General features: G+C 49.5%; 36 protein-coding genes and 2 pseudogenes (2 of these 38 cut by a window edge). 6 read left to right on the forward strand and 32 right to left on the reverse strand.

Going from position 1 to position 57,671, the window contains the following annotated elements; genetic code table 11:
* From DFP94_RS08775 to DFP94_RS08785, 3 genes are all read right to left on the reverse strand, one after another.
* Positions 1 to 545 carry the 5' portion of a LacI family DNA-binding transcriptional regulator gene (locus tag DFP94_RS08775; RefSeq protein ID WP_114496088.1) on the reverse strand. The gene continues 430 nt to the left of window position 1, outside the view, so only the first 545 of its 975 coding nucleotides appear in the window; its start codon is at positions 543 to 545; its stop codon lies off the left edge, out of view.
* Positions 546 to 897: 352 nt separating this feature from the next.
* A complete protein-coding gene (locus tag DFP94_RS08780; RefSeq protein ID WP_114496089.1) occupies positions 898 to 3,549 on the reverse strand; it encodes an adenosylcobalamin-dependent ribonucleoside-diphosphate reductase in 2,652 nt (883 codons plus the stop codon).
* 104 nt (positions 3,550 to 3,653) lie between these two features.
* Positions 3,654 to 3,974 carry a hypothetical protein gene (locus DFP94_RS08785; protein WP_114496090.1) on the reverse strand — a complete coding sequence of 107 codons (321 nt, stop codon included), beginning with the start codon at positions 3,972 to 3,974 and terminating at the stop codon, positions 3,654 to 3,656.
* Between the two features lie 570 nt (positions 3,975 to 4,544).
* Here DFP94_RS08785 and DFP94_RS08790 point away from each other — a divergent pair.
* The 3 genes from DFP94_RS08790 to DFP94_RS08800 all read left to right on the forward strand — a co-directional run bounded on the left by DFP94_RS08790 (position 4,545) and on the right by DFP94_RS08800 (position 8,428).
* Positions 4,545 to 6,326 carry a DEAD/DEAH box helicase gene (locus DFP94_RS08790; protein ID WP_114496091.1) on the forward strand — a complete coding sequence of 594 codons (1,782 nt, stop codon included), beginning with the start codon at positions 4,545 to 4,547 and terminating at the stop codon, positions 6,324 to 6,326.
* Positions 6,323 to 7,261, forward strand: a complete 939-nt coding sequence (locus tag DFP94_RS08795) for a YqhG family protein (protein ID WP_114496092.1) — start codon at positions 6,323 to 6,325, stop codon at positions 7,259 to 7,261. Before DFP94_RS08790 ends, DFP94_RS08795 begins: the two co-directional genes overlap by 4 nt.
* Before the next feature lie 180 nt (positions 7,262 to 7,441).
* A complete protein-coding gene (locus tag DFP94_RS08800) occupies positions 7,442 to 8,428 on the forward strand; it encodes a hypothetical protein (RefSeq protein ID WP_114496093.1) in 987 nt (328 codons plus the stop codon).
* Positions 8,429 to 8,458: 30 nt separating this feature from the next.
* Here DFP94_RS08800 and DFP94_RS08805 read toward each other — a convergent pair whose 3' ends face one another.
* Positions 8,459 to 8,683 (reverse strand): YqzE family protein, encoded by a 225-nt coding sequence (locus DFP94_RS08805; protein ID WP_114496094.1) that lies wholly within the window; start codon positions 8,681 to 8,683, stop codon positions 8,459 to 8,461.
* A gap of 168 nt (positions 8,684 to 8,851) precedes the next feature.
* Here DFP94_RS08805 and DFP94_RS08810 point away from each other — a divergent pair, with 168 nt between their 5' ends.
* Positions 8,852 to 9,556: an N-acetylmuramoyl-L-alanine amidase family protein gene (locus DFP94_RS08810; protein WP_114496095.1), complete on the forward strand. Its 705-nt coding sequence runs from the start codon at positions 8,852 to 8,854 to the stop codon at positions 9,554 to 9,556.
* Here DFP94_RS08810 and DFP94_RS08815 read toward each other — a convergent pair.
* Together DFP94_RS08815 and DFP94_RS08820 are read right to left on the reverse strand one after the other, a co-directional pair.
* Positions 9,543 to 10,433: pseudogene (locus tag DFP94_RS08815) on the reverse strand (divergent polysaccharide deacetylase family protein). The gene DFP94_RS08810 and the pseudogene DFP94_RS08815 overlap by 14 nt on opposite strands.
* 19 nt (positions 10,434 to 10,452) lie before the next feature.
* Entirely contained in the window at positions 10,453 to 10,992 is a 540-nt protein-coding gene (locus DFP94_RS08820; RefSeq protein WP_245954632.1) for a putative ABC transporter permease, read from the reverse strand.
* 328 nt (positions 10,993 to 11,320) lie between these two features.
* Here DFP94_RS08820 and DFP94_RS25965 point away from each other — a divergent pair, with 328 nt between their 5' ends.
* Complete coding sequence (locus DFP94_RS25965; protein WP_245954695.1) at positions 11,321 to 11,524, forward strand: hypothetical protein; 204 nt, start codon at positions 11,321 to 11,323, stop codon at positions 11,522 to 11,524.
* 184 nt (positions 11,525 to 11,708) lie between these two features.
* Positions 11,709 to 11,873: pseudogene (locus DFP94_RS25970) on the forward strand (epoxide hydrolase N-terminal domain-containing protein); the annotation flags it as partial.
* Between the two features lie 150 nt (positions 11,874 to 12,023).
* Here the strand turns inward: DFP94_RS25970 and DFP94_RS08835 are convergent.
* The 26 genes from DFP94_RS08835 to DFP94_RS08965 form a co-directional block, all read right to left on the reverse strand.
* Complete coding sequence (locus DFP94_RS08835; RefSeq protein WP_114496096.1) at positions 12,024 to 12,824, reverse strand: CPBP family intramembrane glutamic endopeptidase; 801 nt, start codon at positions 12,822 to 12,824, stop codon at positions 12,024 to 12,026.
* A gap of 674 nt (positions 12,825 to 13,498) precedes the next feature.
* A complete protein-coding gene (locus DFP94_RS08845; protein WP_114496098.1) occupies positions 13,499 to 15,112 on the reverse strand; it encodes a glycoside hydrolase family 43 protein in 1,614 nt (537 codons plus the stop codon).
* Positions 15,113 to 15,152: 40 nt separating this feature from the next.
* The gene (locus tag DFP94_RS08850; RefSeq protein ID WP_114496364.1) at positions 15,153 to 16,295 is read right to left on the reverse strand and encodes an AGE family epimerase/isomerase; all 1,143 of its coding nucleotides are present in this window, start codon (positions 16,293 to 16,295) and stop codon (positions 15,153 to 15,155) included.
* Positions 16,296 to 16,478: 183 nt separating this feature from the next.
* Positions 16,479 to 18,695, reverse strand: coding sequence for a DUF5703 domain-containing protein (locus DFP94_RS08855; protein ID WP_114496099.1), 2,217 nt, complete (start codon positions 18,693 to 18,695; stop codon positions 16,479 to 16,481).
* A gap of 85 nt (positions 18,696 to 18,780) precedes the next feature.
* On the reverse strand, positions 18,781 to 20,214 hold the full coding sequence (locus DFP94_RS08860) for a glycosyl hydrolase family 28 protein (protein WP_114496100.1): 1,434 nt from the start codon (positions 20,212 to 20,214) through the stop codon (positions 18,781 to 18,783).
* A gap of 42 nt (positions 20,215 to 20,256) precedes the next feature.
* The gene (locus DFP94_RS08865) at positions 20,257 to 21,993 is read right to left on the reverse strand and encodes a sensor histidine kinase (RefSeq protein ID WP_114496101.1); all 1,737 of its coding nucleotides are present in this window, start codon (positions 21,991 to 21,993) and stop codon (positions 20,257 to 20,259) included.
* Entirely contained in the window at positions 21,990 to 23,498 is a 1,509-nt protein-coding gene (locus DFP94_RS08870) for a helix-turn-helix domain-containing protein (protein ID WP_114496102.1), read from the reverse strand. The genes DFP94_RS08865 and DFP94_RS08870 overlap by 4 nt, the downstream gene beginning before the upstream one ends.
* A gap of 44 nt (positions 23,499 to 23,542) precedes the next feature.
* Entirely contained in the window at positions 23,543 to 25,114 is a 1,572-nt protein-coding gene (locus DFP94_RS08875) for a DUF3502 domain-containing protein (RefSeq protein ID WP_245954636.1), read from the reverse strand.
* A 98-nt stretch (positions 25,115 to 25,212) separates the two neighbouring features.
* Complete coding sequence (locus DFP94_RS08880) at positions 25,213 to 25,866, reverse strand: carbohydrate ABC transporter permease (RefSeq protein WP_245954638.1); 654 nt, start codon at positions 25,864 to 25,866, stop codon at positions 25,213 to 25,215.
* 302 nt (positions 25,867 to 26,168) lie between these two features.
* Complete coding sequence (locus tag DFP94_RS08885; RefSeq protein WP_245954639.1) at positions 26,169 to 27,134, reverse strand: ABC transporter permease; 966 nt, start codon at positions 27,132 to 27,134, stop codon at positions 26,169 to 26,171.
* 118 nt (positions 27,135 to 27,252) lie between these two features.
* Positions 27,253 to 32,847, reverse strand: a complete 5,595-nt coding sequence (locus DFP94_RS08890) for an S-layer homology domain-containing protein (protein WP_181873076.1) — start codon at positions 32,845 to 32,847, stop codon at positions 27,253 to 27,255.
* Between the two features lie 385 nt (positions 32,848 to 33,232).
* The gene (locus DFP94_RS08895) at positions 33,233 to 36,283 is read right to left on the reverse strand and encodes a glycoside hydrolase family 2 TIM barrel-domain containing protein (protein ID WP_114496106.1); all 3,051 of its coding nucleotides are present in this window, start codon (positions 36,281 to 36,283) and stop codon (positions 33,233 to 33,235) included.
* Positions 36,284 to 36,455: 172 nt separating this feature from the next.
* A complete protein-coding gene (locus DFP94_RS08900; protein ID WP_114496107.1) occupies positions 36,456 to 39,650 on the reverse strand; it encodes a heparinase II/III domain-containing protein in 3,195 nt (1,064 codons plus the stop codon).
* Between the two features lie 66 nt (positions 39,651 to 39,716).
* Positions 39,717 to 40,745, reverse strand: coding sequence for an alpha/beta hydrolase family protein (locus tag DFP94_RS08905; RefSeq protein WP_181873077.1), 1,029 nt, complete (start codon positions 40,743 to 40,745; stop codon positions 39,717 to 39,719).
* Between the two features lie 11 nt (positions 40,746 to 40,756).
* A complete protein-coding gene (locus DFP94_RS08910; protein ID WP_114496109.1) occupies positions 40,757 to 44,272 on the reverse strand; it encodes a hypothetical protein in 3,516 nt (1,171 codons plus the stop codon).
* 45 nt (positions 44,273 to 44,317) lie between these two features.
* Positions 44,318 to 45,754: a response regulator gene (locus DFP94_RS08915; RefSeq protein WP_114496110.1), complete on the reverse strand. Its 1,437-nt coding sequence runs from the start codon at positions 45,752 to 45,754 to the stop codon at positions 44,318 to 44,320.
* 45 nt (positions 45,755 to 45,799) lie between these two features.
* On the reverse strand, positions 45,800 to 47,500 hold the full coding sequence (locus DFP94_RS08920; RefSeq protein WP_114496111.1) for an extracellular solute-binding protein: 1,701 nt from the start codon (positions 47,498 to 47,500) through the stop codon (positions 45,800 to 45,802).
* A gap of 27 nt (positions 47,501 to 47,527) precedes the next feature.
* Positions 47,528 to 48,478 carry a carbohydrate ABC transporter permease gene (locus tag DFP94_RS08925; protein WP_245954641.1) on the reverse strand — a complete coding sequence of 317 codons (951 nt, stop codon included), beginning with the start codon at positions 48,476 to 48,478 and terminating at the stop codon, positions 47,528 to 47,530.
* Positions 48,478 to 49,380 carry an ABC transporter permease gene (locus DFP94_RS08930; protein ID WP_220270901.1) on the reverse strand — a complete coding sequence of 301 codons (903 nt, stop codon included), beginning with the start codon at positions 49,378 to 49,380 and terminating at the stop codon, positions 48,478 to 48,480. The genes DFP94_RS08925 and DFP94_RS08930 overlap by 1 nt, the downstream gene beginning before the upstream one ends.
* A 557-nt stretch (positions 49,381 to 49,937) precedes the next feature.
* Positions 49,938 to 50,171: a carbohydrate-binding module family 20 domain-containing protein gene (locus DFP94_RS26500; protein ID WP_114496112.1), complete on the reverse strand. Its 234-nt coding sequence runs from the start codon at positions 50,169 to 50,171 to the stop codon at positions 49,938 to 49,940.
* Positions 50,172 to 50,180: 9 nt separating this feature from the next.
* Positions 50,181 to 52,781, reverse strand: coding sequence for a starch-binding protein (locus DFP94_RS08940; RefSeq protein ID WP_114496113.1), 2,601 nt, complete (start codon positions 52,779 to 52,781; stop codon positions 50,181 to 50,183).
* A gap of 178 nt (positions 52,782 to 52,959) precedes the next feature.
* Positions 52,960 to 54,735, reverse strand: coding sequence for a sensor histidine kinase (locus tag DFP94_RS08945; RefSeq protein WP_114496114.1), 1,776 nt, complete (start codon positions 54,733 to 54,735; stop codon positions 52,960 to 52,962).
* Between the two features lie 76 nt (positions 54,736 to 54,811).
* Positions 54,812 to 55,087 (reverse strand): helix-turn-helix domain-containing protein, encoded by a 276-nt coding sequence (locus tag DFP94_RS08950; protein WP_181873078.1) that lies wholly within the window; start codon positions 55,085 to 55,087, stop codon positions 54,812 to 54,814.
* Positions 55,088 to 55,471: 384 nt separating this feature from the next.
* Positions 55,472 to 56,308 carry a carbohydrate ABC transporter permease gene (locus DFP94_RS08955; RefSeq protein WP_181873079.1) on the reverse strand — a complete coding sequence of 279 codons (837 nt, stop codon included), beginning with the start codon at positions 56,306 to 56,308 and terminating at the stop codon, positions 55,472 to 55,474.
* Entirely contained in the window at positions 56,308 to 57,234 is a 927-nt protein-coding gene (locus DFP94_RS08960; protein WP_114496116.1) for a carbohydrate ABC transporter permease, read from the reverse strand. The genes DFP94_RS08955 and DFP94_RS08960 overlap by 1 nt, the downstream gene beginning before the upstream one ends.
* Positions 57,235 to 57,307: 73 nt before the next feature.
* On the reverse strand, positions 57,308 to 57,671 hold the end of the coding sequence (locus DFP94_RS08965; protein WP_114496117.1) for an ABC transporter substrate-binding protein. It continues 983 nt past the right edge of the window; the window shows 364 of its 1,347 coding nt (coding positions 984-1,347); the start codon falls outside the window, past its right edge; its stop codon occupies positions 57,308 to 57,310.

Here is a 57,671-nt window from a genome sequence, read left to right on the forward strand (position 1 = left end):
TGTGGACCTCTGATATGGGCAATTCTGCTACATCCTTTATTCATCAGAAAGCGAGTAGCCTCACTGGCCCCTTTCATGTTCTCCACAACAATCGTCGGAAGGCCTTTGCTAATTTCTCGGTCAATACTTACCACGGGGATATTAAGCTCAATTATCTGGTTAGCGGTCATTGTATTTGATGAAACAATGATACCGTTTACATAGTTTTGCTGTAGTGTATCTAGATATGCTTGTTCTTTCAACCTATCTTCATCTGAGTTGCACAGAATAACATTGTATCCAAATTTAGAGGCCGTATCTTCTACAGCTCTAGCTAACTCGGGAAAGAAAGGATTCATAATATCTGGCACGATTAAGCCAATCGTATTCGACTGTTTCTTGAACAGACTTCTAGCTACCTCGTTTGGCTTGTAATTCAATTCTTTAATCGCTTGTTCTACCATTTCCCTTGTATGCTGTCCCACATATCCTTTGTCGTTCAGTACTCTAGATACGGTGGCGACGGATACACCAGCAAGCTTAGCAACATCTTTAATTGAAGCCATATCTTCACTCCACTTCAGATAGGTAACCGGTTACACATAGAATATACTACTTAACCTATCATAAGTCAACACCCAGTTAAACTTCATTATCAATGATGACTCTCAAATACAAAAAAGAGCCTGTTACAAAAGTCATTTTTTTGATTTTCAGCTCCCACTTCAGTCGGATTTCAAATCAAAATAAAGGCCTCTAACTCCACATTAGGGTGGTTTTGGAGGCCTTTTCATTCTGATTTTGGGACTGACTCATCCGGCATTACCCTTTTGGGACAGCCCCCAGTCATGCATATTCAAACCTGATGAAAAATCATCTTCCGATTGGTGACAATTTCTAATTACGACATATCTCTGCTTACGAGCACTTGCTGTACCCGCAGTTGCTGCAGGTTTTGCAGCCCTCGATATTGATCAGCGAGGCGGAACCGCAGGACGGGCACAAGTCACGGGAAGTGACTGCGGCGCCGGCATGGGAATGCGAATCCACAACGGATGCGGAACCATGGTGATCTTCATGATAAGCCAGAGTGGCGGCTACCGGTGCGGGATCATGGTCGTCATACGGACCGTTTTGCACATGGGTTTCCAAGGCTTTGGCCACCGCATCGGCAATGGATTCCACGCGGTTCGGTCCGAAGCCGATCGCTCCGGAGCCTCCGATGCCTTTCAGATGCTTGATAAGCAGCTCGACCTTTTGTCCGTGGTCCCCGTAACGGAGGAATAAGGAGCAGACGCGTCCCAAAGCTTCCGCCATCGCGAACACGTCGGAACCGGCTTTGCCTACATTCAGGAAGATCTCGCTCGGAATGCCGTTCAGATCATTGATCGTGATATAAGCCATGCCGAATGGCGTATTGATTTTATAGGTTGCCCCGTGAAGCACTTGCGGACGTTTTTTGTATTGCTTGTCAACGACCTGCTTGCTCTGTGTTTCAACAGTTTCCTCCGAAACTGCGAGGTTTTGGTTCAATCCGTTCAGCGTTTCCAGTTCCTCTTCCGAAGCTGCGTCTCCGGCAACAGATCCTGCTGCTTCGTCAACCGCATCGGCAGATTCTTTGGCTTCGCCCTTGTCTTCTTTCTTCTCCGTTTGAAGCACTTGCACGTCGCGGCTGCCGTCGCGGTAAATCGTTACGCCTTTGCAGCCGAGATCGAACGCCAACTCATACAAGCGTTTCGTATCTTCAACCGTGAAATCCGAAGGGCAGTTGGCCGTTTTCGAAATCGAGCTGTCGACCCAGCGCTGAATCGCGGCTTGCGCCCGAATATGATCCTCTGCCGACAAATCCATCGCTGTGATGAAATAATCCGGCAGCTTCTCGCCCGGATGAGCATCCATCCAATCCTGCGCGATCGGAACAAACTGCTCATCGAAACCAAGACGGCTTTGGCGGTAATATTTAAAGGCGAAATAAGGCTCGATCCCTGTCGAAGTCCCTACCATCGTTCCAGTACTGCCGGTCGGCGCCTGGGTAATGATGGTGACGTTACGGACACCTTTTTCACGGACGGCTTCCTCTACTTCAGGATACACCTCCGTCATCACCTTCATAAATCCGCTTTGCAGATATTTATCCGCTTCAAATGCCGGGAACGAACCCTTTTCTTCAGCGATATCAGCCGAAGCCAGGTAAGCTTCCTTGGCAATGAAGCCGTACAATTTATCAAGAAATACGAGCGATTCGGGACTCCCGTAACGGATTTTCAATTTGATCATCAATTCGGCCAGGCCCATCGTGCCGAGACCTACGCGGCGCTCGTTTTTCTGATTTTTCTCGTTTTCCTCAAAATGATAGGGTGTCTTGTTAATGACGTTGTCCAGGAACCGCACCGAATATCGGGTCGTGGTAGCCAGTTCGTCCCAAGCGACATCATGATTTTCTTCATCATAGAACTTCGACAGATTCATTGCCGACAGGTTGCAGACGCCCCAGCCCGGCAGTCCTTGCTCACCGCACGGATTCGTACAAATGATCGGGTTAAAATACCAGCTATTGGACATTTGGTTGTAGTATTCCATGAATACGACACCCGGTTCGGCCGATTTCCAGGCGGATTCCATAATCGTGTGCCACACATCGCGGGCTTTGACCGTCCGGAAATGGACCACTTTGCGTCCTGCCGCTTTCCATTTGTCCAGATCGCCGTCCCAAATCTCGTTGTAATTCTCCTCGGTCGTGTCCGGGAATACCAGATCCCAATCGAGATCTTCTTTAACGGCTTTCATAAAGTCGTTGCTGACGCAAACCGACAGGTTGGCATTGGTCACTTGCCCCATCGTCTGCTTCACCGTAATAAAATCAAGCAGATCCGGATGCCAATCATTGATCATCAGCATCAGCGCGCCACGGCGGCTGCCGCCTTGTTCGATCAAACCGGTCGTGTAGCTGAACAGACCTCCCCAGGATACGGCGCCGCTCGACGAACCGTTTACCCCTTTAACGACGGCACGGCGCGGACGCAGCGAGCTTAGGTTAATACCGACACCGCCGCCGCGAGCCATGATTTCCGTCATTTCCGACAGAGTTTCCATAATGCCGCCGCGGCTGTCTTTTGGCGATGGAATTACGTAACAGTTGAAAAGAGTCAGTTCATCGCTCGCACCGGCTCCGGCTGCAATCCGGCCTCCAGGCACCAGCTTCCAGTCATCCAAAATGTAACGGAATTTCTCCGCCCACTCCGCTTGAAGCTCGGGAGTTTCTTCCACCGACGCCATCGCACCAGCGAGGCGGTCCCACATTTCTTCCGGGGTTTTCTCGATATTCAGCGTCAGCTTCTCTACATCGGACTCCACCAGCTCGCCCTTACGAGTCTTGACCGTAACGGTACGGCCTTCACGGGCAACGATTTCGCCGACTTCCTTGGTCGGGAATTTCGGATCATCTTTCGTCAGGACAAGGACCACGTCGCCGACCTTGGCATGACTCGGATCAGCATCCTTCCATGCGTACCGGTCCAAAAAGATTTTCTCGCTTAGCCCTTCCAGGGTCTGTTTCTGCACGGTTTTCAAAGAAAACACCCTCCTAAAAGTTTTGTTGAGCGTATGCTTTCGGAACGAGCTTCGAAAACAAAACTTGCTTCGAAAGCATCCGCTTGAATTTATTCATGTTTCCCTCATAAGCCTGAGCCGGCAAATGACAAGCATGGTTCGGCAGGAAAGGGGGGACTTCCATGGCGGCGTAACGCAGATTCATAACCAATCGTTACTAATAACGACCATTTGGGCGCTATTTGCCCTAACCATATAATTTTTCTCAAAATAGCGGTAATAAAAGGCGCTATTCCGGCCGCTTTTACCAAAATACCCTTACCAAAGGCGATCAACTTCGAAATAAGATCGTAAAAATCCGCTATTTCCCCGAAAACCAGCCCGATCATCAAAATAGCGACCCAAAAGGTACTTATTTCGTGATCATTGCCGCATGTCTTAGGCAAGTCGTTGCATCCAACGCTTAGTGTTCGCCATTTCCAGGCAAAACCACAAAAAAATATCGGCCACCGGTTGAAAGGCAACCTTCCTAATCGGCCATAATGACGTCGCTTTGTGGGCTTTTCCCTACCAACTTATAACCGGAGCGCACACATTAGAAACGGTATATAATATGTAAAAATCACAACATATTGTGTGCGAATACCATTATACTATACAATATCTCGTTGTCACAGCAACGAAGAATGAAATTTTAGCCATAAAAATGGATCAGGCCCAACCGATCATCGAATTGCTCCAAATTGCTCTTTTTTTCGACAAGCGCCTATGAAATTACCGTGAAAAAAATCCAAATCCAATCCCCTGCGGCCACGGCTGCCTTCCAAAGCCGGGCGAACAGAACCGGACCATTTCATGTCCTTCTCCCGACTGCCCCACTCCAGGCAAACCTCCCCTGCCAAGTTATGAAGTTACTCTTTTTCGTCCATACTACACCTAACTCTGCAAGAGAACATTCATGCAGCAAGAAGAGACTGATGGCCGCAGGCCATCACGCATAAGGGAGGTTTTACATCTTGAATCCGCATCCCCCAGGCTCAGCCGGTAATTCCGCCAAGCTCCCCGCCGTTCCGGTCCAATTCGACAGTAGCTGGTACGAAGACCTGGAAGCCCGACTGAACAAGGGCGGCCCGTGGGACGATTGGAAGCTGTTCAACCTCGCCGGTCAGGCCGAAACGGCTTCTCTCGTTACGAGTTTTGAAGAAATGCAGTGCCTGAAGCACCTGCCGCAAGAGCAGGTTACCCCGCTTCCGCACCAGACGGAGACGGCCCGGAAGGTGCTGTTCGAGATGCGCGGGCGGGCCATCCTGGCTGATGAAGTCGGCCTGGGCAAAACGATCGAAGCCGGGCTGATCCTGAAAGAATACATCATCCGCGGACTTGTCCGCAGAGTGCTGATTTTGGTACCCGCTTCCCTTGTCCTGCAATGGGTCCGTGAGCTGAACCAGAAGTTCGCCATCCCGGCAATTGCGCAAAAAAAAGAGCACTCCTGGCAGAACGACGTGGTCGTCGCCTCAATGGATACCGCCAAGCGCGATCCGCATAGGGATATTTTACTGAACAATGAATACGACATGGTCATCGTGGATGAAGCACATAAGCTAAAGAACAAGAAGACAACCAACTACCAGTTCATGCTGAAGCTGCGGAAAAAATACTGTCTGCTCCTCACCGCCACCCCGGTGCAAAACGACCTGAGCGAACTGTTCAACCTGATTACGCTGCTTAAGCCGGGTCAATTGGGCGGACAAAACGACTTTGCCTCCAACTTTGTATTCGATAAAAGAATACCGAAGAACGAAGGCCAGCTCAAAAGCGAGCTCGCCAAAATCATGATTCGCAACCGGCGCGGCGACGGCGAACTGGAATTCACCAAACGCAACGTCAAGAATATCAACGTCGAACTATCGCCCGAAGAAAAGAAATTATACGACGGGGTCACCTCCTTTGTCAAAGACCAATACAATGCAGCCGGCGGCGACCTCAATAGCATGCTTTCGCTCGTAACCCTACAGCGGGAAGTATGCAGCAGCCGCGATGCAGTGTTCGTCACCCTGGTCAACTTGTCCAAGAAACTGGCGCCCGATTCCCCGCTGCGCGACAAAATCTGGGAGCTGGTCGGCATCATCAAGACAATTCAGGTGAACAGCAAGGCCGAAAAAACGATGGAGCTCATCCGCGGCATGGAAGACAAGGTCATCGTGTTCACCGAGTACCGCGCCACCCAGGAATATCTGCTCAAATATTTCCGGGAACGAAATATGACGGCCGTGCCTTACCGCGGAGGCATGAACCGGGGCAAAAAAGACTGGATGATGGATCTGTTCCGCGGCCGGGCCCAGGTCATGATCGCTACCGAAGCCGGAGGGGAAGGGATCAACCTGCAATTTTGCCATCAGATGATCAACTTTGACCTGCCCTGGAATCCGATGCGGGTCGAGCAGCGGATCGGCAGGGTCCACCGGCTGGGCCAGCAACACGACGTCCAGATTTACAATCTGTCCACTAAAGGAACTATCGAAGAACATATCCTGAATCTTTTGCACGAAAAAATCAACATGTTCGAAATGGTCATCGGGCAGTTGGACGTGATCCTGGAACGGTTCGAGAAAAACGACTCACTGGAAAAAAGCATCTACAAAATCCTGCTGGAATCCGGCAGCGAAGAAGAAATCGCCACCCGGGTCGATTCCCTGGGCCGATCGCTCCATTCGATCCGCGAAGAAATTGACGCGAAAGGGTCAGGCGCTGAAGAAGCTACCGGGCTGCAGCATCTGTTGGAGGTGGATGAAGCATGACGATGACCCAGGAACAAATCCGCGAATATGTCATGACCTATCTGGATACGACGGAATGCCAGTTTCTCGAAAAATCGCCGTATCACGTCACGGTCAAGCTGTCTGCCCGCGCCGACCGCGACTTGACGAACCGGCCTTATTACTGGGGCTTCATCGAACGGACGGGCGTCGAACCGGAGACGATGACCTTTTCTTTTATTTTCGATGCCGATCGGCATCAGAAAATGCAGGATGTGGCATCTCCCAAAGCCGAGGCCCCGCCGCAGGAAGATCCTATCCTTGGCCGGCATTTCGGTGCCATGAGGCCCCTGCCGATCCTCGGGCCGGGGCGGATTCAACGCGAAGAGATGCATTTCGGCAGCCCCCGGCTGAAGCAGATTTTTACTGCCGCCAGACAAGGCGGACGAGCGGTCTACCTGTTTGAGGATCCGGGCCCCAGACAGCGATCCACCCTGATTCCCGCGGCCTACGAGCCCTGGCTCGGCTTGCGCTTCAAGATCGAGTTCAGTTGCGATATGAAGCGGGAGGAGCTTCACTTCTTCGGCGTCTCGCTGCTAACGGGCCAAATCGATGAAGACTTCGGCGAGAGGCTCACCGGCATGACGCTCATTCCCCGCATGCCGGAAAACATGCACATTGCACCGACCCGCTTGTCACTTGACCAGGGGCGTCTGTCCGTGGAGACCCGAATCAGCGAAAAGCTGCAAGAATGCGATCCTGCCTGGGCCGACCAAGCCAAAGAGCGGCTTAACGAGGAGCTTGCGTTGATCGATTCCTACTATAAAGACCTGCTCGAAGACCCCGACGAAGAACGCAAGCAGGCGATCATGGAGCAGTACGAATCACGGCGGGGAGAAATCCGCTGGCAATACGAGCCGAGAATTGTCGTATCCGCTCTGGGCAGCGGCATCTTTCACCTGCGTTCGCCGCGATAAACAGACATTGACCGTTCTCGCTAAAAAAGAGCAAAAATAGAAGGAATCGGCAGCCCTGCCGCGCGACAGATTGCAGCATCCTTTTCAACTCCGCTTAGCTACAATGGACAAGCACCTCTGTACAGTCATCAAGGAAACCGGCATGTTCACCAAAACCTAATGAAGTGCAGGTGATTGATTATGAAGATCGGAACGATTACAACAAGATATGCCCGAATCCTGCTTTGCGCCAGCCTCGTTTGGTTTGGTGCCTTTCAAGCTAACGGTCAACAGCTTCTTTTCGGCTTTGCATCCGCCGCGGCTGCGGATAATGACGTGGCCCCGGCACCTGAGAAGCTGCAGCAATTCGCTGCCGAGGCAATACAAGAATTGGCCAAGCAAGAGACGTTCACCGGCTGGGCCCAAGCCTCCCCCATCATCGAACCGCTCGGCCCCGGAACGCATAGCTGGCTAGTGACCTTGAACTCGGGAACCTCCGGCACCCCCGGACCTTTAGGATATTTAATCATCTCCGCTACGCCGGAAGGGACATATAAGCTAGTCGAATACGGTTTAGGGGAGAATTCCGTTTTTGCGAAGCCCGCTCTGGAAGCCGGACTGGCCGAACTTGGAATTTCATCGAAGAGCAGATCAAGCACCGGCATTACCCCGGTTTACGCCGGGCCCGCCCTGGCGGAATGGATGATCTCCGCCACCGCCAAGCCCGGAACCGTCCACTTTCTTGACGCCGTTACCGGAGAGGTGCTCCCCGAGAGTACGGAAAGCTGGAACAGACAGGCGGCAAAATATAGGCCGCCTGCCTCCGCGGCCGGAAGCGGCCAACCTGCGTTGAATTCGGAAGTAACCATCCGATTGGCCGACCCTTTTGACCCTTACGATAATATTCTGTGGATGACGGAGGAGGCTGTTCGGACTACCGCCGGCCATATCAACCCTATCCTGAAAGCTCTGAAGACCAGCAGCCGCCTTGTTTTTGTTGCGAGCGGCCCGGAACGCACTTATTCAATTCCTTTACCCGTGTACGGTTACCAAACCTGGAAGTCGGACTCGGTCTCATCCGGGGATGCCCCCGCCGTTTATATTCTTACGGGCACGGATTCCGCCGAACGATGGATTTCCCTTGATGCGCTGCTGAACAGCGGCAAATTTGTCGCCTATAAAGATTAATGTAATACAAATAATAAAGGCAGCCGAGTCTTACCGGCTGCCTTTTGATATGAATCGTTCGGTTCCCTTGTCCCGCTGGCGTTTTCGCGGGAGTTGCTTCATCCACAGGGAGATTGAGAAAGGAATCATGCCGAACCAGCGGTTCACCCAAGGTTCTCTCCCCCGCGAACGCTCCTTCCTTACATCCCTAGGCGTCTCAACGTAATCGACGACCCGTTCCGTGATGTATTTCACCAATTCGTCGCCCTTTGCCATGCTGTCGCCACCTCCTTCTCATGCATGCTTCTATTCCGTAGTGTGCACCTTTTCAGGTCATCATAAACAATCATCATGGAATGCATGTTTTGTGAAATAACGGCTCAACCTATGGACTAAAGATCAACGACAAACTGCAGCTTATGAAGCCGACAAAAGGGTGAGATCATGACAATCAAGACCTACCTCATACTGTTACTTTTCACGCTCACGGCTTTCCATGTATGGATCGCCCCCGTTGCCGCATCGGCCGATGGAAATGATAACGACCTCCGTCACGCCTTCCCGGAGCCGGTCATTTTGATCGACGTGGGCCACGGCGGCATTGACGGGGGTACTTCTTTCGGCGATCTTCTGGAAAAAGACATCAATCTGGCCGTAGGCCGCAGATTGTATATGATCCTGAGAAGCCACGGTTACAGGACGATCCTGAACCGTACCGGGGATTATACGCTTAGCGACGACAACCGCTGGCTGAACAGCCGTTCCAGGCATATGCGGGATTTGGCCCAGCGCAAAGAACTGAGCGAGCAGGTGCCCGCCTCCATCGTTGTCAGCGTACATGTCAACTGGGGTCGCAACAAGGCCAAAAGAGGCCCGCTCGTTCTTCATCAGGAAGAAGGGCGCAGCGCGGCGCTGGCGGGATCCATTCAACACGCCCTGGACGATTTGTACGATTTGCCCCGGACTACGCTGCCTGAATTGGGTAAACCTTTTTATTTGCTAAGGCACATCGACTCGCCTGCGGTCATCGTGGAAACCGGATTCATCAGTAATAGCGAAGACCGCGCCATGCTGATCAGCACGCGCGGTCAACAGAAAATCGCGGAAGCGATCTATGCTGGCATCGCCGAATATTTTACGGTAATGTAACCCCCCGCCCCGGTCCAACGCTGGGGCCTTCGTACGCCAATTCCGAGATTCCAATGAACTTGACCCCCTTGGCCTGGAACTCGGGAAGCGACTGCTTCAGCGTCGCAGCGGTTAATTTCCCGTTGATTCCGACATGGCCGATCGCAACGCATTGGCCTTTCTTGTCAAGGAACTCCTGCACCTTACGAAGTTGTCCGGCTATGTGGCGCGAACTATGGACATCATCCAAGAAGATATCGTTGTACAGATTCGGCATCCCTTTCTTTTCGCTGATCTGCGCCGTAACCGACCGGTAGTTCGTTTTGCTGTCCACGAAAAGCAGTCCCCGCTCGCGGCAAACATCGAGGATCACGGCCATGATCCGCTCGTCCCCGGTGATTTTGGAGCCCATATGATTGTTGATTCCCTTGGCATAGGGCACATTATCTATGGCCTTCTCGACAGCCGTGCGCACTTCTTCATCGCTCATCCGGGACAGAATCGCGCCTGGGCCCAGCCATTCGGGCTTGCCCTGCTTCGGCTCCATCGGAAGATGTAGCAACACGTCATGCCCTTACTCATGCGCCTTTTTCGCGTCTTCCTCCGTTGTAGGCAGAAAAGGCATCACCGCAACCGTTAATTTTACCGGCATCTGCAGAATCTCCGCCGTCCCGCCCATCGAGTTACCCAAATCATCGATAATGATCGCCAGTCGCTGCTGTGACTCCGCCGCCTGCTTGTCCTGAGCTTGATCCTCTTGCGGAATCGGCGTCAACACAGGCGCCGCTTCCGCCGCAGCCGACCCTGCGGCCGGATTCAACAACAGCGACCCGAGCAGCAGACAGGCTAAGCTTCTTGCTTTCTTTTTAATGCATCGCATTTCATTCGCCTCTCTCATTTTGAATTCGCGGTCTTCTTCAAATCAGGCTTTGCTTCCAATCGCTCCGCCGCGTCTTGTAAGTCCAGGCCAAATCCGCCAGAAACAGCAATAGCAAAGCAGGGCCTGCAATATTCCAGACCGATTCCAACCCCGCATATACCCGCTCCATAAGCGGGTGAATATAATGGAGAAACCCTAGGGAAAGGATGCCCCAATAGAGCGAAAAACGAAGGCAAATATGCCCATGAAGCTGCCCGCGGTTATTGGAGTAATCCCACCACTGGCGTCCGAACAACGTCCGAAGCAAATACCCGCTGACATATTCCACCGCCGTCGGAACCGCCAGACATAACAATACAATCAGAAACGGATTTCGAGACTCGCCCAAAAAAAGCAGAAGCAGCAAAGGCGCAAAGCCGTACATCGGTTTGTATGGCCCTTTCATGAACCCTTCTTTCCAAAACACTCCCGTTGTCCCAAGACTATATACGTTTTCCAGGATATAGCCGAACAGCGAATAGAGCAGAAAATAAAAAAGCGACTCCGCCACCAGCGTATCACCATGCCTTTCATCCAAATTATCCAGAATCGACCTTTTTATTATGACTGTCTCCGTACCGATTATGCGCGTAAGAAACCGGTTAATCGATTTATGAAGTCAATGTCGCGGATTTCACCTTGGTGCTCGAAGAATTGACGAGAATCCTGATTCGATGGCCTGCCATTCAAAAGCTTAGTTTTACCTCGTTATCCGTTTTGCACACTTTAACGTCCAAAAGCCCAATGCGCCTGACCGAACTAACGGCCACCGAAAGGTTACGCAGTCCGCCATTACCCAGTTGGTGACACGGCTTGAGCGGGACGGGTTTCTTGAACGCAGACCTGATCCGAAGGACGGCCGAGTCGTGTTGGTGCATTTTACCGCACTAGGCGTTCAAGTTATCGAGTCCCGTCGCAATGATCGTATGGCGCAGCTTTCCAAAATTATGGATGGACTAAACCCGGAGGAAAAACCGTCCATCGCCTCAGCTATTCCCGCCATGCGGCATTTGGCGAAATTGGGCAACGATTCAAGGCCTGCCAAATCTCCGCATTCGCATTCCCGTTGATTGCGGGTCGCGAGTCTATCATCATCAACCAAATTGAACGTTCATAGTACAAGGAGGAACCAATATGACTACAGCTCCTTTCGCACTGGAACCAAGTCCGATCCATCTATCGGACGAACTGCTTACCGATCTGTAAATCCGCCTGAAAGCGACCCGATAGCCTCTCGACACCGGAAACGACGACTGGTTTTACGGCGTAAACCGGAACTATCTGCAGGAACTCGTCGTCTACTGGATCAATCGGTACGACTGGCGCAAGGCCGAGCAAGCGTTGCTTCAAAATGAGATTCAACGACAAAAAGCTCCCGAATCGTCACAGGGACAAATTCGGGAGCTTCTTCGTTTGTAAATCCAATGCGGTCGAGAGGACTCGAACCTCCACAGGGGGGGTTAGCCTACACGGACCTGATCCAAGCGTCGCAAGGGTTTCCGGTAAAGGTTCAGCCGGTTTTGTTGTAACTTTCACATTGTTGGACAAAGGCATTAATGAAGAAAATGGTTATACTAATCGCCTGCTCTTTTTGTCGTATATCACAACGGTTACAATTGAAACAAATACAATCACAGCATTTGCGGCAATGGTTCCTGCCCAAGTCATAGTCATGGTTCCAAAGATAGGGGATGCCGCATTGAACATGGTGTGGAATAATACACACAAGAACACACGGCCTTTTCCCGATATTTTGTAGATTGCCCCGTTGAAAAACCGAAATGCCATGAGTTGAACTGCAAACATCCAAAAGTTAATAAGTCCCTCTCCGTGATTCGTCCCCGGAATGAAGAAGAGAGGGATATGCCATAAAATCCAAAGGATTCCGACAAAAACGGAAGATAAAACAAAACCATATTTTTTGTCAAGCTCAGGCTGCAATATGTACATCCAACCGGCTTCCTCCAAGCCACCGATCATAAGATTCCCGGGCAGGGCAAGGAAGAATGCATAAAATGGAAGAACCATTTCCGTACGGCCTGAAACTGCAATATGTATCAAAAAATACAGTGCAAGCCCTGCAACAACGAACAAATAAAGAGATATATTATTTTTGGCGTAAAAAACAGTTTTCAACCATTCCTTAAAATCTGCTATTTTGTTATTTTTCTTCAAAACGATATATGAGGCAATAGCGGGCGACAAAATATAGATTGCAAAAGGAATATTCATTCCAAATTGCTGTAACGAGTGAACCCAATTGTGAACCGAATATCCGAATGGCCCAAGAGCAATCAAAGCACCTGACACAAGATAGGCTATGCCAAATGTAAGAACCGTAAATTGAACTATGATTTTTTTGTCTCTCATGATTTCTTCACCTCACAGTTTGAAGTATACATAAAGTTTTACGGTTGACACTTTGACTTTTATCACCTAGTGTTTGCTTTCTGCCATTTCAAAGTTGTGCCAGCTTGCTTTTTGCCAAGGGTGTCAACTTAAAGAAAATTCAGGCATGGTTGGGACATAGCCACTATTCTACGACCGCCAACATTTATGTACTTCTTGAATACATCTCAAAGCTTTCTTCGGCTCAAGTCATGAGCAATACCATGCAAATTCCGGGTACGCAAAAAGCTCTTGAATTTCCGCTAGAGGAAACTCAAGAGCTCATTCATTGTTAAATTGATACGGTCGAGAGGACTCGAACCTCCACGGGGGAGGGCCCACACGGGCCTGAATCGCGTATGCGGTTGGGAACCAAGCAAAAATTAAGACAATCGAGAACAGAATTGTCAAAAGCCTTGCGAAATCAGGATTTTCGGCAGTTTTTTCGCCAAGCGTCGCAAAGGATTCCCGGCGATTCCATATATTGCGGCCAATTTTGGACGTTAAAGAGAATTTGGAGAGAACGACGAAAAAATCAGCCCACTCTCCGCCGTTCCACGCCCCGCATTTCAACTCAGGCTGCTTGAACCAACAGGCATAACGAGTAATTCAGCACCTTTAGGCATGCCGTAAGTGATCACGAAATCCCTTGTTCATCATTTCAGCTGTCTATCTTTCATCGCAGGCTCAAAGTACTCAAAATAATCGAAGTCAGCCGGTTTTCGAAAGCCGGTCAGGTCCTGACAGCATAGACCGACGAAAGCCCCCGTAAACCAGCCCTCATCGCATGCCTCATCGGATAGCGTACTGGCATCCAGAACTGGTCCGATGTTTTGGAACGCATACTCTCCTTCCACGGAATAGGCGAATTGCAGCTTGTCATGATCAACCTCAACGCGCAGCCATATCCGATCAGCGCTATCCGACAAAGAAACGTATCCGATTGGAGTTGCGTAATGGTTATTGATGGAGGACAAGATGCTGATACAGCGTCCTAAATCTTCATCATGCGTAACGTGTAAGTAATAATAATTATGCGTATCGTACAGACAAATCAGGCCGGCCATTTGCTTAAAACTCGTCGGTTCGAATTCGAGGCAGGTGCTCGCCGTAAATTTAAACTCTTGCCAGCGCCTTGCGACAAGGCTCTGTCGGTACTTTGAGCCGAGTCCTTCCCTTCCGTAAAGCCGGAGATACCCTTTTCGCTCCGTCAGGGAATAAAACGTGTGGTCGAGCGGAATGCGCAACGACTGGAAATGGATATCCAGCCTATCGTGGTCGAAATCGTCCCGGGTCGGCCGGCCCGGAAACGGATGAGGTGGAAGATCGGGCCCTTTCACCTCCGCATCCGGCAGCACAGTGCCGTTCGCCAGGCGGAGCCAGCCGTCCTCGGTCCATTCCACCTTTTGAATCGCTGTTTCACGGCCCAGCGTATATTTGCGGTCGCCCTTTTCCGTCCGGTTCTCCAGCGCTCTCCCGCAAAGATGAACCATATACCACTCTCCGTTCTGTGTCTCGACAAGATCGCCATGCCCCGCTTTCTGCAATAGCAGATCGGGATGATTTCTTGCCGTCATCAGCGAATTGCCGGGATACGCTTCGTAAGGGCCGAACAAATTTTTGGATCTTAACATGGACTGGCCATGCCCTTCGCCCGTCCCCGTATCCGCCGCGAACAAATAATAATAGCCGTTTCGCTTATAGATGTGCGGGCCTTCCAGAAAAATATCGTTGCTCGCATAGATGGTCACGGCGTCCCCAATCATGCGCCGTTCCTTCTCCGAGTATTCCTGAATAACCAGATGTCCCTTGTACCGCTTGGTTACCCGGTGATCCGTGACCATGCTGACGATATACTTGCGTCCGTCGTCATGGAAAAGCGAGGGGTCAAACCCATAACTGTTCAGAAAAACCGGTTCCGACCATTCCCCGCGGATATCCGTCGCCGTCACCAGGTAGTTGGGGGTATCGTACATTTTGACATAGAAAGAATTAACGACGGTGTAGACCAGATAATAAATGCCATCGTGATAAGTCAGGCATGGGGCCCAAACCCCTTGCGAGGCGCCGACACCCCGAAGATCCAACTGTGTTAGGCGGTTCAGCGGCCGGTTAATCAGTTCCCAGTGCACCAGATCTCTGGAATGATGAATTTGCACGCCGGGAAACCATTCAAACGTGGAAGTGGCGATATAGTAATCGTCATCCACCCGGATGATGGACGGATCGGGATTAAATCCTCTCAATATCGGATTTTTAATCGTGTTCAAAACGTTGCCCCCTTAGATCTTCAAGCCTACGCTCCGGCGGCTACCACAAATAAAGATCGTTGCCTTTCAGCTTGAAGAGCGCTTCCATAAAATAATAATCGCCATATATAATCGCGTGATGATGCGTCTTGCTGTGATAAGCACCTGTGCCGTAAAGCAGAATGTGATCGGTATCCGGAGACCAATCGATACGCGATTCGTCCAGCGTTCTGAGCAGCTTAAGTGCCGCCGTTGCATACGAGCGGCTTTCATGTCCGCCGACAGATTTGGCGATTTCGATGAGCCCGCATGACGCTATGGCTGCAGCCGTATCATCCGCCAGCCTTGGTTCCTCTGGCTGCCGGAAATCGACCGGGATGATGCCGTCCTCCGGAATATTGGCCATAAAATAATGCGCAACCCGCTTGGCCGTCTGCAAATACTCTTCCTTTCCGGTATGAATATAGCTCATCATAAAGCCGTAAAGCGCCCACGTCTGCCCGCGCGTCCAGGAAGACCCTTCCCCATATCCCTGTCCACCGTGCGAGCGAACCACTCCCCCGTTAAAAGGGTCGAATTCGACGATATGGTTGACGGATCCGTCAGGACGGACAAAGGCCGACATGGACGTATCCGCGTGTTTCATTGCGATTTGCTTGAAGCGAGGATCCCCCGTTTCTTCCGTCGCCCAGTAGAGAAGCGGGATGTTGAGCATGCAGTCGATGATCGCCCAGCCGCGCGTGTCGCCTTCCTCCAGATCGTTCCAGGCCCGAATGAAGCCCCCCGCCAAATTGAAGCGTCCCGCCAAAAGGTTTGCGGCATGGAGCGCACGCTTCCGGGATTCCGGATTGCTTGTTACTTTGCAATTCGCGACGCTGGTTGGTAGCCACATAAACCCGACATCATGATGCAACCCGTAAAATTCCTCAAAGCACCGGTCCAGCTTCGCTTCGGAAATTTGAGCGATTTCCTTGTATTTTTCGTTGCCGGTTTCATGAAACATGAGCCACATCATGCCCCCCCAGAAACCGTTAGTCCACCAGTTGATGCCGTCAGCCTCGCTGCTTGAAGGATTATCCAAGGATTTGTCGTCATGCACCCCGTTCACGGTCGTATAAGGAATTTTGTTCCGGGAGCGCTCGCTGACCGCGTCAATCTTGGCCGTCGCTTTGGCGATGACGCCATCCAGCCATTGTAGTTCCATAGCGTTTAACAAGAAATGTTCCCGCCTTTCATCGGGTATTTGCTCAAACGGTATCCAATTTTCCCGCTTGATAAAAGCGTATCATTGTGATTTTGTTTATGAAATGAAGTTTTTTAAGCCGTAGATGCGGTGATTATAGAACTTGTCAGCTGCCTTCCTTTTCTTCAGCCACCCATTTCGTATTTAAGTCTGTATTTCTATATCTTTTTTTCTTGCTTCCGGCATCACATGCAGATACGTAACTTCTCCATCTTTCAGATCGCATTCTACCAGGGTATTCTGAGGTGCATAAAGCTTAAAGGATACATCCTTGTTTTTATCCCAGGCGGGGAATAACCTTATTTTATCCTTGTCGCACTGCATAAGCATTTCCTGAAGGCCAATTATCCCGGATCCACCATGATTATGGTCTGGTGTCCAGTCGTGACCAGGACCCCAAAAAGTCGGAAACCGCTTTGGTGCATTGTCAAATTTTTCATACAGGTATTTCCAGGCTTCTTCTATCAAACCCAGTCGGGCTGCAAAAATGCCATTTTGATGCCAACTGACTCCGAGATACATCTCCTCGGTTGGAAAAGGTTGGCGATAAGTGTTTCGCCCGATTTCCCGTTCTTCCTCCGTTAAACCAAACGGACTAAAAGGGAAGATTCTGTATAACTGTGGAAGTTCACAGTTAAAGGGCTTCGGACTGTAAGATTCCGCCGGCAAAAATACTTTTCCCCCTGCTTCACCGACGCCGATTGGAAGTTCTGGACATCTCTCAAGATAGTCCCTGTACTTTTTCGTTTTCTCTTTATCCTTCAAATAATCGATCAGTCCTTCGAGTACGCAACGAATACCTGCGACCGCATCCATAGGATTGGCGCAGCCATAAACCGTATCGTTTTTGCTGTGCGGATCATCTCCTTTAAACGTCTCCAAGGCCGTTGAAGGAAATAGGTATAGCTTCCCTTCTTCATCCAAAGGATAATACTCCATATAAAAGTCCAAAATATTTTCGATATAATTCATGTAAACCTCAATAGATTCTCCAGTATATCTGGAATATTCCAGCATCATCAGCGCAAATTCCAGTCCGGATGAAAAATGCAACCTTACCCATGCATTATCCTCAAGTCCGGTCGAAATTTCAGGCGAGCGATTCCATCCGTATTCCGCTCCTGTGCAGGTACCAAAAATATTTCCCTGTTCATAAAAGAAAGCTCCTTTTTGACGGAAATGAAGATTCACCCGGGCCTTTGCCCCCTCCGTCAGATTTTTGAAAAAATCCAGCTGAACGCGCATGCTTTCAAAATCGCCTGTCTTCAACATTCCCCAATAAACAAGTCGCTGATTTTGCGAGGTAAAGCCTCCGCCGGACCAGCACCGGAAATCCGGTGTCTTCCCTTCATCAAAAGTAAAAAGTCCCCCATTAAACTTCGTCGGATATTCCCCATAATAATTACAGCCCAGCATATAACGGAAAAGTTGATAATTCTTCCCCAATCGGAACTCACTGGACTGCTCATCGTTTTTATTAATGTATATATAACTTTTTTGAAAATAATTTTTCCACCACTGAACCGACTTCTCAAAAACGGCTGAAATTCCGGCCTTTTGAGCCAGTTCACCCTTCCAAATTTCCATATTTCCACAACATTTTGTATGAAGGGTAAGGATGATTTCTTGATTTGTTACCGCACTTGTTGTTTCATATGAATACCCTAAAAAATCTGTTCCCGCATGAATCCCCTCGTATTCTCCACTATATTGCATTCCCTTCATAGTCAATATCCCTCCCATAGTGCGGTCATGCAATGGGTTGGGGATTTTATCCTGAACAGATTCCAATTGCTGCTGTTGTATGATGTGATTCCAAGCCGTTTCCGTATTTTTGTTACGATGATAGAAGCATATACTTTCTTCCCTAGTTTCCACTACATCCGGATAGGTAACTACTCTACCAGGATAACCAAATTCATAATCTCTGCATTGATGACGTTCGTTTTTGGATACTTCCCTTTCCCGGTAACGCCAGTTCTCCAGTGCAGCCCGAAGGGAGTGAGGCTGATCCGATTGATATTCAATATGAATTTCCGGTTTGGTTACCGCCGCCCAAATTCTGAATCGAATCTTATCCCCTTCATCCCCGGCCTGAATATTTATATAACCTTCTTCTAAATGCAACTCCTGAATAAAGTTTTTCTCAAAGATTTCCCGACGATCTTCAATCCAAATACGTAGCCGAGCCAGCTTCAGCATAGTGCAGTTTTCATCAAATGTCCCACTTTCTGAAACATATAAGTATAGATAATTGTTCTCTACCCATATATTACACCCTGTGTCATATCCACCAAGCGGCATGCTATCCGCCGAACCGTTGCTCTGGGATGTCCATACAACATTATATTTTTCCATCATAAATGAGAGTCCCCCTTCTAAATTGGTTATCAGATTTCAAAGGGTCAGTTTCAGTGCAAATAGGCCAAAACAAAAATATACATCCTCAAATATCAAATGTAATTTGGTTTGAAAAATCATTAAGTTCCAACAAACCTTCCTCGGGCTGCAAGATGAGCCGATCATTAATGCGGAGCCGCGTAAAACGGACGCCCGAAACCGTTCTCTCGGCATCATAGCCGAATATTCGGCTTGGGTTAGAGCACGTCCCTTGATACCGGATGTCTTCAAAGGTGATATTTTCGATCCGGTTCCCGGGAGCCGGATTGTAATCCCGGTTCTGCATCACTCGGACATCGATCAGCCGTCCCAGCTCAAAGTCTTCGACCCGAATATTTTTATACGAAATATCGCGGATCGTATTTTTGTCGCCAGCATTGATGGCCATGGCTCCCATATAATTGACTTGCGGCTCGTGATGCTCCAGAATATCTATGTCTTCAAACCGCACATCATATAACGTATTGCCGTTCCCGCAATGATCGCCATGTGTTCCCATCATCAGCGGATGAGCGACGTCAGCCCACAGCACCGCATTGCGCACACGAATACGGCCGGAATCCCCGCGGTAATCCCATCTCGACCCGTAAATTGCAATACAGTCATCCGACGTGCGCAGAAACACATCGTCGATTTCAATATCGGTACAAGCCATCATATCGATGCCGTCCGACCAACCCCGGGTGCTGAAGGATTTGAAATTGCGGATGCGCACCTGCTCCGATTTGCCTAAATAAATGCTGTAATGCGGCGGATCAAGGACCGTGATTCCTTCCACATCGATGTTCCTGGAGAAGATAATCCTTACCCCTCTGAATGCCGAAAAGCGATGGAAGTCCGAGAGATACAATATGCCTCGCCCCCGGATGACCACATCCTGAACATGGTCGCAAACCAGCGATCCGACCACGATCGCGCCCCCGGCTATGTACACCGTAGTGTGGGAAGGAATACGTAAAACCGTCTCTTCGATATAGTGCATTCCAGGAGCAAAATACAGCGTTTTCCGCTCGGTGCTGCCGTTTGGTCGCTCCAGCAGTCCAAGCAGATCCTCCGTCCGATGGATCCCCGGCCGAATAAGCTGAATCCCGTTGTCTTCAGGCAACGGCGCGTCCTGCTCGCACGGGTTGGCGAAAAGATGCAAATTGGTAAACCGGTCCCCGTTGATCTCTATGGATAGCTTCCGGGGTTGATTCAACGTAAACTTAACCGCATATTCATCGTACGAGAATTTCACATGATACGATAAAGGCCGGATATCGACACGGTGAACCGGTTGTTTCCGGCTCTCAATCCTCACCTCCATTTCGCCTTCCATATCAAAATAGGCCATGGATGCGCTTCTGACGTCATGCATATCCACTTTGGCTTCATAGACAAACAGTTCCTGCCAAGCCTTGCCGGGCTCACGGACGTACACCGCAAAATCATCGTTTCTCACTGCGTCCTTGGGCGCCCCGTAGATAATCAACTGATTCATCGATAAACCACCTCTTTGGTTTGTTGATATTAATTCCCATATTTACCTAACGTCATTGCGCACCACGGGAACATTTATGAATACACGGGTTCCTGTTCCCGGATTACTCTCAAAGTAAATGCACCGTTGCTCACCGAAGTACAGCTCCAAACGCTTTTCGATATTCTTCACCCCGTACCCGCTTCCGTGAGTTCGTGGCCTGCCGTCCCGGTGGTAACTCATCCCGATTCCATCGTCTTCAATCGTCAACACTAATCGATTATTGCATACCCTTCCCCGAATGAAGATGTTTCCCTTGCCTTCCGGCTTCTCTGTAATTCCGTGCAAAATCGAATTTTCTACCAGCGGTTGAAGGGTTATTTTTGGCAACATGCAATCGAGGGCATCGTCCTCGATATCGGTCTTAAAAACGATTCGATCCTTGAATCTTCTTTGCTGAATCTCTACATAAATACTTGATAATCGCAACTCATCTTTCAACGTCACGAAGTCCTCGCCCTTGTTCAAGATCAACTTATAATAATCCGACAACGCGTATACCACTTGCTGAATATTGCTGCGCTCCTCTCTCTGTGCCATCCAGTTCAGCATATCCAGCGTATTATACAGAAAATGAGGGTTAATCTGGGATTGAAGCGCCTTTAATTCGGCCCCGATTTTTTCCACACCCAAACGGTACTGCTCTTGCAGCAACTCTTGTACGCTGTTGATCATGTAGTTGTAGCTGGAAACCAACCGTCCTATCTCGTCCTGGCTCGGCTCTATGTCCAGTTTGCGCAGTTCTCCCCTGCGAATTTGATCCATTTTCCGGATCAGTAGGAATACCCGGCCCGTAATGGACTTTGTGACCGGATAAATAAGAATGAGCAATATAGCAATCACAACTATATACATGGTCAAAATCTGGGAGCCGACTTTATTTACCGCTGCCGATGCCGCTTCTTTGGGAATCATCGTTGTCAGGTAGATCCCGCTCTTGCCGATTTGGTTGCTGCGATACAGGTAGTCCTTACCATCCAATTGCACAGCCTCAAACCCATTGCCTGTTTCCTTTAAAAAAGGCAGCCGGGTTAATGCCTCTTCCTGCTGGCTGATTGCAATCCTATGACCTTTACTATCCATCAAACCAATCGTCTGCTCGGGAACCGTTTTGGTCAGAATGGCCCGTATGGGCTGCAAATCCATATGGATGACGACCATTCCTATGGAATCTTGATAGTCTCTCACATTCCATAAAATTCTGCCGAGGGCGAGATACGGGATGGATCCCGTAACACGAACATCCGAGTAAGAAAACCAGACGGGCTCTCCGGTGCTGGTTAATACCTTTTGCGCCCATGGTTTCCCTTCAATAAATCTCAGCTTTCGAAAGCGCGTATCCGTTCCGGAAACCACAAAGCGATCATCGATATAGTACACGATGCCGTCACTTTCCGAACTTTCTTCCAATATTTTGGTGTAAGAATCAATTTTTTCGAACCCGAAAATTTGCTCCCCGATGTCCATGTTTTCCGGTCCCTGGTTCAGCGCATCCACCAAAACATCATTTAGAATAATCATGGTGGATAGCTTCTCAATCCGCCGAAATCTGTCCGACAGCGATGTTAAAGCTTGTTCGTAATTTTGATTGACCGCGTAATTCTGGCTATTCAACGTCTCTTGCTTGATTTCCAGATAGGATATCGTAAAAGTGGTTATCAAAGGCGCTAGTCCAAACAGCGCTAGGATGATCAATAGCTTTTTTCTAAGTGAAAAATTACCAAACAAATGTTTTTTCATTGTGTCCCCAGCTTCCGGTATTCAATGGGGGTAAGATTGGTCGAAGCACGAAAAACCTTCGTAAAATAGCTTGGACTTGCAAATCCGCAACGTTCAGCGATCGTGTTGATTTTGTAGTGCTCATCCAATATCATTTTTTTGGCAAGTTCCAACCTGTAGTCTCCGATGTACTGCTTCAGGGTGAATCCCGTCTCGTTTTTGAATAAATAACTTAAATGACTGGCGGACATATGAACATGTTCGGATATTTCCCGGACATCCAAGTCGGCATTGCGATAATTGGCTGCCACAAAATTCATTACCTCACGCACAATGCTTGAATAGGATATGGACTCTCGTAAATCTTCTATATAGGCGGTAAAGATAATTTTCATAAAACTTCTCAGCTCATCAATTGAAGGACTTTCCAATATATCTTTCTCCACATCTCCTTGGCTGCTGACATGGTTCAGTCGTGCCAGTACCGTTGGTTTCTCCAATAAAATAGCTTGTGCAAAGGAGAGAAAGAGATTGCACACTCTTTCTCTCCTAAGATATTCGTCCTCTTTAATCTTGCCACATAGGGAATCAAGCCAATGGGGCAGCTGTTCGGGGGTTTTTTTATAAATTGAGAAGAAATCGCTATAAAGATCCATCCCCGACTCGGAAAGTTTCTTCGCTTCGAAACAAAACAAACGCTGTTCCGGGCGGTAAAATGACAGTTCCAGAGTTCGGTTCGCTGTCCGATAACTGTCTGCAATGCCTTCAAGCGCCGCTGCTTTCAGTCCCATCCCGATTATCAATTCGTTGTTTTGATGAATAAGATGATGGCATAGCTGCCGCACTTTGCTGAGTTCGTCATGTTTAAGAGCCACAATTGTAAGAATTCTATTTTGATCCTCCCGGACGTTCAATGACGGATACTTATGCGCATCCCAAAAGGCTTGATGCATTTCCGTATCCAGTACTTGATCTGACTGCTTGGTCATGACGGACGAAACGATACAAACGTAATGACTGTTTGCCTGGAAACCAATTTCTTTGCAAATCGGCAAAACTTCACCTTGGATTACCATCCCGGATTTTAAACTTTCAGTCAGGCGTTGTCGCTGCAACTTCAACTTTTCCGCTAGTATAATTTGCCCCTCTTGCTGCAAGCGAATTGAATTAACCGCTTTCATTACAGCAAGTTCCAGATCCGGCAGCTTTATCGGCTTCTCAATATAATCCACGGCGGACAACTTAATGGCGCTTTTTAGATAATCTACTTCCATAAAACCGCTCATAAACAGAAGCTTGCTCTCATTGCAGCGATCTAAAAGCTTCTCCGCAAATTCGATTCCACTCAGCTTCGGCATGCGTATGTCCGTAATGACGATATCCGGCTTGAAGCTGGCCGCCTCACGCAAAGCCTCCGCTCCGTCCCTTGCCTCTTTGATCTCCTCAATGCCAAACGCTGACCATTTTACGGACTCCAGCAAGCCAAGACGAGTATAGTCATCATCATCCACAATAAGCAGTTTCATGGCTTTCTTCTCCTTGGACAGGTTGTCAATTGATTCTATTGAGTTTATTTCTGTTTGGTTGCTGCGAAATCATCCAATGCCTTCTGTAAGGCAGCCATATATTTCTCCATGCCCGCACCTTTCAATTGCTGGTTCATGGTATCCAGATCGTCCTCTATGCTCTTTTTTATTACCCCTACTGCCAATGGTATTGCGTATTGGGTTCTGATGGTTTCAATATTTGCCATCTCGGCCGTTATATCTTTCGTGTCGAAAACAAAGCCTTCATAAGGATCAATGCCATTCTTTTCGCCCAGCTTAGCGCCTTCGGTTTGCAGCCTGTCATATATTGCTTGCCATTCGCCCGGATATTTTTCCACACGGTTCATGTAGCCATCATTCAATCCGGTCCAACCCGGCTTTTTGTTCTTGGGGTCTATTCCTTCAAACGTAATAGACTCGCCGTCCAATTTATAATGTTCATCTTTTACCCCGTATTGCAAAAGGTCGTAGTATGCTCTATCCGTATGCGCTTTTTCAATAAACTTCAAAGCGGTCTCCACATTTTTGCTGTGCGCTCCTATGGAAATCATCGTTGTGGTTTCCACGGAGTGTTTAGGTAAAAATGCGGTATCCGGTGCCAAGTCTACCGTGTAGTCAAGCCAACCAAACTCCCAATCTTTGTTTACCGCTTTCAGTTGGTTAATATAACCGCTGCTTACAGCGCCAAAGTGATTGGTGAACTCAAGAGGCTTTTTGTTGGCTTTCATCAGTTCCAAGGTTTTACTGGTTTCATTGGCTTGTCCTGCCAAAATATCACGAGCCACAATACCATCGTCATACCATTTTTTTGCAATCCGCAGAGCCTGCTGATACTCAGGTATGTCGTAGATTGATGCGACTTTATAGGGATCGTTGACAGGCGCCATGGTAGTCATTGTGCCTGTAGGGTCCAAGTATTTATCGCCGGCTAACATTCTGAACACATTGAGGATAAAGCCTTTATCGCTAATCATCGGAGTATCGGGGAATTCCTCCTTGGCCTTATAGAGGTATTTCTCTACCGACTCCAAATCCTTGACTTCCGGCAGGCCCCATTGCTTCCGCAAGTCTTCCCGGTAAAAGAATCCCCAGTTGCCCCCGCCGGGTTTACCGTATTGCGGAATCCCATAGAGTTTGCCGTCAAGCGTTATCCGGTCCAATATACCTTTGTAATGCTCGACCAGCTTCGGCGTTTTTGATAACGAAGGCTTCAAATCAGCAAATGCGTTCTTGGTGGCAAAATTTTTATAGTCCGACCAAAAGCCGCCGGCATAGAGATCATACTCTTTGGCCACAATGGCCCGGCTGATTTGATTTTTTTCATCTCCCCAAGGAATAAAGGTGAAACGAACGATGGCCCCAAGATCCTTTTTGGTCAATTCATCAAGCTGCTTGTAGAAATTGTCCATTCCCGAAGCCGGTTCGGTTCCCATGGTCAGAGCTTTTAATTCCACAATTTTAGCAGGCTCCCGGGACGCATCCGGAGATGGCGAAGCCCCATCATTCTTGCCGGATGAGCAAGCAGCCAGCGATAATACTAGAGCCGACACAAGCACCCCCGATAAAACCACTTTCAATTTTTGGATTACTGTCATTACAATCCCCTCCATTTATTGGCACTAAATTTATGTTAAATAGAGGAAACATTTTTTATTTAATCGTGTTTCCCCTATACAACAACACATTCAGTCTGTTAGCCTTTAACGCCGCCGATAGTTAGTCCCGAAACGAAAAACCGCTGAGCGAATGGATAGAACAGGATCACAGGTCCAGTGACCAGCATCGCAGTTGCCAGTTTCATCGTTTCTGTCGGAAGTTGATCTACTATGATTTGCGAATCACGAACAGCATCCGTTACACGGGATAACATGCGATACAACAAATATTGCAAGCCCCATTTATCCTTATCCGCCACAAGGTAAAGACTGTATCCAAACCAGTTATTCCAATAGCTTAATGCAAGAAACAATCCAATCGTTGCCGAAACGGGTTTGCACAGCGGAATGACGATTTGCCAATAAATCCGAAAATCTCCGGCACCATCTATTCTTGCGGATTCCATCAATGAATCCGGGATTCCTTTCACATAATTGCGGTACAAGAAGATGAAAAAGGGACTCATTAAGCCGGGCAAAATAATAGCCATCAGGGAATGATCCAGATGAAGAACATTAACATTAACCAAATAAGAAGGGATTAGGCCGCCACTGAACAAGGTCGTGAAGTAAATAAAGAAAGCCGCTTTGTTCCGATGCTTAAAATCCGGTCTTGACAAAACGTAACCGCTCATCGAGGTTACGATTAACCCCAGCGCAGTCCCGGTTAACGTAACATAAATGGTAACCAAGTATGCGTTCCCAATAGTACCGCCTAAAGTCGTAAAAACTACACTATAGGCATCCAGAGTAAAATGTTGAGGCAAAAAACTGTACCCGTTGACAGCAATCGCAGACTCGCTGCTAAAGGATCCTGAGAGTATCAAAATGAAGGGCAACACACAAATGATGACAAAAAATAAAACCATCAAAACGGAAACGATATTGAAGATTTTAGTGCTTTGATCTACACGGATTTTATTGCTTTTTGATTCTAACGCAGCCATAGCCGGCTCCTTTCCTTTTCTCTGAAATGGGTTGATACGTTCATAAACTAGAATAGCGCGTTATCTTTATCTACCTTTTTAACAATCGCATTGACCGTTAAAATGAGAACCAGACCAAAGACCGATTGGTACAAACCAGCAGCAGACCCCAATCCAATGCTGAAATTAACGGTTAAGGAACGGTACACATAGGTATCGATGATGTCCGTAGCATTAAGTAACAGCCCATTCTGGCCTACCACATTCCAGAACAAATCGAATTGTCCCCGCATAATGCCGCCAAGCGCAAAAAGTACCAGGACAATAATTGTCGGCTTTAAAAGCGGGAGCGTGATATGAAGAATGCGCTGCCATTTTGTTGCGCCGTCAACATAGGCGGCTTCATATACACTTTCATCAATCCCCATAATCGAAGCCAAGTAAATGACACTGCCGTAACCAAGCCCCTTCCAGATTTCAATTCCTACAATAATGAACGGCCAAACTTGAGGCGTTGCATAGAAATCAAATTTTTCAAAGCCTAAAAAGGAAATGACACCGTTTACAACTCCGTAGTCAAAATTAAACAAGTTGTAAACAATGGAGCTAACAATAACCATTGAAACAAAATAAGGCATAAACATAAGCGTTTGCGTAGTTTTGACGAATTTTTTATACGTCAGTTCTTTCAGTAATATCGCAACGGCTATTTGAAAGAAGTTATTCAATATAATAAATGCGACATTATAAAGAACTGTATTTTTTGTGATTTTCCAAATAATCGATTCCATACCCCCGTGAAACAGAAACTCGAAATTTTTCAAGCCGATGAACGGACTCGTTAAACCTTTGCTGAAATCGTAATCAATAAATGCATAATACAAACCGAACATAGGCAAATAACTAAAGAAAATAAAAAAAACAACCATCGGAATTAACATAAAATAATAGGTCTTATGCGCTCTGAAATCGGAGAACCATTTTTTCTTTCTCGTCTTAAGTTTGGTTCCAACAACCATTGGCGTATGTTCCATAACATCCCTCTCCTTCTAAAACAAGTTTAGCAATGCAGGAGAGTAGCGCATATATTACTTTTTCCCGATTCATTGTACTTTTGTATTGTTTTTCAGGCCAAACCGGATTGACGTAACTTCAACGTTTGAGCGTTGGGAGGGATAAAAAATCTCCCCCTTCGGTTAATGAAGGAGGCGTACTCCCTGAAATAAACCCCCAGTTAAACTGGGGGATCACTTGAAGAATCCTGAACAGAATGATTGCAGCCTGTGCCCGGGTAGCTTGTTCGTGCGGAGCAAATCTGCCTTCGCTCATCCCGTTCAACACACCCGCCTCCGACAATCTGGATACAGATTGCTTGGCATAGCTGGAAAGATCACGCTCATCTATGTAAAACTTTGTTTGAGCGGTATTTAACGGCATATTCACATAAGCCATTGCTCTATCCACCATGACCGCGATGTCTTGCCTGCTTATCGGCTCGTTCACTCCAAACCGACCATCCTCGTATCCTTGGATGATCCCAGCCTTTTTCGCCGCTGCAACAGCCTCGTAGTACCACGTCCCCTTGACAGTGTCCGTAAAGCCGGTTTCTTCATTTCCAATCTGAAGGTTCAAACTCTCGGCCAGCAGCTTCACAAATTGGGCGCGGGTTACAGCTGCATCAGGCTGAAACTGGCCTGGCGCCATACCCTGAATGATCTCTTTGGCCGCCAGATTCAGGATGGCGTTTTCCGCCCATGGCACGCTTGTCAGATCGGCAAAACTTACGTCCGCTTCCAGAATCGTATAGGCGCTAAAGCGCTCTGGAACAAAGATCAGCTTGCCTGCTTCCCGATCAAGCCGGCTGCTTCTTATTACCTGCATCTTGCCCGGCCCGTCCATATCATACGCCACGATTTTATCCGGATGCTCACCGGCTGTCAGGACATAACTCAATTCAACTGTTGCCGCTTTCTGTCCTGCAAAATCAGTGATAGGCCTGCCGTCTGCCTGCAATTGAACATCAAACACCGTATTCCCGCCAATCCGTTTTTTCACACCAGAAGAAAGATGATTCTTATTCAAGGCGGTCACCGACAAGGTCAAATTATCCGCACCGGTCTCGGCTGCCGCTTTCGCCAGCCAATCCGCCGCTATCGTTACAGTAGCCAATTTCAAACGGAAGGAGATTGAATCGACGGCTGTGTCCGCCTTCCCTTCAAGCAATGCTTTAGCTGGAAGCTGCACAGTCACACCCGTTAGGGAGGAGGACGTCTGTACGTCTATGAATATCTTTCCGTCATTCGGCTGCTGCAAAATGGCAAGCAACTCCTTAGGTTTCACCTTTAACACAAGTTGCCCTTGGCTATCCGGTTCATTATTGAATATGAGAGAAGCTCCGTTAACGGTGGTGTCCGGGCCGGTCTCAACCGGATTTGTCACAACCCGGTTTGTCTCGATCGAATTATTAGGACCAGAGTCTGGCTCGTTCTCCCTTGTAACATAGAGGGTATATACTTTGAGTGTGCCATCTTCTGCGGTAACCTCAAGCGTGATCCGATTCAAGCCAACCTGCAGAGGCACCTTTACAGCCCTATTGTCCGCTGCCACCCCGTTCAATTTCAACGACGCCAGGTCGTCATACACTGACGCAGTAACACTTACGCTGCTTACGCCATAGCCTACAGTTGCGCTATATTCGGTTATGTCCGAACTGAAGACTGGAAACAGGGATCCAGGACTTAGTATCAACCCGGATAAATCTGCATTTGGCGACTTGGTACCACCGGAAGGTTCCTCACGAACCACCGTAACAAGGTAAGTTTGGGTTCCCGCTTGTCCGTTGACTTGGACAATTACCGAATTGTGTCCTACATCCAGCAAAAGGGGGACCGGGCTCCCGCTCACTGCACCAATGCCATTGATTTTGAGCGTTGATGCTGGGTCGTACACCGACGCGGTAACGCTAACGCTGTAGACCGCATTCGTCACGCTGGCCGTATAGTCGGTCACATTCGGGTCAAATGCCGGCGTAATAACTCCTTCGCTTAGCCGCAAGTCGGACAATTTGAGGCTATCCTTCGCGGTCGATCTGTCTTCCGTATAGGATCCAAAGAACTCCAATTCCGAAAGATTCCCGAACCAGGAACTATCATTGATAATCTTGATATAGCGGTAATAAGTGCTCTCCGTAACCGTCAGCCCTTGCCAATCCCAAATATTTCGGGACATGGATGAAATCGGCTTAAACGTAACTCCGTCGTTGGAGCCCGCCACATAGATGCCCATCATCCGGCTTGCCAAATTGGTGGTCATTCTTGGAGCAATTTCCACACTACTGAGCGACACGGCTCCCTTCCCGAAATCGAAAAGATAGTACACGCCGTTACCGGCGCTCGACGAATTTTTAATATCTATAAAAGTCGATGAGTTTCGGTCAAATAATCTGGGGCCGACTTCCATTCCACGATCTGTCGGTCGATTAAAAGTCAGCGTTGCTTTATCCAGAATATTTCCAATGCTATGGGAAACGTCCGAAACTAGTACAACAGATCCATCCGTTATGTCAACCACCGGTATTCCTGATGTTTCAACGTGGTTATTTTTTGCATCGAGATACTTGTAGTTGACCTCGATTTCAGCGTATCTGCTTGCATTCCACCTGGCTGCCTCCGGACTGAGGGTTACCGATGCCGTGTAACGCAACTCGTCAAGCTTCGTTACCGTGGCGTCCATTCCGGCAATGGTTGCATTCAACTGCGTGAGCGGCTGTTTGGACGTGATGCTCAAAGTGAGCGTATTGCCGGCGATGGCTTTCTTAACCGGCACTTGAGCGTTGCTGCTTGCACTGCTCCCCTGCATATGCTGTGTTAACGAATCTGCATTACTACTAATGGCCACGCTGGCTATTCTGGAAGGGATTTCGGTACGCTCGCCATAGATTCGAAACTCGCCTACACTGAGAATACCGTTTTTCTTTGCATAGTAATCGTTGGATTCATAGGTTGAAATCCTGAAATACCGATAGGCTTCACCAAGCTGTTCCCGTCTGACATTTAAGGTCTGCATTTGCGTGCTGTATGCAGCTTCTTCTGTTAACTGTACCCATGAATCTCCGTCAAGCGATCCATAAACAATCGCGCCTGACATTCTTTCCGGCCAAATATTGCGCGGTTGCAGGGCAAAACTTTTTGGAAGAACCCGGAAGTTAGGACCGAAATCCATAATGAAATATTTGGCCGTCAAATCGCCGCTGAATGTAACCGTGTTGTCATCGACCAAATAGGCATCGTAGCCGGACTGCAATGACGATTTTATTGAACTCTTTGTATAATCCAAACTTCCATCGCTCAATGTCGGATTCATGAGCTTCATCGAGGCTGCAGCCTGGGATAACTCATTCAGCGCGGCATAAAAGTCGCTATCCGATGCGGTATTCACCACACTTTGAACGTTGCTATAGACTTCACTATATTTTTCTAATGAATCCGATTCATACTCCGTGTCCTTATCAACATGGGATGCCACATACTCAATGGCTGCTTGTCGGTCACCAGCAACATGAATCATAAGACTCACTGTCGAAACTGTGGTGCCATCGGAAGCCACAACAAGACACTCATAGGAACCCGCCTGTTGAACAGTTGGCGTCCAGGTAAAGGCTCCGCTAGCAGGATCAAGTGTCGCTCCAGGCAGTGTATCTCCTTGCAGATCATAGGTGACAACGTCCGAACTGTTTTGGTCAACAGCCGAAAAATCGTAATAAATCGTGCTCCCGGAAAACAACGCCATATTCATACTTTTGGCGGTATTTTTGAAGGAGGGAGGAGTCAGCGAATTGTCGGCTTTGATATCCATATAATCAATGTCCACATTTGATCCGTTTCCGACAACATTAAAGTACAACATGAAAGTCTTTGATGGGAATTGACCATAAGAGACTGAATTTTGTCCCATATCAAAGGTTACATACTGCCATTGATTGTTGGTTTCCGGCAACTCAAGAATTTGGAACGGCTTTGAATCTTTCTCTTTCTTCAATTCAAGCTTGGCCCAACCGTTGGTGCGAATTTTTAAAGCGACATTCGAAGTGTTGTTTCGATTAATAAACATCAGCCGATAAGCTGCAAACAAGGTTTGATTGTCACTGGCTATCGTACTAATATAACTGACGTCGCCTTCGGTCTTCGTGCTAATATGTGATGTGCTTTCCTTGACCTGGTTTGAACCGTCTATAATGCTAAAGGCATCCTCCAATTGCAGCAGATATCTCTCCTCATGGGAGGTGTTTTTCCTTACCCTTCTGGCAATGGAATCGGCCGGTTCATTAGCTGCCTCCTTCGGAACGTAAATCCACCACTCCGCCCCGGTCTCCACCTTGGATACATCCGCTGCCGATCCGTCGCCTGAGAAATAGTAATTCGGCGCAACCCGGCTCTTGAATGCTTTCACAAAGTATGGAGCTTTCGCTTCCAGTTGTTCATCCGTATAACCGAGCTTATAGCGGTACACATAATACAGATCCCAACCGCCCGTGCCTAAGTAGTGCATCCGGCCTTTATATTCGTCTGAAGGTATAGAGTATATCTTTTCTTTTGCCCACTCCGACTCGGCCGTCGATTTCACAGGGGTCCAATTAATATCGAAGCCTTCGGCGAACTTGGCATAATAGTCGGCTCCCATCAAAATCCGGTCATTCAAAAATTCATAGATGGATATACCCTTCGAATTAATGGTTCCGCTCGCTGGATCAACCTTGGTCCCCTGAGCATCCACCATTCTGGCGAGATTAATAAAGTTCGTCACGTCTCCTTCCCCATGCGCCAGGTCCCGCCCCATTTCAACATGCTGTACATGAGGTTTGACAGGTTCATCTGTTTCATCATTCTGGGTCATTTCCCGGAACAACCAATAAATGGATCCCGTCATATACTTATCCGGTGCCGAATCGTTTACGGTTAACCACTCTATTGCTTTTGCATAATTTTCCGAATCATTCTTAAAAATATAAGCAGCAATCGATCCGTACAGAGGATAATTGTGCTGATTCATAAATTTGTCGTTAAAATCCAAAAAAGTGCTTACCGTCGGGTCTATCACATTCTTAGTAAACTTCTCCGTATCTTCATCGGTCCATTTTAACTCTTCCGATGAACTAGTATACCGAAGGATTTCTGCAGCCATAATCATATGGTACAAGGGAATTCCCGTATGGATATGAGAATCCGTAAAATATTGGTATTTATTTGGGTCCATCTGTTCCCAGAATCGAATAATACGCAAAGCGTTTGAACGATAGGTTTCGTTTCCAGTAATGTAGTATAATAACGACTGGGTATATGCCCGTAAACCATCTCTTGACGCCATGTCCTTCACATTACTGGCGTTATAGGCATCCGTTCTTATCGATATCCCATCAGAAGAAATACTTGAAGTAAAGGCTGTTTTTGCATAGTCTGTTTCCAGCATGGCCGTAAAGTAGCTGTACCAGGGCTCTTGCTTGTTTTCAATTTGCGTTCTCAGATTTTCCAATACCTCTTTGGTCACACCAATACCGGGATGGATAAATCCTTCGTCACTGGTCACACTAATAATTTCCACCTGTTGCTTCAATCCGCTGGCGGTAACTTGCAATGCTGATGCAGATGTCACTGTCACAGGCAACCACGACAAAATCAAGAGCATGGAAAGCAGTATGGACACCCCGCGACGAAGCCTCCGCTTACTTGTTAATCCTGTATATCGTTCCATCGGGTCTCGCTCCTTCATCAGATTAGAGTATACGAAACGAATGCTCTCCAAAATTAAAGCGGTTTCATAAAGTGTTAGCGCTTTCATTCAATCCTTATAACAATCACCTCCAAAATAAGTTAGTGGTTTTCCTTTCCAGAGGAGGACTCATAAATTATAACAACCACTTTACACGCGCAGGAATGAAGTTTTTCAAGAAAAAAGTGCAGTATTTTTTGAATTGATCAGTTCAAAAAAAGGTGAACGTTTATTCAAAGCTGACGATAGAGCGCTATCGACAAAAGGGGCTCTGACGAGAAAACGTCACATGTTCCCAATGAGGAAAACGTGACGTTTTTTTAAGGATCCTCTCAATCAGCATGAGCGTTGGCATGCGGGGCGGAATTTATTCATCTTCCTTAAAGACAGGCGTTATGCTTAGCTCAAATGAAAATGTCTTCTCCTGCAGGCGATAGTTTTCGTGGAGTTCCGGTCCGCAGGAATTGGAGCCGATTCCACTCATTTTGTAATCCAGATGCACGATCGTTTCCTTGCGCGGATGCAATTCGTGATCATGCTTGGCGGCGGTTAAGTCCTCTGGTTTATAATGCGACGCCTGGAGCGAAAACGGGATAGGCGCGTCAAATCGGAGGCCCATACCTTGCTTGTTCGAAACGATCGCCCACTCCGTGCCGTAGCGCGAGCCGTTCTCCTGAGGCCTGATGTAGTTTTCGAGCATGTCGTCCACGGACAACTCGAATTTGCTCTTCCGCGTACTCCGCCGCTTATCTGCGTAGCTTTCGTGCGGGCCGTATCCGAAATATTCGACCTCCTCCGCTCCGGCGGGCATCGTCAACTGGAGACCGAAGCGCGGCAGAAACGGTAATTCTTCGCGTAGCCGCACCTCGGTGCGGAGGGACACGCGACCATTGTTGTCGAACCGCCATACCGTCTTGCCATGCAGGAGCGGATAGCGAATATAGCCGCCGAGGGAGTAGTCGACAGTAATGTCCACGGCTCCGCCAGGCCGCTGGGTCCATTCACAGCGGTACACCTTCATCATCGCCCGGTCGTAACCTTCCGTCATCCACTTGGATTTCATCGGTTGGTCATTGTCGATCGGAGCCCGCCAGATGTTCCATTTAACCGCAGCGGCAAGCATAGGCACGCCGTGTCTGGATATACCGATGATCGTTCCGTCGTACAAATCGAAGGTATGCCGGAAATCGAAGCCGTCCATAACCAAGCGATGCCCATCCTCATTAGCTAGGAGTGTATGGCCATGGCCTAAGGCGCGCTGCGGCTGGACTTGCTCCGGCAAATTCGCATGCGGGTTATCCACCGGAAGCTCAAATTGCTCGAACATAATTTCGTAACCAGGCTCGGCCCAGCGGGTTTCCTGCTTTTGCCGGCAAGACAACGTAAGGAAATACCGTCCTTCATCCTGCGGCAGCCGATAAGGCAGCATCAGCGTTTGCCGTCCGCCGTGCGGCGCCGCCTCGAGCTGCATAACCTGCCCTTGCTCCAGCACAACGCCGTCCTTCTCTACTTTCCAGTAGAGTGCCAGATGCGACAAATCGATAAAGTCGTACAAATTCGTTATTCGCACTTTTCCGCTCGTCAAATCCTCGGCCTCAAGTCTGATGGGGGCAATGACTTGCTTCAACTCCAGCAAACCCGTATGCGGAACCCGGTCCGGGGAAACCAGACCGTCGATGCAAAAGTTTCCGTCGTTTGGCTTGTCTCCAAAATCTCCGCCATAAGCGAAGTAAGGTTTCCCGTCGGTCGTCTCGGCCTTGACGCCATGGTCGCACCATTCCCAGACGCAGCCGCCCATCAGCTTCGGATACTGATAGATGACCTTCCAATAATCCTGCAAATCACCGGGACTATTGCCCATGGAATGGCAATATTCGCACAGGAACAGCGGCTTTGTTTCCGCAATGTCATTGGCGTATTCCTCAATAAACGGCACGGTTTCGTACATATGGCTTTCCATGTCGAGAAACTCGACGTTAGCACTCCCTTTGTAGCGGGCCGCCGCCCCTTCATAATGTACGAGCCGGGACGCATCGCGCATGCGAACCCACCTAGCCATGGCGATATGGTTGACGCCGTAGCCGGCTTCGTTGCCAAGCGACCAGATGATCACGCACGGAAAGTTTTTGTCCCGCTCGACCAATCGCTCGGCCCGCTCCACAAACGCCGCTTCCCAAGCCGGATTGTCCGACAGTCTATTAATCGCCCCTTCGGCCCATTTCTCCGCCGAACTCATACCGTGGGCCTCCAGGTCCGCCTCGTCAATCACATAAAACCCGTATTCGTCGCATAGTTCAAGAAACCGCGGGTCATTCGGATAATGGGCGGTGCGGATCGTGTTAATATTGTGGCGCTTCATCAGATTCAAATCCGAAATCATATGACTCAGCGGAATTGCGGCCCCAAGCTCAGGATGGGACTCATGGCGGTTGACTCCCTTCAGCTTGACCGCTCGCCCGTTGATAAGAAACACGCCGTCCCGGGTCCGGATTTGCCTGAAGCCCGTCCTGAACAACAGCATCTCTTCGCCGGCCTGTACATAAACCCTGTACAAATACGGCTCCTCGGCATTCCACAATACGGGCTCCTGGATCTGCAACTCAATCGTTCCACGGCCCTCAATCACCGCGCTCAAAGTCTGAAGCGTGCAGCCTTCAGCGTCCCTGATCTCGACGGCTACCTCTTGGGAGGCGGTCGTTTCCACCTCGCACAACAGCTTTCCAAGACGAAAATCTTCCGACAGCTCCTGCTTGATGAAGACATCCCGAACATGTGCCTTATCCCTAGCAAGTAAATAGACATCACGGAAGATGCCCGAATAACGCCACATATCCTGATCCTCCATATACGTGCCGTCGCACCATTTCAGCACCATGACGGCAATCCGGTTGTCTCCGGTTCGCAAATAAGGGGTGACGTTAAACTCCGCAGGGTTCCGGCTTCCCTGGCTATAGCCGACGAATGCGCCGTTGATCCACAGGTAAAAACATGAATTCACCCCTTCGAAGACGATGTAGCTCTCTTTCTCCTTCCAGTTTTCCGATACGTTAAACGCTTTCACGTAAAGTCCCGTGGGATTTTCGCCCGGCACAAACGGTGGATCGCAAGGAATCGGATAGTTGGTATTCGTATAATGGAGCTGGTCGTAACCGTTCGTCTGCCAGCAGGAGGGTACGAGCAATTCGTTCCAGCCTGTTACATCCGCGTCCTCCGCATAAAAATGGTCCTCCACATGCTTGACGCTGGTATGATAACGGAATTTCCAAGTTCCGTTTAGCGTACGGTAAAACGGTGAGCGGGAACGTTTGCGCGAGGCGGCGGAAGTGGTATCCGCGTAAGGAATATAATAGGCTCTCGCTTGTTCCCGGTTCACGTGCAGCAGGTCTTGGTTATCCCAATACTTCTCAATGGCAATCATAACGATTCGCTCCTCCCAGATTCGGGTAACTTCCCTCGAACTTTCCGATGGGCCGAATGTCCTGTCTTATAATATACTGGAGAACCCGACCGTTTCGTATGAGTTTTTTTAAGTTTGAACCGTACTTTTTTCGCAACAGCTAGCCTCGCGAGGGATTGTCTGAACACTGATTTTATAAAATAGGCTTCGAACCGACGGATACTTCGAACGGCCGTTGAATCGCGCCATCTCCAGGTTGCTTCAGAGGCCGGAGGTCTACCCGGATGAGATGCTCTTCCGTTATCAGACTGATGCTGCCATCCGGCTCCCTTGTAACGCCCAGCTCATTTCTTCTCCACTCTCGGGGATACAGTACCGTCCAGAACCCTGCTTTGGCATCCGCGACCGCGCGAACGTAATCCATCAAGCAGATTCCCTGGTCCCCCCGGTCATAAAATGTGGTGGAACGGCCCTGGTCCAGAGTGATCGAATCGACCGTGCCCAGGAACACGGTCTCCAGGTCCACGCCGTAAGCCCCTTTCGAGTGGATCCGGCGGCCGTTCACCCGGGACGCTACGGCCGCCACTGGCAGATTGAACAGCACTTTCCCATCGAACTCCAATATCTCATCGCGAATAATGTACAAATCCGGCTTCCTCACATACGCCACATGGCGGAAATGTCTCCCTCGGCCCTCCGGATTCGCAATCTCGATCGTGATGCTCTCGATCTCTTCCCCCAATCGGACGTCAAGTACCCGGCTTGTTTTCGGGACATCCGCCCAACCGCGCTCCAGGCTGTAAGTTCCGGCCGACAAATTAATCTTGCTCCCCGGATCCCGCGGTATGAACTTTCGCTTCGTGGCGAATAGAAGGCAAGCGTGCGAATAAGAACAGATATGCCAAGGCGTGCTGCTATCGAAATACCCTTGGATGCCCGAATCCATGACCAGGGGAACGGAATTCTTGTAGAGCACGAACGAGCCTTGATCCAGATGGCCGTGCGCCACCGGCTTCCGGCTTGACATAATGGCGAAATAGCTCTCCCGGCCGCTCCCGAAGTCCTTACGGAAAATGTAGATTCCCGAGTCGGGATAATCGGCTGTGGACTCCAACTTGAGGGGTTCTCCCGGATCATAGCGATTCAGGCGGGGAAGAATGTTTTCCAGCAGGATTCCTTCGGGGCCCATTTTCTTGGCAGGCTTCCCGGCCGCGGTCCAGGTATGGTACATCCGGTCTGCCAAATCCTTGTCGATCTCGGCAATATCCGAGAGATAGGCGGCAAAATATCCGAATTCCTCCCCTCCACCGAGCGCATGATCGCCGAACGGTGGCGTACCCACCCTTCCGTCGAAATACACGTAACCCGGAGTCTGTACATCCGGCGGATATCCGAACATTCGTACCAGCGGCGTCGTTTCGAACCAATCTTCGCCGGTCACATTTTTCAACACCTTGGCGTATCCGGCAAACCGTTCCAGCGCGGCATGGTGATAACGTATCGATTCAGGCCACGAACCGTCGGGATTGACGTTCAACTCAAGCTGTGCCCTCAGAATGGCGCCCGCGTTGTTCAACCACGTATGGCGGTTCGGAAAATCGGGCAGTGCCATCATCATGAAGCCAGTCCCGACGCACATGTCGGTCTGCCAATTGCTGCAGCCTTTTTGGGCTTCATACGGCGACCATTCGGTCCGGTCTCTTAAATCCAGCAAATAGCGGAGCATGTACTCTACCAACTCGTAGAACTCAGCCTTCTCCTCCGGGCCGAATACGTCCGCCGAGCGGATCAGTGTATAACTGACCGCCATCACGCTGATCACCCGTCCGCCCTGCACGGCCCCGTAAGCGTCGCTTCCCTCCGGCCGCAAATTCGTCACCAGCCAATGCTCGGCGCCCTGACAAAAATCGTGAAAAATATACAGCATGGCCAGTTTCGCCTTCCACGCGTACTTCCGCTCCCCGGTGACGGCAAACCGGATAGCGTCGGCTTGCATCGGGAGCAGGAATCGCCCGCCGGGAACGGAAGATTTACGATTGAAAAAATATTCGAATTCTCCGACGAGCCGGCCTTGATCGTCCGAAAACGAGATCAGCACCCTAAGGCCTTTCTTCAATTTTCCGTCGAGTTTGGCCGCAAAGGTTAACGTACAGCCCGCTCCTGCCTCCACGGCAAACTCACCGTCATAAATCCAAGCTCCTTCATCGTCCGGGCCGGGATTGCAAATATACAGCGAACGTCTGACGCCCGTTTCACCGCTTACGGCTACCTCGGACGACGGGTTGGCCGTTTCGACGTTCTGAGCTCCGCCTCCGCTAAAAGGATAGGTGTCCTCCCAGCGGAAGATCGGTTCTCCTTTAAGCGCCTTGCTGTTCCAGTGTCTCGGCCCTCCCTCTCCTTCGTCGAAGCCACCGTTCCGGATGTTCAGGCTGCCTCCGCTTGCGGTCAGAATCTCCAAATCATCGATCCAAACATGTCCAAGACCGTCCTGCTCATTCTCCTCTTTCGGCAGGATCAAGGACAAGGTCGCTTTGACCGCACCAAGGGGGACCTTAAAATTAACAATTTTGTCCGTGGAGCTCCACAAGTAAAAACGCCGGTTCAACTCATCGTAATCCGCTTGGCCGTGCATGATCCCTGAAACCGCCTGCTCCAAATTCTCCACGGAATACAATTCGGTTAACCGTTCAATCTTCTTAAATTGCTCGCGGATCGTCGGTATGGAGGAAACCGCTAATTTCAGTTCCTCCAGCCCCTTCGCGGTCAGGTATAAGGATGAGTCCGGTTCGATATCCGTGCGTAAACGGCGGGAATGGCGAAACTCCCGCAGGCGGTTGAAGACATCGACGATTCTTCGGGCCGTCGACTCTCCACTGCTCATGGTGGAGAACTTTTCCAACTCCCGGAATAGCGCCTCCATCGACTCTGCAAGTCGAGTACCCGCCCCCGTGTCATAGTCCCCTATGCCATCGCCAAGCTTCGCCTGCTTTAACAGTTCCCGGGCCTTCTCAAGCACGAAGGCTGCCTTTCCGGGAAGGCTGCCTGTCCCTTCGCACAGCACATCCTGTTTCTCAAACCATGAAAGTGCCGGCTCAAGCCCGTAATGGGTAAACACGCTCCCTTCCTCCAAAAAAGGCGGAACCATCGTATACCTTCTGGTCGCGAACAGAACCGCTTCTTCCGGACGCGGCTTAAGGAACTCCCGGTTCCGGACAAACGGCAAGCCGTCCTTGCCATCCAGCGCCAGTTTTGCCTGCCGAAGTGTATCCTCCAGCGCCAGCTTGGCGCCGTCCGTGTAAAAGTCTCCCCTCATCTCCAGCAGCGTCTCCGCCCGCCGGACCAGTGCCCGGAGCTTGTCGCCATGCTGCGTATTCGAGGTTATCTCCATCTTTCGCCCTCCTCTTATCGTATTCGGTTTTGCTTCCCACCAGCGTCAAGATCAAAGCGTTATGTGCTACAAACCTCGCATCAACTGATCGTACAGCCACGGAGCCGATCGCGCTCCCGATATCTCATGGCTTCCCGGATGAATGTCGAAATCGAATCGTTCCCCCGCTCCCCAGCTCGCGTAAATGTCTTCCAACACCAAAACTGACTTTCGGACATGTTCTACCGGAAAGATCAGGTCCTGCTCCCCCGACTCCACGAACAAGGCGCGCGGGGCTATGAGACCAGTCAACTCGGGCTGCTCCGCATCCAGCAGAATGCCGGGCAGATAGTTATCAATGCAGTGATGCATAGCCATAATGCTGCCAAGGAAAGTGTTCGTCCAGCCGCACAGCACCGTGGCTTTCACGCGTTCATCGAAGCCGGAGGTGAAAGCGGCGATCAGGCCGCCCCCGGAGAACCCGAAAGCGCCAATTCGCCCAGCATCGGCATCTTCGCGCCCACAAATGTAGTCGATTGCCCGCATCGCTTCGTACACCCGCATGCCGGCCAGCGTCCTGCCGTACATCAGCAGTTGCGAGGACAACGTGCCGCATGAGCTGTAATTCGGCTCCGTCTTCAGCTCCTGGGCCATGCGCCGGACACCGAAGCCCATGATTTCGGGAATTACGACAAGCATGCCCGCCCGCACTAATTGAACGGCGAACCGGTTATGAATCCCCGGGTCCGCCAGCTCCGCATCTTCCGGGCCCAGTCCGGCCGCATCGCGCTGCCCGTTCCCGTGGCCGTGGCAGGCCAGAACGGCGGGCCATGGACCAGCCCCGGTCTTCGGAATCAGCACCATGACCGGCACATGCACAGCCTCCATCGTCGTATAAGAGACTCGCTCCAGCGTGAAGTCCCCGTAATCCACGCAATCCAGCAAAACCGCGTCCAGTGGGCGCTTCCGCTCGGGGAACCCGCCCAAGGCCCGTTTCAGCGCGCTGCGCAGCCGGCTCTGCCGCTCCTCCAAAGAAAGGCTCTCCCGGTTCCGCTTTTTTCGCGATTCGTTATCCTTATAAAGCCGCTTCAGAAAAGCGTCCGTTGTGTAGTCCATTTTCCCGCTCCTCATACGACTTCAGCGCTTCCGGACGATTCACGGCGCAGCACGCGGCCGGCCGTGTCGGTCTCCGTGATCTCCATGACCGCGTTCCCCCGATCGGCATCAAGACCAGTGACGCGAATCGTCTGGATTCTTCCGTCGGCGAGCGCGACCCTAACCTCGTCCGCCGAACTGGCCGAAGCGGACACGATCATCGGTCGCATCTCATAAGGCTCGACCATCGTCACGAACCTCGCCTCTTTTCCGACGCTCCGGGCGCTCAGCATTTTACGTCTGTAGGTTTCGTCGCCAAGCGGGTAATCGCTGCCGATCGAAGCGACCAGACGGGCAGCCCGGATGCCGGTCAGATCCACGCGGATGATCCCTTCACGATTCAAGTCGATCGGATTCGCCGGAATGGCTCTGTCGAAACGCCTGACAGCAATTTTGACCGGCCCTCCGAAATAATCCACCCCTACTCCGTTGCCCGGGTCAGTATTTTCTGTGGTCAGCGGAAGATCCGCGAGATACAACTTGCCGCCGGACTCGGTTTCGAGATACGGGTCGCCCCAAAAAATCGTCTTCTCCGATATTTTCGGTCGGCCGTTATCTCCGACCCCTTCCTCGGCCTTGACCCTCAGCTCCAATGTTTCGATTCCTTGGAGCGGAAGATCGAGATCCTCCCGGCCGAGAATCCAGGCGCCGAACCTGCCGCTGGCCAGCACCCGCCCGTCCCCGATGACCTCGTAGTACAGCCGCTTATCCACATGATGCACTTCGGGGTTGTTACCGACAATCATCTCCACTTGGGGTGGCCACAACGTGTAATGGTCGATCGATAGCGGTCCGTTTTCATTGTACTCGGTCCGATTGGCCCGGTTATCGTAGTCCGGACCGAAGCCCATTTCGAAATGAGCCTTGACGGGCCCCTTCATCTCATACCACTCGCAATCGGTAATGAGTTGGGCGCCGCCGAGCGGATCCGGGTCGAACTGCTCGGTGCGCTTATTTAGGCGCTTTTCTTCCCCTTCCAGACTGACCAGCCCTTTGCAGTGGAACAAACTGTCATACTCATGCTCCCGCTCGCCGGACACATAGTCGAACAACACGACATAATCATCCGTTACGACAGTCAAACGGCGCCCGAGGATCGGCTCCGTAAAACCGGTGCGCTTCGAATACTCCGGTTCGGGTTCGGGAATCGGCATGTGGCGGCCTTCTTTCCAGGTGCGCTCCCCAAACGTTTTGTCCCCGTCCACTCGCCAGCCGCCATAGGGGGGATAAGACCATCTGGCCGTGTTTTCCACCGCGCAGGCCTGAAAGAGGCTGCCGCCGTGGAACAGAATGCGGCGGCCTTCAGTAGGGTCCTGCTGTTTCCGGTCCACCACCACCATGTTATGGGTAATGGAGGTCTGCACATAAAACTTGTACATAAAGGTATGGTAGCTGTACCAAATATTTTCCGGGTTATAGAAGCTTCGGCCATAACGCATGATGGACAACAAGCTTAACCGGTCGTAGTGACCGTGAGCGCCGCCGTGCGTGCCGTACTTGACGACGGCCTGAATTTGCTCCCTCGGCTTTCTGCCTTCCGTCCGCGATCTTAGCACCGCCACGCCCGAATTGTCGGCGTAGGCGGAAGTGAGATACTTCTTCGACTCGCTGGGTGCAAGATTGGGAATGGCGTACAGCAAATCCCGGTCGTCCAGATTGCAGGTCAACAGAATATCTCCATATTCCGGTTTGCGGTACAGATAGTATGCCAGATCGAAACGGCCGTCCAGGTATCCTCTTTCGGAAATGCCCGGCAGCTTGGATTCCGCCGAGTCGTTGATGCCGAACAGGACGCCGCGATAATCCGCAAACGGAAGCAGGCTGTCCCAAAGCTGGGGGATGGAACGGTAATTCCGCATTATAGGACCCCAAATATCCAGGCACAATCCATCGATTTCCGGTTTGCTTCCGGGCGTGATCTGATCATGGTATTGCGCGGGTACCCACAAGTCGGCAAGGTTCATGCCCCATGGCCTACAGCTCTGCACGATCTCGGTAAACAGGCCGGCCGACATCAAATTGTAGCCGACGGAGCATTCGAACCACCAGCCGTCGTCCAGCGTCCCCTTGGACAGATGGTCCGTAAATCCCCCCGTACCGAACAAAAAGCGGTTCATCCGTTCCAAATCCTGCAGCGCCTGGCTGCAGTACAGCGCCCCGATCATTTCTCCGATCGTCCAGTTGGATATGCTACCAACGCACAGCGCCCAGTCGATCAAATCCATAAAAAGCCGGAAGGAATATTGCACATTCGCGTGATCTTCTTCCGTCAATAAGCCCGAATCCGCCAGTAAATCATAGACGGCGGCGGCATGCTTGAAGTACTCTCCTTCATGAACCAATTCCTGATGACAGGCCTGTAGCGTAGACGGGTAGCCCCGCTCCGGATCGACGGTCGCCCGCAGGAAGGAAGCGGCCTTCTCCGCGAGCTCCGTCCGGCCCGTCAACTTCCAGACTATCACCGCGTTCTCCGCTTCATTGGCATGATGGCTGAGGAACAGGAAAGGGCCGGCACTGGCCTCCGGCAGAACCCATCGGTCTGCACGTTGTTCATACCTGTCCAGCAGTTCCTTTGCCCAATCATGCTCATTAATCTTTCGCCGCACTTCATCCCAGCCGTCCGCCGTATGCTTGATATATGGATGGGGAAGCTCGCGCAGCGTAATAAGCGTGAACTGCTCCGCCTGTTCGCCCCGGCCGCCCGGCACCGCCGTCAGCTTCTGGATTTCATGCCCGCCGGGAGCGACTCGATCCGGCACTTCCACCCGAACGGCAATTGTTTTCGTTTCCCAAGGACTCAACACATATTCCTCCGGATCCACGTTAACGGTCATCGTTTCCCAACCGTATTTCTCCCGGGAGAAGACGACCGGCTGGGTTTCTCCCGTACAATTGCACAGGTGGACTACGTAAGTGGCCGTTCCGCCCCCGGGAGCGGATTTAGATAGAACGGACGTATGAGTATAAATTACCGGTCTCCGTATAAACCGGATTTGCCGGATGCGGATCGGTTCTTCCCCTCCGTCCCCCTTCCGATCCAGGGTCAGACGCAGGGAGCGCACGAACTTCCATTTCCCGGACAACGCTTTTTGATCGTCAAACTGGTCCAATGGAAACACAATACGTCTCACGCCGATATCTCCTCCTGTGATCAGACAACGGGAAGCCACATATTCGATCTCCTCCGGCAGGGGACTCTTGTTACGAAGCAGGCCGACTTCCGCTTTCAGCTCCAGTATCCCGGGCTGCGGCAACTCCGCTTCCAGCACCAGTCCGTGCCAGCCGCGCAGGTCCGCGCTGTAATCGTTACGGGTTACGAATCCTTGCATCACCCAGTGATTATCCAGATGAACGCCCGGATATTGCAGGGTCATCGATTGGCCCGGAATCAGCGTCAATTCGGATTGACCGGCTAACATCCTTTCCGAAAGATCGTTCTGAATTCGCTCCCATTCCAAAAGATTGATCATTGTTAAAATATCGTTCATCATGGCACCTCGCGGAATAAATTCATGTCCGGCTTCCAGTCATACTCATTGCTGCTTCTGGTTGTTCCTGCGATATTCCTTGGGCGTAATGCCGAAGGTCTTTTTGAATAAGGAACTGAAATAGGATGTATTCGGAATACCGACAGCCTCGCCGATCTTTGTTACTTTGTCCGGGCCGGACAATAGCAACTCCGTCGCTTTCTTCATCCGGTGCCGGGCAAGATAATCGATAAAGTACATTCCGGTCGCGTTTCGGAAAATATTGCCCAGATAATTCGGACTGAGATATACGCGCTCCGCAATCGTGCGCAAACCGATGTCCCGTTCATATTCTTCCTCGATAATTTGGATCACCCTCTGCACGATCGAGGTTTCGGACTGTTTTCGTTTTTCTTCCTGCGTATCCGTCAAATTTATCAGCCAATCGATCAGAATCCCTTTGATTTTCCGGAATTGATTCCGCCCCTGAAGGGATACTCTTAATTCCCACAGCGAGTTCCTGGTCTCATTGTCATGAAACTCCTCGGCGATGCGGGTAACAAGGCGCATGATGAAATCTTCAATGGAGGCGGGATCGATGCCTTGATTTTGCGCCAAATAGCGCATGGTCCGATGGACCGCCGCTTCCACTCTTGACCGATCACAGCCGCTTATCGCGGCACGGATATCATTCGCCAGTTTGACCAGTTCGTGCTGCATCTCCGCTTCATGCCTGCCCCATTGCTCTCGCAGCTTGACGATTTGCGAGTACTCGAGCTCCTCCAGCTCCCAAAACGAGCCGAAATACTGCGACAAAACCGCTTCATTATAACTGCGACGAATCTCTTCCGGACGGTCGACGCACCTTCCGGCGTAGCAGAATCCGAAGACTTCGCGGGCGGATCTGCCGTTCCAGACAGCTTCCTCGCCGGACTCATACTTGGCTATCCCCACGTTTGCTCCATCGTGAAATTCCATCAGCCACAATCCGTGCCCATCGATCTTCGGGACAGGTTCTTTGCCAAGAAGAAACACCTGAAAAGAATACTCTCTCAGTTGCACGCAAAGATCCGGTTTTCCCGCCAAAATATCCACAAAATACTTTTTGCAATAATCACGCCGGGTTTGTTCCATTTTCTCGTCGGCGATCCGATCCATCATTTTCCTTAGTTCGGCTTCCTCGACCGGTTTGAGCAAATAATCGTCGATCCTTGTCTTCAACGCTTTCTGAGCATAAGTGAAATCGCTGTAAGCGGAAAGAAAAACGATCTTGACGATTTTATCGCCTGCGCGAATTTTCTCAGCCATCTCGATGCCGCTCATGATCGGCATTTTAATATCGGTCAGTACAATATCCGGCCGAACGGACCGGTATAGCTCATATCCTTCCTGGCCGTTCGCCGCGGTTCCGACAATTTTGATACCGTAATCCCTGCTCCAGTCAATAAAATCGAGCAGCCCTTCCCGACCGATCCGTTCGTCATCGACAATAATCATCTTCATTACTGCGCACTCCTCCTTCAAAGCCCGCGCAGCTTCTGAAACCCATTAGTTTGCCGCTTTGCGGGCCTTGAACCAGACTTTGGCGGCTTCTTCCTCAAAAGCCACGCATTCATCGTAGCCCAGGCTCTTGGCTTTCTGGATCATCTCTTTCTTCAGTGCCTCGAATTCGTCATTGTTCTTGGCGTAGATCATTTTCCAGGATAGTTCCTTGATAATCGATCCGACCTGGTCGCGTTTAACCGCCAATAGATCGTCATATTGGAAGTTAGGAACATCCACGACCGTATAAGAAGCAACCCTGCCATTCTTAACCATGTATTCCTTTGCCGAAAGCACGCCGTCGTAGTGCTTCGTCCAGTTTTTGTCCAGCATCGTCGCGTTATCCTGAAGATAAGACTTCCAAGTCGTCTTGTTCATCGGCGCGTTCAAAATCGGACTTATGCTATTCCCATCCAATGCCGCACCATTAAACATCGTCTTGAGCGTGTCATCAACCTTCCCTCCGCCCCACTCTTCAGGGACAGCCGTCTCATAAGGCGCTTTACCCAGTTCCGTCACGATGGGTTCGCCTTTCTCGTTAATATCCCACAGTAGTCCTTTGGGTCCCAAATGATAAGCAAGGGCTCCTTCATCCGAATAAAAAAAGTCAAGAAGCTTGAGCGCCGCCTCCTTGTTTTCCGTGCTCGACGACACCGCCCAGAACCAACTACTGCCCACCGTGGAACTCTTCGCTTCCGCAGCCTTCAAATTGGCGAACGGAATGCGCTTGTAGCCTTTTCCCTGCTTCACCAGGTCCTGATTCATCGGGTTGAAGTTCAAATCGCCCATGTAACCGAACATCCAGATCGCTGATTGCCCCTTCTCGGCTTTCTTCAAAAAATCCGCCCAGGTTTGAGAAACCGAGTCTTCATCCAGCATGCCGTTCTGATAAAACTTGTTGAACCATTGCAATGACTTCAGATAATAGCTGTCGTCCGCCAGAAGATTCTCCACCTTGTCTTCCGTAGCGTGCGGCATAATGAAACTATATTTGTTTACTCCATCGCTTGCCGTGTACCCGTAGGCCTCGGCCACTTTTTGAGCCATGCCGACCGAATTGCCGTCCCACTCGCTAAACAGCGATAATCCGTAAAATGTATCGCCGCCCTCGGTGGTCGGATGGGCCTTGACCATCTTTTCGATAACGTCGTAAAAGTCCCAATAGTCCTTGACCTCCGGCGTTCCGAGTTCCTGATAGTAATCGAACCGCAGTGACGGGATCACAACCGGATCGATTTGGTTAACTTCATTGGAGGCGGATACTCCCGTCGGTATGCCGTACACGCCGCCAAAGCTGTTCTTTACCCGGTCAACGGCCTTGCTAAAGCGAGCAATGTTGGGTAAATTTTTGAGTTCGTCTTTCAGATCCAGCACAGCGCCGGCGTCAATCGCCTTCTTGAAATCGGCCGCCGAGGTAAACACGATCAAATTGCCCAGATCGCCAGTCGCCAGCTTGGTCTCGAAGCGCGAGGAACCGCCGACACTGTTGGGCACGACATTCAGGGCCACATTCGCCTTATCCTCGAGGTATTTTCCCATGTAACCATCTACAGGGCCCTCATAAGTGGCGGATTCACTATAGATAATCAGCTTGGAATTGCCGTTATCATCCTTTCCCGACTGCTCCGAATTGCAGCCGACCGAAGCGAGCAGCAGCAATGTCGCAGCCCCCAAGAGCCCCACTTTTTGAAATATCTTCGTTTTCATAATGACCTCCTGAAAATTTTTTTGATATTACCCTTTGACCGCACCGATCATAATGCCTTTGACAAAAAAGCGTTGAAAGAAAGGATATACCAGAAAAATCGGAATAACCACAATCATCGTAACCGTCAGCTTAATTGATTGCGCGGTCTGCATATTCGCGCTTACTTCTTGCCCTGACACCGTGCCGGTATTTACGATATTGGCCAGCGCAGTCGCCTGGCTGAGATAACGGTACAGCACATACTGCAACGTATGGAGATTGTCTTTAGTAATGTAGATGACAGTATCCATGAAGCTGTTCCACTGCCCAACAGCCGAAAAAATCGCTAAGGTTGCCAAGATCGGCAGCATCAGCGGAAACGCGATTTTTAAAAAAACGGTGCCAATCCCCGCTCCGTCCATTTCTGCCGATTCCTGCAGCTCATCGGGAATGCTCGATTCTACATAGGTCTTGACCAGGATCATATTATAGGCGGACACCATGCCCGGAATGATATAAACTAGGAAATTGTTCAGCAAACCGAGTTGGTTAAACAAGAGATATACCGGGATGATCCCTCCCCCGATGTACATCGTCGTTATGAAAAAGCGGTAAACAAAGGAGCGAAGCCACATTTTCCGCTGGGTCATCATGAAGCCGAGGAAGCCCGACACCAGCACGGTCAACAGCGTGCCAAGCATTGTTCTGAGCACGCTGATCAGGAGCGCGTTGTAAATATTCGGAATCTGCAGCACCTGAGCATAGTTGCCGAAGTGAACTCCTTGCGGGAAAAAGCGAATCAGCCCCCGCGCGCTCAGCACATTATCGCTAATGGTATTGATGAAAATGTAGTAAAACGGATACACACAAAGAAGCATAAACAAAATAAAAAACAAATAGTTAAATACGTTAAAAACCTTTTCGCCAAAGCTTAGTCCATGGCCCCCTTTACGGTATAGCGCTCCGTCGGTTTTCAGTCCGATGTTATGATCCATCATCAGAATATCGACTCCCCTCTTAACGTCTTGGACAGACGGTTCACGCTGAACAGAAGCGTCAGGCTGACGAAGGATTTCAGAATGCTGATCACGGTGGCCAACGAAAAGTTCCCCTTTAACAGCCCGATGTTGTACGTATACAGATCAAGTACCTCGATTGAGCTCTTGTTCATAGCGTTGGAGAACACGAAATACTGGTCCATACCCGTATTGATCATATTGGCGACCGCCAGTAGCAACAGCACGAAATACGTCGGCAACAGCCCCGGTACCGTAATATGCCAGATGCAGCGGAAGCGCCCCGCTCCGTCGATTCGAGCAGCTTCGTACAAATCCTGGGAGATACCGTTGATAGCGGCGAGATATAAAATCGCGCCCCAACCCAGCCCCTTCCAAATATCCAGCATGGTCATTTTGATCCAAATATGCTCCGAGCTGGCCAAAAAGTTGATCGGTTTCTCGATTACGCCCAAGTTGACCAGCAGGCCGTTAACGACCCCGCTATCGACGGAAAGCAGCGAGAAGACGACCGAGAATACCAGCACCCAACTGATAAAGTGAGGGATGGTGGTCAGCGTCTGGACGACCCTTCTCATCCGGTTGCTGCGGATTTCATACAGCAGGATCGCAAACGCCATTGGCAGAAACGAGAAAAACAGATTCAGAAAGCTCATACCGAGCGTGTTTTTCAGCACCCGAATAATTTCATACACCTGCTGCTCCGAATAGACCAACATCCGGAACCATTTCAAGCCGACAAAATCCATCCTGAATATCGACATCCCCGGCCGGTAATCCACAAAAGCGTAGAGCCAGCCCCAAAGCGGCAAGTACGCGAAAACGAACACAAAAATCATAAACGGCAAAACCATAAAAAACAGTTTGTATTTGGTTTGGATCAAATGATCGCTCACCCCTTTCCTTTTCAAAAAAATGTAATCGCTTACTTTTTCGTTTTTATTTTATCATTCACGTTCAATTTTACTTTTGTTAAAAATCAACACTTTCTTTGGTTAGCAACACAGTTTTCATCCCCGCTCCCGAAATACAGAAAAGCCCTTCATCCATACAGAGAAAGAGCTTATGACATAGATTACTTACTCATATAATCATCTTCCTGCTTTTGAACTTACGCTTCTTGTCCAAGCCGGCCCGCTGTTGCTTTTCATGCTTAAATTTATCACTCCTGAAGCTCGGGTTACATGCGTTTCTTTAAGATTCTTATCAAGTTTTTTAGGGATTATTTCCCCCATTTCTCGCTTTAAGCAGCTTGATCGTTATCGAAGTGCCAACTCCTATTAAGGAACTCGAAAATGGCATCCTCTTCGTAATTGGAATGCATGGTTTTCTTGAAAGAATAAACGTCATCCCTTTCTTATGGTTGAAAACAAAAAGAGGCAAGGGAATTCCCTTACCTCTTTTCAAATATTCGGTAGTTATGTCCAATGCAAGTTAGGCCCTAGTTGTAAAAATAAAACTCGACGACAGGGTTGTCTCTGGAGACGGTGCAGCTGTGATTTTGTCCTCCTTCCCAAATAACCTGGTTTTCAAACTTCTTGATTGCTTTGAATTCGATATTATCCCCCTCGGTCAAATTAACAGTGAGTGTCCAATCCTGAGAATTCGAATTTTGTGTCAATGCGATCGCATGGGCCAGATCCCATTTACCAAGCTCAGGAATACTGCCGATCAAATAGACATTTTAGCCTTGGAAAGCGTTTGCATTTTTGGTGACAAAAGTCACAGATACCTTGCCGGTAACGGGCTCTTCCTCTGTCACTACGCCATCCTTGATCCATGAAGTCCTGCTAATCAGATAACCCTGCTGTCCAGATCCAGGCATTTGTTTTCCGTTGCTGTTAAACAAAACAGTCGCTTGACTCCAGCCGGAAATAGTGTGGGAATACCAGCCGTTCCCCTCACTCTGCATCGGAACTCCTGGCCAGGCCGCATTTTCCTTCACTGGAGTCAACATCTCATCGTAATAATAAATGTTGGGGATGCCCCAATCCGCCGGCTTATAGAAATAAACCTTCATCTCTTGGCCTGTGCTCTGGGCTTTAGTGAAAGAATAGGTATTGGTCGTTGTTCCAATTGCATTGCTTGCAGTCACTTCCAGCGTATAACGGGTACCGGGTGGATCGCCTGCGCCTATCGTCAGTTTTTGACCGGAGGAAAACGAAACCGGACTCTGGCCGTTCAGTCTGTATGAACCGTTAGCTGCGTTGCTATAACTGAGCGTGATCTCCAGGCTATCTCCTTGGAATGTCCCTTCCGGTTTATCGATCGTAACTGTGGGTTTTGTCCCGTCAGGGTTCTGCGAAGTTATCCGACCATCCTTGATCCATTTCTCTGCACTTAAGACATATCCCGGAGTTTGCGGTCCGGGCAACTGCTGTCCTCCAGAATTGAATATGACCTTTGCTTGGGTCCAACCTGGAGCTCGATATACATACCAGCCATTGCCTTCATCCTGCATGGTTGCGCCCGGCCAAGCAGAACCTTCCCTTACCGGAGTTGCGGAATCATCGTAATAGTAGATGTTCGGTGTTCCCCAGCCGGATGGCTTGTAGAAATGCACCGTCAGGCCTGCACCCGGGTTCTCTTTCGTATACCTGAATGTCTTCTCTGTTTGACCGGACGAGTTTGCGGCGATAATTTTCAATACAAACGTCGATCCGATAGGAGATCCAGCGCCAATTCTAACCGAATCTCCCGATCTGAACGGAGTCGCAGAACCTCCGTTCAAAGAGTATGTTGCCGAATTTGCATTGGAATAGGTCATTCTCACGTTAACAGAATCCGTAAAAAATGCACCTTCTGCAGGATCGACGGATACTGTCGGAGTTTGCTGCATCGCGTTATACAGCACGGCGATTCTGCCACCGTCTAGATGTCCTGTGATTCTGCCGTTCGATACCGTAAACGATCCTCCGCTGTTGGCTTTGTTCTGGTAAACGCCATCCGCCAGTCTGGTGGGGGAGTTGATTTGAGCGTTGCCCCCAAGATTCACAATCGTCATGCCTTTGGTTCCGCGTTCTACCAACATGATTTGATTGCCTTGCGTTCTAAGATATTCATCTTGACCAACCATGGCATTGTGGAACTTGTTGACGGCTACGATATCCGGGTCTTTCCAGAGCGTATTCCCCGCATCACCAAGCCGGCTAGCGAATTTCCCGCCGCCCGCCGGTCTGTTGAAGAACAGAGAGGTCGTTTCCGCCCGGGAGGCGATGATGGCCCAGCCCATTTTGATCTGCCATTCGTTCATCCCCGTCGATTCACCATCATTGTTGGCATATGTGTCATGCGATTCGACCCAGGTAACCAACTTGGAAGGGCTTACATTATTGGCGTTGAAAGATTTAGCCGTTTCAACATTGATGCCTCCGTGATAACCGACAGCGCTTCTGATGCTGTTCCCGTAACTGGGGGCAGCCAAACCTAGGTAATTGGCATAGCCGGCAAAGTTATCTGCCCCACCTTGAAGCACTTCGCCATAATTAAACAATCTGTCTTTGTTGTTTAGCGAACCTAGCACCCGAGGCCAAAAATTGGAGCCCGCAGGATCATCGGGTAGCTCAATGTGCTTGGCGGCGTCGAATCTAAAGCCGTCGGCGCCCAAGGAAATGGCGTCATTCAGGAAACCGATAATGATATTTTGCAATTCCTGGTTTGATGTGTTGAGATCAGGGAGGCCAATCCCCCACTGCGTGACTTGCCAACGGCTATCCCAGTTTTCTACACCTCGGGCCTCATGCCAAAAATAGCGGTTATTCTTAATCTCGGGATCGACATTATGCGCCGGCTGATACTGCTGATTTCCGCCGCCCGCATTCCCCGTATGATTGGCGACAACATCAACGATAATACTGATGCCGTATTTTTCCGCTTCCTGACAAAGCCGTCTAAAATCATCCCTGCTCCCTAATTGAGAATTTCCGATTTTAAAGTTGACGGGCTGGTATAAAATCCACCACTTGCTGCCCTCTGTCAATCCTTCCTTGCTGGCTTGGATCGGCGAAGTTTGCACTGCTTTAAATCCTGCCTGAGCCAGTTCCGGAAGGTTTCTGGTGATGTTGTCAAAAGACCAGTTCCACGCATGAAATAGAAGTCCGTCTTTTGTCTTTTCCGGAAGTCCATAGTCCGCTGCTGCCAATACCTGCGCATCCGTACCGGCTAATTGCCGAACATCCGCATTCGCCTGTACTTCTGGAGTTAAACCAAACGTTTGCATTAACAATGCTACAAACAGAACGATACTCCAAACACGTCTCCAGACTGGCCTTGTCCTCTTCTTCATACTACACTCTCCTTAAAATTTATTTTTACAACTAACCTCTTGAGAGATTAAGAGTAAATAAAAGGGGGCGAATCAGAATGATAACGCTTTCATATATTTAAGCAAACGTTTGCTCTTTGTCACTTACACACAATACCATTGTTTCATTTATTTTATATTTTGTCAATATTTGCTTTTTTTAGGTTTTTTGTGATCGATTCCCGTCTATCCTTGTTTTTAGCAGCTTTAGCGTTACCGTAGTGCCTATTCCCGCGATGCTGCGAAACTCGAAGACGGCATCCGTTCCGTAATAGGAATGCAGCGTCTTCTTGATGGAGTTCAGCGAAAAGCCAGTTTCCCCTTCAAAGGACCGACCTTCATTGATACGCAGAACAATCTCCGGATCGGCGCCTACTCCGTCGTCGGTTATCTGAATGATCAGAAAATCTTCGTCTTCCCTGACTACAACCTGTAGCTCCCCCCGTTCCTTGGACAAAACGCCATGCTCAACCGCATTCTCGACAAGCGGCTGCAGCAGGTTGCGAATAACCCGGTACCCGCCTATCTGAGCCTCCACCCGAATCTCAAATTTCAATTGGTCGACAAAGCGATAGCGCTGGATCTCCAGATAATGCTGCATCAGCTCCATTTCGTGTTCCAAAGTGATATAAGTCTCCCCCTTCCCAAGGGCAAGTCGGTAATAGCGTGCGAACAGGTTAGAGATCCTTTCCGTTTCGCTGGCTTTCTCCTTGCGCGCGTTCCAGGAAATCAGGGCTAGCGTATTGTAAAGAAAATGCTGTCGGATTTGCGATTGAAAAGCGCCCATCTCCGCCTCGCGCTTAAGCTGTTCAGTCTCCTTGATGATCAAGATCTGCTCATCGATCCTTCCCATCATTTTATTGAACCGGTTGGCCAGCAGCCCGAACTCGTCTAAGCTGTTCGTGACGATCTGCGGCGTGACATTGCTCTGATTAATGCTGCTCATTACCGTTACGAGCTGTTTCAGCGGGCGCAAAATATAATCCGTCAGAAACAGGATGATCGTGGCCAGCAAAACGAGCGGCACAAAGAGAATAAACAGGCTGGTCCGAATATAGCTGATTGAATCAAGCCGGAAGCTCTCGTTCGGAATACGGGCCAGCAATAGCCAGTCGGTACCGGGTATGCGATCCGTCTTCGCCATCACCACTTCGCTTTGCCCTTTCTGAATCGAAATTTCTCCAGGCTCGGGCAAAGCCATGACATGCCTGCTGCGAATCACGAACCGATTGTCCGGCATGTTCCGGTTCGAATAGATGGTTCCACCCGCCTTGTCGGTCACAAACAGCTCCACCCGGTCACTGGCCGAAACCGCATCCGTAACGGACCGGAAGACAACCTCCGGGCGGATGATGAGATCTACCCAGCCCCGGATCCCCGAGGTTTTGCCGGACCCGCTGAGCGGAACCCTGTAAAAAACTTTCCAGACTCCGTCCTGATCTTGCACATGCCAGCCAATATTGGTACGTGGTGACGCGGTAATTTCGTTAAATGCATCCAAATTGACCTTGTTATTGTTGGAATAAGTGCTCCGTGAGAGCGTAAATATGTTCTCTTCCAGATGAACCTGGACCTCCTCGATATTGCCGGTTTGGGACAAAAGAGTTCGAATTATTTGCACACAATCGAACTGAAAATCGATGTTAGCTTTTTCGTATTCAAAGTATCGAACAGCATATTTGCGCAAATATTGTTGAAGGGTCTCGTTAAATACCAGAGTATTTGCCGATGCAACGACGTTGGTCAACTCGTTCTGAATGCTACCACTGCTCTGTGACACATACTTTCCAACCAACTCTGCGCCTTGTTTGCGAACCAGATCCGCTGACTGGCTGTATAAATACATATTTGAAACGATAAACTGAATGAGCAAAACAAGAGAACACAACCACACAAACTTCCAGCGGATTCTCATATTCTTCCATCGGTTCTTCATGGCATTCCCCTTCCGGCGCTAGTCTTCCAAAGCGGTTATCCTCGGCCTTGATGACGGTATTTATGCGGTGTAATTCCTATGACCCGCTTGAAAAAATGGATGAAATAGGACGGACCTCGAAGCTGGACAGCGCGCCGATTTGCTGGACAGAAAGCTCGGTCGTCTTCAGTAGTCGGCAAGCATGTTTAACCCTCCTGACCTGCAAATAATCCGTGATGCTGTAGCCGGTTTCCTGACCGAAGATACGCGAACCGTAATACTTGGATAAATGCGTTACTTCTGCCAAACGATCAAGCGTGATTTCCGAATGGACTCGTTTGACAGACAGCCCCTTGACAGCTCTGTCCCTCAATCGCCGCGTCCGGCCTGCTGAAAATCGCTGAATCCGTGCCTTCGGTAGAGCGTGCGCTTTGCCGGAACTCAGCCGAACACATGCTTTTCTTGCTCACCAATAACTACGCGACCTGGGATTGTCCGGATTGACCCGATTCTGCTTGCACGACAGCGGCACCTCCTATATTGATGGTAGCCTCATCATTGGTGGCTTCTGTCATTTGGAAGCGTTGCTAAAATGAACGGCTGAAAGCATCGGAAAGGACATAAAGAACGCAGACTACCAGATAACCCGCTCAGCTTCATTATGTAGCGAATAATACACAACCTGCCGAATTTTTGCTCCGGCAGGTTGTTATATATGACATTCGGTTTTGTTGTGTCCGGAGAGTAACCTGCAGCCTCAGCCTTTGGTCGCTCCCGTCGCAATTCCTTTGACGAAATACTTTTGCAGGAAGACGAACACGATCAGGATCGGGACGACGGACATTGTCGTACCTGCGAAGATCATGTCCCATCGGGACGAGAACTCCCCGATGTAACGGTAAATTTCCACGACCATAGTCTTAGGTTCACCGGAGGGAAGAACCAGCATCGGCATCAAAAAGTCGTTCCAGATTCCGAGTCCGTTCAGCACGACCATACTGGCCGTTACCGGTCCGAGAAGTGGAAACACGATGTTCCAGAAAATTCTCACTCTGGAGCAGCCGTCGATTTCAGCCGCCTCCTCGATTTCCATCGGAATGCCTTTGACAAAGCTTGAATAGAGCAGGCTGCCGAAACCGACCGAACCGGCAACGTAAATCATGATCGGACCAGCCAGACTTCCGTATAGTCCAAGCATTTTCAGTTCTTTAAACAGCGGAATCATATACGCTTGAAAGGGAATCATCATACCGGCGAGAAAATACAGAAAAATGAATCTTGTCCATCTTGCATTTTTCCGTTGAATCGCGTAACCTGCCATCGGGATGAGAAGAACCTGGAACACGATGGACACCAACGTCAAAATCAGGCTGTTTTGGATGGCTTTTGGAAAATTCGTTTCTGTCAGTAGGTATTTAAAGCTCTCCAAATAAAACGTTGTCGGAAAAGACAAGGCATCTCTCATAATTTCCGCATTGCTCTTGAAGGCGGACATGATATTGAAGAAGATAGGGAAAAAGAACAGGACCGCCATCAGAAGAGTAAGCGCGAATATCAAAATATTTACAGTAAGTTCGCGTGTTTTCAGTTTCATTACAGCTCAACCTCCCTCTTCTGGAGGAACTTCACCTGAATGACAGTAATGATCATGATGATCAGGAATAGCACGATAGCCAACGCCGTACCGAAGCCTTGCCTTAATTCTCCGAACCCGACCTTGTAAATCAAATAGGTCAACGTTTCGGTTTCAAAGCCGGGACCGCCATCCGTCATAACCGCGATTTGGTCAAATATTTTGAGAGCACCGATCATCGCCAAAACCATGCAGACGGTGACCGATCCGGCGAGTAGCGGGAATGTGATATGCCGGAACTGTTGCCAGCCGTTCGCCCCGTCGATGCTGGCTGCTTCGTTCAATTCCTGGGGAATGCCCTGCAATCCGGCGAGATATATGATCATGTAATAGCCGGCGCCTTTCCATACAGTAGACAATACGATCGCCAGCATGGCATACCTCGGATCGCCCAACCAGTCTACCGCAAGTGCGCCAAGGCCGATTTTATTCAACATTTGATTAATTACCCCGAAGTTGTAATTCAGCAGCATGGCCCATACAAAACCCATTACGATACCGCTGAGCAACGTAGGGAAATAGAAAATGCTTCTAAACAATTTGCTCAGCCAACGCACTTTATCCACAAGCAGCGCCAGCAAAATCGCAACCACGTTTTCAAGCAGTACGAGGCTAATTGTCATAATCATAGTATTTTTTAAAGCATTATGAACCCGTGGGCTGTTCCAAATCTCCACGAAATTGGCAAAACCGATAAAGCGCACGTCGGGACTGATTCCATCCCATGAAGTAAAACTATAGTATATACTGCCTACCGTAGGAACGATAACAAAAAGAGTGTATAGAATAAATGACGGCAATATAAAGTAAAGTGCAAAAGATTTCCACTTTCTTCTCTTTTTTGTGGAAGCCTGAGGATTATTGATAACTGATGCAGACGTAGTCATGGTTCTCTCACTCCTTCTTTCACCACGAGGAGCCCCCGGCAAGCCGGAGGTTCCCCCGTTTGGTGCTGCTTAGTTACATTGAGTTGGCTTTAACTTGATTGTCATACTCCTTATCCGCTTGCTTCATATACTCAAGCACATCCCCATTTTTTACAACGAGCTCCTGAAGCTGCTTGTAATACCAGTTGCGGAATTGAGGCGGAATCAAGTTTTTGCCCCACCAGTTGTTGATTGCCAGCGATTTGGTCACATTTGGATCAGCCATAATGTCAAGCACTGTTTGCATTTGTTCGGTTGCATTATATTTAATATTTTCCTTGGTTGAAGGAATACCGTTTGTTGTTTCCAAATATTTTGCATAGTTTTCTGCCTTGTAGAAGAAGCGGATAAATTCCTTGATCGCTTCCGTTTTGTCCGGGTCTTTGGAAGCTTCAGTC

The organism is Fontibacillus phaseoli (genome assembly GCF_003337355.1).
GTDB classification, from domain to species: domain Bacteria; phylum Bacillota; class Bacilli; order Paenibacillales; family Paenibacillaceae; genus Fontibacillus; species Fontibacillus phaseoli.

What these genes read in the sequence shown, in the direction of transcription:
- DFP94_RS08795 (WP_114496092.1), top strand. Translation starts at nt 6,323, where the DNA reads ATGACGATGACCCAGGAACAAATCCGCGAATATGTCATGACCTATCTG.
- DFP94_RS08800 (WP_114496093.1), top strand. Translation starts at nt 7,442, where the DNA reads ATGAAGATCGGAACGATTACAACAAGATATGCCCGAATCCTGCTTTGC.
- DFP94_RS08805 (WP_114496094.1), bottom strand. Translation starts at nt 8,683, where the DNA reads ATGGCAAAGGGCGACGAATTGGTGAAATACATCACGGAACGGGTCGTC.
- DFP94_RS08810 (WP_114496095.1), top strand. Translation starts at nt 8,852, where the DNA reads ATGACAATCAAGACCTACCTCATACTGTTACTTTTCACGCTCACGGCT.
- DFP94_RS08835 (WP_114496096.1), bottom strand. Translation starts at nt 12,824, where the DNA reads ATGAGAGACAAAAAAATCATAGTTCAATTTACGGTTCTTACATTTGGC.
- DFP94_RS08850 (WP_114496364.1), bottom strand. Translation starts at nt 16,295, where the DNA reads ATGGAACTACAATGGCTGGATGGCGTCATCGCCAAAGCGACGGCCAAG.
- DFP94_RS08855 (WP_114496099.1), bottom strand. Translation starts at nt 18,695, where the DNA reads ATGATGGAAAAATATAATGTTGTATGGACATCCCAGAGCAACGGTTCG.
- DFP94_RS08860 (WP_114496100.1), bottom strand. Translation starts at nt 20,214, where the DNA reads ATGAATCAGTTGATTATCTACGGGGCGCCCAAGGACGCAGTGAGAAAC.
- DFP94_RS08865 (WP_114496101.1), bottom strand. Translation starts at nt 21,993, where the DNA reads ATGAAAAAACATTTGTTTGGTAATTTTTCACTTAGAAAAAAGCTATTG.
- DFP94_RS08870 (WP_114496102.1), bottom strand. Translation starts at nt 23,498, where the DNA reads ATGAAACTGCTTATTGTGGATGATGATGACTATACTCGTCTTGGCTTG.
- DFP94_RS08875 (WP_245954636.1), bottom strand. Translation starts at nt 25,114, where the DNA reads ATGACAGTAATCCAAAAATTGAAAGTGGTTTTATCGGGGGTGCTTGTG.
- DFP94_RS08885 (WP_245954639.1), bottom strand. Translation starts at nt 27,134, where the DNA reads ATGGAACATACGCCAATGGTTGTTGGAACCAAACTTAAGACGAGAAAG.
- DFP94_RS08890 (WP_181873076.1), bottom strand. Translation starts at nt 32,847, where the DNA reads ATGGAACGATATACAGGATTAACAAGTAAGCGGAGGCTTCGTCGCGGG.
- DFP94_RS08895 (WP_114496106.1), bottom strand. Translation starts at nt 36,283, where the DNA reads ATGATTGCCATTGAGAAGTATTGGGATAACCAAGACCTGCTGCACGTG.
- DFP94_RS08900 (WP_114496107.1), bottom strand. Translation starts at nt 39,650, where the DNA reads ATGGAGATAACCTCGAATACGCAGCATGGCGACAAGCTCCGGGCACTG.
- DFP94_RS08905 (WP_181873077.1), bottom strand. Translation starts at nt 40,745, where the DNA reads ATGGACTACACAACGGACGCTTTTCTGAAGCGGCTTTATAAGGATAAC.
- DFP94_RS08910 (WP_114496109.1), bottom strand. Translation starts at nt 44,272, where the DNA reads ATGAACGATATTTTAACAATGATCAATCTTTTGGAATGGGAGCGAATT.
- DFP94_RS08915 (WP_114496110.1), bottom strand. Translation starts at nt 45,754, where the DNA reads ATGAAGATGATTATTGTCGATGACGAACGGATCGGTCGGGAAGGGCTG.
- DFP94_RS08920 (WP_114496111.1), bottom strand. Translation starts at nt 47,500, where the DNA reads ATGAAAACGAAGATATTTCAAAAAGTGGGGCTCTTGGGGGCTGCGACA.
- DFP94_RS08925 (WP_245954641.1), bottom strand. Translation starts at nt 48,478, where the DNA reads ATGATGGATCATAACATCGGACTGAAAACCGACGGAGCGCTATACCGT.
- DFP94_RS08940 (WP_114496113.1), bottom strand. Translation starts at nt 52,781, where the DNA reads ATGAAGAAGAGGACAAGGCCAGTCTGGAGACGTGTTTGGAGTATCGTT.
- DFP94_RS08945 (WP_114496114.1), bottom strand. Translation starts at nt 54,735, where the DNA reads ATGAAGAACCGATGGAAGAATATGAGAATCCGCTGGAAGTTTGTGTGG.
- DFP94_RS08955 (WP_181873079.1), bottom strand. Translation starts at nt 56,308, where the DNA reads ATGAAACTGAAAACACGCGAACTTACTGTAAATATTTTGATATTCGCG.
- DFP94_RS08960 (WP_114496116.1), bottom strand. Translation starts at nt 57,234, where the DNA reads ATGACTACGTCTGCATCAGTTATCAATAATCCTCAGGCTTCCACAAAA.